Here is a 56969-nt window from a genome sequence, read left to right on the forward strand (position 1 = left end):
GTTCTACTACCAATCCTGGCAGCGGCGAGCAGGGTACTGAGCAGAAGCCCGGTGGAAGCGACCAGGGTACAGAACAGCCTGGTGGCGGAGGTCTGGAGGGTTAGTCTTCCGTTTTCTTCTTAACCATAATTCCTTCATCGTCACAGCGCTCCTTGTTGTCAAGGGGCGCTGTATTCTTTATCCACGGAGGACACGGATGACACAGATTTTATTTGGCCGTGTGTCCGTGGATAATTTCCGTGTGACATTAAACTTTACCTACTTTAGAGTTTGCAGAATATGGTCTAACTCATCGAGCTCTTCTTCTTTAGTTGCCCAACTCGTTACGAAACGGCAGATGATTTCGGTATCGCTCTTTCTTTCCCATATCTCGAAGGCTACTTTCTTGGAAAGGGCATCGTAGAGGGTAGGTGAGAGGATGACAAACTGCTGATTGGTGGGGGAATCGTAGGCTATGGCGATGCCGTGTTTCTGGAAAATGCTGCGGAGGCGAGTTGCCATGGTCATGGCGTGGCGCGATACCTTGAAATAGAGTTGGTCGGTAAAGAGCGTGTCAAACTGGATGCCTAACATTCTGCCTTTGGCAAGTAAGGCTCCATGACGCTTGACAGTGGTGAAGAAGTATTTCGGGGCCTTCATTCCTGAGAAAACGACAGCTTCGCCCATCATGGCGCCCACTTTTGTTCCACCGATATAGAAGACATCACAATGGCTGGCAAGGAATGGCAAGTCGTAGTCGCAGGCTTCTGATACCAGACCATATCCCAGTCGTGCTCCATCGATGAAGAGACGGAGGTCGTATTTCTGACAGGTTGCATAGATCGCAGTCAGTTCTTCCTTGGTATATACCATTCCAAACTCTGTTGGCATCGAGATATAAACCATGCCAGGCTGTACCATGTGAGGATGCGATTCGTCTGCAAGAAATGTATCCATATAGGCTGACAGGGTATTGGCAGACAATTTGCTATTCTCTCCCGGCAGCGTAATGACCTTATGACCGAAGGCTTCTACTGCCCCCGACTCGTGTACCTCAATATGGGCTGTATCTACCCCTATCACTCCTTCGCATCCCATGAGGACAGCATCAATAACGGTGGTATTGGTCTGTGTACCGCCTACAAGAAAGAACACATCGGCATTCTTATTGTCAATAGCCTTACGTATCTTCTCTTTTGCTGCTTCTGAGTATGGATCAAAACCATATCCAGAGGTTTTCTCTTTGTTGGTAGTGGCTAAAGCGTCCAGTATCTCTGGCAACATACCATTGTTGTAATCACTTTCGAATGAAATCATAGTTTTTTATCTTTTTGCGTTTTACTATATTAATATTTTTTTATGTCGCACGGATTGCACGGAAAGATTTTTTGGGGGTTGCTTCGCAAGATGTTTTGGAGTAGCGAAGACAGAGTGAGAGCGCGCTTTCACTATGCTGAGTCACGACAAAACAAACCATAGGTAAATCTTTGGAGGAAATCTTTAATGAAATATGGCCTTTGGCCAGAAATAATAATCTTTAACTAGAATCTCTAAACCATAACCCATAACCCATAACCTATAACCCATAACCTGTAACCCATAACCTAAACGCTCTGTGTGTTCCTTGAATAATTTCCGTGCGACTTTATTCACTCATGATGGTAGGGTTCTCCCTTGATGATGGTACATGCACGATAAATCTGTTCGGTGAATGTCATGCGTATCATCTGATGAGAGAAGGTCATCATCGACAGGCTGATCTGATGGTTGGCTCGCTGATAGACAGCGGGGGAGAAACCATAAGGGCCTCCGATGATGAAGACCAAGCGACGCGCTGCGGCACGCTTTTGTTCCAGCCATGCTGCAAATTCGATACTTCGCATCTGCTTGCCGTGTTCATCAAGCAAGACAACGGTGTCTGACGGTTGTAGCTGGCGGAGGATGAGTTCGCCTTCGGCCTGTTTCTGCTGCGCCTCACTCAACCCTTTCGTGTTTTTCAGTTCGGGGATGGTTACTATCTCAAAGGGCATGTAGTGGCCGATGCGTCCCACATAATCGTCTATAATGGTAACAAAATGCTTGTTGACGGTTTTGCCTACTTGCAGGAGTACAGTCTTCATGTGGTTCTATGATTTTCGGGGGTATATTATCTTGATGAATGGAAACCTTCAAGATTCGCATAGCGATGGTTCATCATTCTGCGATAGATGGCCTTCATCCATATTGGCATGGCGAGCGTGAAAGCCAGTCCGATGATGGTGAGAATGGTGTATGCTGTGACATCTCCGAATAATGCGCTCAACAGGCTGACCAGAATGATGGGCACGAAGAACACGATGAGTTCTATGAATATCTGGAGCTTGTTTTCCATCTGATTGCGTCCTGTGATCTTCTCATTCAGCGGAAGTGTCTGTCTGTTCCATATTGCCATGTGAAACAGCAAGCAGTATTCCGGACCGATAGTGATGAAGATGTATGCCAATATCATCATCAAAGAGAATTTCCCTGAGATGATGGCAGGAAGCAGCAACAGAAACGGGATGAGAACGATGGCGCTATAGAAATAGTATTTCGCGCGTAAAAGTGTGAGGATGTTCTCCCGATAGACCATGAGCAGGTCGATATAGTTTCCCTCCGGTCCCATGACCTTGATGAGGTTTACTGCTCCGAAGAACACAAAGCAATACAGGCACCAGATGTTGAGCATAGTAGGTGAATCGTATATATCTGTATAGGCGATAAGCAGCGACAGCATGACGATGATGCAAATGCCCTGGATGAAACGTCCGCGAATGGCTTTATTGCGCATGGTGCTCTTAATCTCCAGTTTGAGATATTCTCCCATCTGTCCAAAGCGGTTGAGCAGGTTGAATTCTGACACGTGCTTGAGTTTGGTCTTCTCTTGTTTGGATATCTCATCATAGATAAAGTGCATCTGCAACCATCTGTTGAGTGAGAACAGCAAAACAAGCAATCCTGCCCACAACAATACCGACATCCAGGAAAATCCGTAGTCGCAGAGGAAGTCCATGATATGATCCACAGATTTATCTATCTCTTTGTCGCTCATCAGCAGGAAGGGGAGTATGCAACAGCCATAGAACAGGGCGGGTAATATCCAGTAGTACACCTTCTGATTGACGAGTGTACGTACCAGCAGATACCATTGGCTGTTGACCACCACCATCATCAGCAGCAACAGCGTCATGCCGACAGCGGCTATGAATGGTGTTCCTCCGCATATATTAATAAAGAAATAGGGGATGAAAAGTGTGAGATAGATAAGGGTGCTGCTGGAAAACAGCTGGTCAATGAGAAAACAGTCGATGGCACGGTAGCGACTGAAGGGCATGAGCAGGTAGGGCTTGACGAGCATGAGTGGTGTCTGCTGTGCCAGAAAGCGCGAACCGAAATCCAGTATTAAGAAAAGGGGCATGAGCAACAGGATGAACGCCGGCTCATGACTTTTTGCCGAAGCCCATCCGAGAAATGTTCCAATTCCTATCATATAGATTGCCATGAAACCCAAAAAGATATATCCGAAGAGTTTGCCATATTGGTTTGCTTCGAACATGACACTACGCTTCGCGCTTAACTTATTGTTTCTGCGTAGCAGCAGATAGAGTTTGAAAAAGGATATCATCGTAAATCTATAATTTCGGCATTAGGACAAACTTTCTTGTTGAAGCGAAACAGTCCATCGGAGAGGTTGGCACGCTTGAAACCGCTGATATTTACCGTGGTCCATTTTCTGTTTTGCATCATGCGCACCTGTGAGGGTACGTAGCTTTGGCGCGAGATGGTGACAATCATTTCTCGGATGGCATTACGTTGCGATTTCATGGTAACGATATAATGCTGTCCCTTGGTCTGCAGGGAGAGGGTGTAGCCCCGGCGATAGAGATAGATAAAGCCATAGGGGTTGATGGCTTGCAGTTCGCTGGCGGTAGGGGTGTTGATGTTTACCTCGTCATTTTGAGGAACATAGGTCCATTGGGTCTTGCCGTCAAACCATACGATTCCTGCCGATGTCTTGGCATAAAACTTACGACCTTTTACCGAGATGGTGCCGCTGGCACCGGTGTTCTGCGCTCCACGGATGGTAAAAGCGGCTGTTACGCCTCCTTTGTTAGACAATACCTGGGCAGTCTTGTCGAGAACACTCTTGGCGCTCTGTGCTGCCGCAGTAGTAAAGACGGTTGCCAAAAGGCCTATAATCCATAATCTGATTTTCATCATGATGATCTGTTTTTAGATATACTGTTTATGTTGTGATATGCGATAATGGAGATTTGAATATCAATGGCGCAACTGGTTTAAAATGTTTTCCAGACTTACCTCATCCTGAATGAGCACCTCGCGTGGCTTACTGCCCTGGGCAGCACCGACCACTCCTGCACGTTCGAGCTGATCCATCAGTCTGCCTGCACGGTTGTAGCCAATGGCAAATTTACGCTGGATAAGACTGGTGCTTCCGCTTTGATTCATGACAATGAGTCGCGCAGCGTCCTCAAACATCGGGTCGAGGTGTGACATATCGACATCAGCTGCTTCACCAAGGTCACCGTCGGCAGTATCAGGCTCAGGCAGTTCGAAGGCTGACGTATAGCCCTGTTGCTGCGAGATGAAAGTGTTGATGCGCTCCACTTCCGGAGTATCAACAAAGGCACATTGTACGCGCACAGGTTCTCCGCCGTTGAGGTAAAGGAGGTCGCCTCGTCCTATGAGCTGTTGGGCTCCCGGACGGTCGAGAATGGTGCGTGAGTCAATCATGGCACCGACACGGAATGCTATGCGGCTTGGGAAGTTGGCCTTGATGGTACCGGTGATGATATTCGTAGTAGGACGCTGGGTGGCGATAATCATGTGGATACCCACGGCACGTGCCAACTGAGCGATACGTGCGATGGGGAGTTCCACCTCCTTGCCTGCTGTCATGATGAGGTCGCCAAACTCGTCGATAACGACCACGACATAGGGCAGAAAGCGATGGCCGTTCTCTGGGTTCAACTGGCGACTGATGAATTTCTTATTATATTCCTTGATATTACGTGCCTGTGCTATTTTCAACAGGTCGTAACGGGTATCCATCTCTTTACACAGCGAGTTGAGCGTACGTACCACCTTGGTAACATCGGTAATGATGGGGTCGGCATTATCGTCGGGAACCTTGGCAAGGAAGTGTTTCTCGATAGATGAATAGACGCTAAATTCCACCTTTTTCGGGTCAACAAGTACAATCTTTAATTCCGACGGGTGCTTCTTGTAGAGCAACGAGGTGATGATGGCATTAAGACCTACAGACTTACCTTGTCCTGTTGCACCAGCCACCAGAAGGTGAGGCGCCTTTGCCAGGTCGAACATAAAGACCTCGTTGGTGATGGTCTTACCCAACGCACAAGGCAGTTCCATGGTTGTTTCCTGGAATTTCTTGGAATTGAGAATAGACTCCATCGACACGATATTGGGTTTGGCATTAGGAACCTCAATACCGATGGTGCCCTTGCCGGGAATCGGTGCGATGATACGAATGCCGAGTGCTGACAAAGACAATGCAATATCATCTTCCAGATTGCGGATGCGCGAGATGCGCACACCAGGCGCAGGTGTAATTTCATAGAGGGTGATGGTAGGACCAACGGTAGCTTTGATGCTGCTAATCTCCACTCCGAAATTGCGGAGCACATCGACGATGCGTTTTTTATTGGCATTCTGTTCCGCCATGTCAATATATGGTTTGCCGTCATCGTCGTATTTCTTCAACAGGTCGAGCGTGGGGTAGTGGTAGTTTTCCAAATCGAGCTTGGGGTCATAAGGCGTAGAAAGACTGCCATTCTCACCTGCCAAATTCTTACCTGTGGCTTTTTCCTCTTTTTCGCCAGTATCAACGGTCATTTCCACGGCACTATCGTCAGCAACAGGTTCTGTTGACAAGCCTTTATTGCCTGGTGTTTCAGACCGTTGTAACGTGGGAATAGGTTCCGTCTGTGGGTCGTTCACTTGGTCGAACTCCACAATCTGTGCATCGGGATCGTCAAACACTTCAGGGTCTTCCACCGTCTCCAAGGTAGGTGTGTCCGCCTCCGGCTCACCTTTACCCACTTGAATCTCCATGTGGATCTTCTTGGCATAGCGTAAAGGATTGAAAATTTTGCGGATAATAATAATGGTTTCGGCACTCAGATACGTCAGGAACGCAATAGCCAGGATGATGAGCAATAGCGTTAAGCCCGGTGTGCCAACCAGTCCTTCTACCACATCGCAAGCAGTCTGTCCGTAATCGCCTCCGGGATTGTAGTGCATATCGACGAACAGCGGCGATAGGAATTTAGCCAACGTGAGTGACGACCATAGCATGATGAGGGTCAGACACATGAACCATTTCAACAAGTTGACTTTATAGGTCAGCAACATGCGGATGCCCGCAAGGAGGAGAAAAAACGGAATGAGGAAGGCAGGGAGACCAAAACATTTCTTGATAAAGAACCAAGAAACCTTCGCGCCCAACGAACCGCAACTGTTGGTAAACTCACCATTGAGATTGAGAATCTCACCGGCACGTGGATTCTCCAATATGCTTTGGTCGGCAGCTCCCGTGCCGAAATAGGAAATGAAAGCGAAGGCCATAAATCCTGCAATGGCAATCAATAACAAGCCTAAAAAGGGGAGAATGCGATCGCTAAAGTGTATTTTATCGAGGCCAAAAGTCTCTCTTACTGATGGTGTCTTGGGTTCTTTCTTTTTTCTTGCCATAATATATAATGGTGGTATGTTTTAATGATTTAATATGCAAAAGTAATGGAAAATTGTCAGAAATCAACATTTTATCGTGTTTTTTTTGTATTTTTGCACACCGAAAACAAATGATAGATGAAAAAGACCATTTATAGTAAATACGACAAGAAGTTGATACCCAGCCTGCCACGTGTACTTTTCGAGGGAAAAATCGAGGTTGTCGTCAGCGAGACCGAGGCAGAAAAAGCGGTCGATTACCTGCTCAGCCAACCCATTATCGGACTGGACACAGAGACAAGACCCTCATTTAAGAAAGGACATACCTATACGGTATCGCTACTTCAAGTGGCAAGCCACGATATCTGCTTTCTCTTGCGTCTCAACTACCTCAAATTTTCTCCATCCATCAAGCGTTTGCTGGAAGATACTACAGTACCCAAGATAGGGTTGTCGCTCCACGACGACGTGATGATGCTCCATAAGATTGGCGAATTTGAACCAGGACATTTCATCGACCTTCAGGATAGAGTCAAAGAAGTCGGCGTGGAAGACATGAGTCTGCAGAAGATCTATGCCAACTTCTTCGGCATGCGCATCAGCAAACGAGAAAGACTCACCAACTGGGAGGCTGACATCCTGACGGAAAAACAAAAACGCTACGCAGCAACAGATGCTTGGTCGTGCATCCTGCTCTATGAAGAACTCATCAGACTGGAGCAGACCGGCGATTATGAACTCATAAAAACAGACGACGAACATGTATCCACAGATCATACTGAAGAAAGGTAAGGAGGAGAGTCTGAAAAGATTCCACCCCTGGGTGTTTTCGGGAGCTATACAGGCTATCGAAGAAGGAATAGAGGAGGGCGATACCGTTTGCCTCGTAAATAGAAATGGCGACTTCATTGCCGTGGGCCACTACCAAGAGGGGTCTATCGCCGTTCGTGTGCTCACCTTCGAGGATCGGGAAATTGACGACGATTTCTGGCATTCACGAATCTCATCTGCGCTGAAAATGCGTCAATCCATCGGCATTGCCGACTCGCCATCCAACAATACCTACCGACTGGTACACGGAGAGGGCGACAATCTGCCCGGACTTATTATAGATGTGTATGGCGATACTGCCGTGATGCAAGCCCATTCCATCGGCATGCACAAGGTCAGAAAGGAGATTGCCAAGGCACTCGTCGATGTGATGGAATCGCGCATTTCCAATGTGTATTACAAGAGCGAAACAACCTTGCCGTTTATGGACGCAACAGACATGAACGGATTCATTTACGGAGGAAGCGACAATAACGTGGCGTTGGAAAACGGACTCAAATTCCGAGTTGACTGGCTGAAAGGACAGAAAACCGGATTCTTTGTGGATCAACGCGAAAACAGATCACTCCTGGAGAAATATGCAGCAGGGAAGCGTGTGCTCAATATGTTCTGCTACACCGGCGGATTCTCTTTCTATGCGATGCGCGGAGGTGCACAACTGGTACACTCTGTTGACAGTTCGGCAAAAGCCATCGACCTGACCAGAGAGAACGTATCGCTCAATTTCCCTGGCGACCAGCGCCATGAGGCCTTTTGTGAAGATGCCTTCAAATACCTGGAGAAAGCAGGCGACAACTATAATCTGATTATCCTCGACCCGCCAGCCTTTGCGAAGCACAGAGGGGCGCTGCATAATGCGCTGAAGGGCTACACCCGTCTGAATCAGAAAGCATTTGAAAAAATAGAAAGGGGAGGCATCCTCTTTACCTTCTCTTGTTCACAGGTGGTTACGAAAGACCATTTCAGAAATGCTGTGTTTACTGCTGCTGCATTAGCAAAAAGAAATGTGAGAATACTCCATCAGCTCCATCAGCCTGCCGATCATCCTATCAATATTTATCATCCGGAAGGAGAGTACCTCAAAGGACTCGTCCTTTACGTGGAATAAAATAACATGCAATAACAGGAGGACATCGAATGGTGGAGAAAGTCAAGGCCTTCATGAGTCAGCATCAGCTGCTTGACGACAGGGAAATGTATCTTGTTGCGTTAAGCGGTGGGGCTGATAGTGTGGCATTGCTACTCGTTCTTCACGAGATGAAGATCAAGATCCATGCCGTCCATTGCAATTTCCACCTGAGAGGGGAAGAATCGGATAGGGACGAAGCGTTCTGCGAATCCCTTTGTCACAGGCTCGACATTCCCTTTCATCGCATCCATTTTGATACGCAGACCTACGCAGAACTGCATCACATGAGTATCGAACTGGCTGCGCGTGAGTTGCGATACGGCTATTTTGAACAGCTCAGAATGGATATCGGCGCGAAGGGGGTGTGCGTGGCTCATCATCGTGACGATTCGGTAGAAACCATTCTCATGAATCTGGCAAGAGGTACGGGCATACATGGCCTTACAGGTATCAGTCCACGACAAGGGAATGTGTTAAGACCCCTGTTGGGAGTGACAAGGGCAGAGATTGAACAGTTTTTGGCAGACCGTCAGCAGCCCTTTGTTACCGATTCCACCAATCTTGAGGATGACGCTACGCGCAATAAGGTGAGACATCATATCGTACCCCTGTTGAAGCAAATCAATCCGAAGGCTGCCGAAAACATTCTCCTCATGGCAGAAAGAATGGCAGGAGCAGAACAGATGATGGAAAGACTGTTGAAGCCCTTGAGAAACCAGACGGAATATACCAAACAGGAAATTCTGGAGGATGTGGGAAATGACTACCTGTTGTATGAACTCTTGCGGGATAAAGGCTTTAATGCCCGACAATGTACGCAAATTTTCAATAGCATGATGGCGGATGGTACCGGTCGTGCTTTCATGTCGAAAGACTATGAATTGGTCATCGACCGAGATCGGATTGTTATGGAAAAGCAAAAGCCTGCTTTTCGGCAGATCACAATTCCAGAACCAGGAGTCTATGTCATGCAGCATAACGAAAAACTCCGAGTCGGGATGGCAGATAAACCCCGTGACTTCAAGGTTTCCAAAGCGTCACACAAGATTACCGTTGATGCCGACAAGATACGCTTTCCTCTTGTCGTCAGACTGGTACAACAAGGAGATGTGATGATTCCTTTTGGCATGAAGGGACATAAGTTGTTGAGTGATCTGATGACCGACTGCAAGATGACACTTTTGGACAAGCGCCGCCAGCGTGTGGTAGTGGATGCTTCGGGTGTCGTGGTTTGGCTCATGGGAAAACGTTGTGACAATCGTGTGGCTGTTGATGATACTACCCAACGAATACTCACCATTGAGATTGATTTGGAAGCATAACCTCCCATAGAAATCGCTATCAGAAAATCAAAAGAGATCATACAAATATTCAATTCATCAATCATTTCATTATGGACAAACTACCGAAAGACCCCGCAATTCTAGTATCAAGCATCAACATGTTTCTGCGTGATGAAGAGTTTGACTCTTTGGAAGCCCTTTGCTATTGTTACAATCAAGAGCCACAGGCGTTGAAAGACTATCTCTACGCCCATGGATTCGTCTATTCTGAGGAACAACATCAGTTTCGACCCCAAGGCTTTGAAACCAATACCGACCTTTGACCGCTCTAACGAATACTATGACGATGAATATTCCTCATGATGCTATAGAAACAGCCTATAGCTTCTTTCACCAAAAGCAACGAATCTATCAATTTTCTACCCTGTCGTGGCAGAAAGACGATATTGAAATGGCTATTGCTGATTATGTAGAATCGATGAATGAAGATCTTTATGCCAGATTGGCAAAAGGTAAACCCGACTTCTTGCGCGACCATAGGCGTTTTGCCGAAGAACTCCTGGATGCGGTAGAACAGTTGGAACAACTGCTTTAACCGCTTGAAAAAGAATACGGAAAGAGACACGTTAACAATATAGGATGGTAATCCATCAATCGCCCTGATGAAGATTATTCATGTGGATATGGATCAGTTTTTTGCTGCTGTAGAACAGCAAGACAATCCAAAACTAAAAGGCAAACCTATTGCAGTAGGACATGATGCCGAACGTGGTGTGGTGTCAACAGCAAGCTACGAAGCCAGACGCTTTGGAGTACATTCGGCACAGTCTATTCAGTTGGCCAAACGGCTATGTCCAGAACTCATCATCGTAGAGCCCCATTTCCAACGATACAAAGAAGTATCGGCACATTTGCACGAGATATTCCACGAATATACCGACCTCATAGAACCCATATCCCTCGACGAAGCCTTTCTCGATGTAACAGAAAACAAGAAAGGCATTGAACTGGCGGTGGATATTGCAAAAGAAATCAAACAGCGCATCTATCAGACAACGGGACTTACCGCATCGGCAGGTGTGAGCTACTGTAAGTTTATAGCGAAGATAGCCTCTGACTGGCGCAAGCCCGATGGGCTGACGGTCATTCATCCCGACAGGGCATTAGACTTTATTTCCCGACTCAAAGTGGATAGGATATGGGGCGTGGGGCCAAAGACTGCAGAGAAAATGCACCACATGGGTATCTTCACCGGATTAGATCTGCGCAACACGCCCCTTAACCAACTCACGGAAGAATTTGGCAAGATGGGACAGGTGTTTTACGAATTCTCACGAGGCATAGACTCACGTCCCGTGATCAGCGAATGGGAGCGTAAGAGTGTGAGTTGTGAACAAACCTTTGACAATAACATCAGTGACAATTCCGCCGTTACCATTCAACTCTACCACATGGTACTGAATTTGGTTGGGCGGATAGAGAAAAACAATTTTGAGGGGCGTACGCTAACGCTGAAGGTCAAGTTTCAGGACTTTCAGCAAATCACCCGCAGCATTACCGTTGACCGTGTTCTCCGTTGCAAAGACGATATCCTTCCTTTAGCCAAACAGTTGATCCGTCAGGTTGAGTTTCATTCACATCCCATCCGACTGTTGGGCTTGTGTGTCTCTAACCATAAGCGTGTTAACCCGTCAGAGCCCGCTAAATATATAGAACTGGAACTGGAGTTTGAACCCTGGCCAGACGAATGACTCACAGAGTTACTTCATGGTATTATTGCGAAGAAACTCCTGATACTGCAGACCATAGCCATTGAAAACATTGATGTCAACAGGACCGTGGATGCCTGCAACACGGCCTTCAGGACTGAGTTGCCAGAATACCAGATGTACGTCAGGCTTGTACTCGCCATAACGGGCAATCCATACCTGATAACGCTGCTTGATATCAGGAGCCTTGGACAGATAGCGGTTGACGAACATCTGGCTGACGTAGAGTATGGGGCGGTGTCCTGTGGAACGCTCAACAATATTGCACCAGGTACGAATATGCTTGAATAACTGTTCTGCACCACCAATAGCGGCAATCTGAGCATGAGAGGGTTCGACATCGAGAACAGGCGGAAAGTCGCCTCGGCGAAATTGTGCATATCGCAGAAAATGGCGTGCTTGTCTTTCTGCTGAGGTTTTGAGTGACATGAAATGGTATGCTCCTACACGTATGCCCTGACGTCGTGCCTGTTGACAGTCAGCAGCATAATAGCGATTGCGGATGGAAATGCCTTCAGTAGCTTTGATATAAACAAAGGAAATGGGGAAATCAGGACGCCCCATGACATGTTTATTGTGTTTCGAACCGAGTGAAGTGATGCGAACTTGACGCCAGTTTATTGTAAACCGTTTACGTCCTTTCTCATGCTGGTGGCGAGAGATGTCGATGCCATAGATGCGTTCTGAGGTGTATTTGATTTTTTCCCCAAGGAATCTTCCCTTTCGCCATTCGCCAGCTTTTATGCCATGCGAAGAGGATTCAAATCCCCATCCTTCGGGACGGTCATTCACCCACATGCCGGTGTAACTGCTTCCATCTTGTCGTACGATACTTCCTTGTCCGGAAGCCAGTCCCAAAGTGTCCATCTGTCCATCATAACAGCCTTCGTCATCGTAACGTCGTGCTACCACGATGGTATCGTTATCCCACAGACCACAAACAATACGTCCCTGAGGATCCCGCCAGACAGCAGGACCGTTGAGCAGACCGAAATGGAATCTTCCTGCCTTCCAATAGCCACCATTGATGCGTACCGCTATCAAGGGGCGCTTTGTTTCAGGAATATAGCGTCTGCCTATGATACGACGTGTGGAATCAGTCTGCAGCAGACTCTTCAGTCGAATTTGTTCTTGTTGCAGTTGGTTGTCGTGTTGTGCTATCAAATCAAATCCCTCGTCGGTCACATTATGTACAGCAAAATAATCGTCCATAGCCTCTCTCTCTTTCCGAATCTGATCAAGCCTATGGTGAAGTGAGTCATCAGATGGTCTGCCAGCCATGATAATTTCCCATTTAGGCCCAATACCCATATTGCGGTTATTCAACCAATCGCGGTAATACCGCCAACCAATAGCAATAGCTGTTCCTACTACCAGTAGGCAGACGACAAGATCTATCCGACGTTTAGTACACATTTTTTAAACCTCCTGAACAATAATCTTTTGACTATTCTTTATTAGAATCTTCTTTAGACTTCAGATCCAGCCAGTAGTCGATGATTTGACGGGCAATGGAGAGCTTCTCTGGAATTTGTGGTAAGTGGTGACGATTGAACCACGCGCCACGTGAGAGTTCTGATCGCTGCAGATGAATGTCTCCGTTGTCATATTCTGCAAGAAACCCAACCATCAGTCCGCAAGGGTAGGGCCAAGGCTGTGAACCGTAATAGTGCAGGTTTTTGATGGTCAGTCCGGTCTCTTCCATGACCTCACGGCAAACAGCCTCTTCGAGCGTCTCACCGGTTTCCACGAATCCTGCTACAAGACCGTAGAAATCGCCACGGAAATTCTTGGCATGAACCAAAAGCACCTCATCGCCTCGGCTGACGAGTACGATGACAGCAGTAGCCAGTTGTGGCCACACCTCCTTACCACATTGTGTGCAGCGCTTGGAGATGTCTGTATGGAATTTCATAGGAGCGCCACAAACTCCACAGAATTTGGTATTACTATCCCAATAAAGCAGTTCGTGGCATTTTCCAGCGAGAAGATAGTCGTGACTTGAAAGGTGATAGTAACTCTGTCGAAGTCCACACATTTTATAGCGTGGATTGTCAGTCAGAGGTTGGTCGATACGGTAGGCTTTCGCACCAGCAACATGGAGAATGTTGGTCCAAGGCTTGAGTTCGACAGGAGGTTCGGTAGGAATGCGTAATACATCACCGTCTTTCTCCAAGACAAGGTCTGATTGACAAAATACGATATATTGTTCCATGGCTTAATCCTCCTTGAAAATAAGACGACGGTCACGTTCGATAGCCGGTTTTGTCCATTCCTCCGGTACGAATCGCCAGTTGTTGAGTGGGAGAGCTTCTACCGTTCCCTGTTTTTCTATCATTTGTGTGAGATAATAGCGTTGGTCGTGCTTGCTCATATAAATTATACGCGAAGGAATATCCTCCTTGGCAATCCCTGCACCACGGGTAAGCAGTTCGCCTCCACCGTTGCCACGATAACTGTTAAAACCCATGAGGGCAAGCAATGTGAAAACTCTTATCATGTGTGAATTGTGGATAGATTGTAATTATAATAGAAAATCGTTATCTCTGTTTCCCTTGATTGATAAGAAACTGTTCTGCGCGTTCAAGGTCGGCAGGGGTGTCAATACCAACGGTTTCAACATCAGTCAATCCGACACGAATGCGGTAGCCGTTTTCCAACCATCTTAACTGTTCGAGACTCTCTGCCAGTTCGAGGGGGGACTGAGGAAGTTGGGTGACTTCTCTGAGCACTTCACGACGATAGGCATAAAGTCCAAGATGTTTGAGATATGGATAGTGGTTGAGCCACGATTTAGGTTCCTGTCCACGTACGAACGGAATGACAGAACGGCTAAAATACAAGGCGAAGCCCTGTTTGTCGCAAACAATCTTCGGAGAGTTAGGATTTTCCGTAGCTTCCATGGAGTCAAAGCGTTTTCCAAGTGTACCAATTTGCGTTTCCTCACAATCGAAAAGCGACTGTAAGGTTTTGAGCTGTGAAGCATCAACAAACGGTTCGTCGCCCTGAATGTTAATCACGACATCAGCATCTGTACCTATCTTTTCTGCAGCTTCTTCAATACGGTCGGTACCACTTTTATGGTCAGCTCTTGTCATGATGGCGTGTCCGCCAAAACTTTCTACCACACGAGCGATGCGTTCGTCGTCGGTAGCAACATAAGCCTCGTCGAGCGCCTGTGCTGCCTTTTCATATACATGTTGTATGACTGGGCGTCCACCCAAAAGAGCCAACGGTTTGCCTGGAAACCTTGTAGATGCATATCGGGCTGGGATGATAGCTATGAATTTCATTTTTCTATAGGATTTTTTATTTGTTTTCATTGCAAAGGTACAAAAATATCCTTATGGTGCGTTAATATACGCTAACAAAAATGATAAATACCGATTTTTTTTCATACCTTTGTTCCGATTTATTGCTATTAAAATAAAATCAATGATTATTAGACTGAGATATTTCCTTACGATAACATTAGCGACGGCAGCATTGACACTACCGGCGCAGAAGATAAAAGTCGGTGCGTGTACAACGGCCGATGGTGGCGAATACCAAGGTGAGATGGTTGGCGGAAAGCCAGACGGACGTGGTCGGGCAACCTATAAAAACGGGGACTGGTATGAAGGTCTATACTCCAAAGGCAAACGTCAGGGAAAGGGTACTTATACTTTTTCCGATGGTGAAAAATATGAGGGAGAATGGTTCCAAGATCACCAGCATGGCGTTGGAACGTTCTATTTCCAAAACAATAATAAGTATGTAGGACTCTGGTATATTGACGAACAACAGGGTCATGGTAAGATGTACTACTATAATGGTGACGTCTATGATGGCATGTGGAAACAGGACAAACGCGAAGGAAAAGGTCGTTATACGTTCAAAGACGGCACTTGGTATGAAGGTCTGTGGAAAGACGACATGAAATCAGGAAAAGGTGTTTATCATTGGCCAGACGGCTCGTCTTATGACGGCATGTACGCAAATAATTTACGTGATGGCAAAGGAGTGTTCAGATACTCCAATGGTGACGTTTATGTAGGACAATGGAAAGAAGACACCCCACACGGAAAAGGTATTTATAAATTTCAGAGTGGCGACGTCTATGAAGGTGACTATGTACAGGGCGAACGTACCGGTATAGGCGTCTTCAAATTTGCCAATGGCGACAAATACACAGGAGCCTTTGTGGATGGCGACAAACAAGGCCAGGGCATACTTGTGTGGAAAAACGGGAACGTCTATCAAGGTGAATGGAAAGCCGACAAACCTAATGGATACGGAAAACTGACGATGAAGAACGGCGATGTCTTTGAAGGACAGTTCAAAAACGGAACCATACACGGACAAGGTGTAGCACGTTTTGCAGACGGGTCAAAATTCAAAGGACAGTTTATCAACGGACGAAGAAACGGACCTGCCGTAGAAGAGGATAAAAACGGCAAACGCTTTGAGGGATCCTATGTAGATGACAGACGTGACGGACGTTTTGTAGAAAAGGACGCCAACGGTAATGTTACAGCACAAGGTAACTATACAAGAGGACATCGTGAGGAAGACAAAACAAAATAAGCAACCCTTAAATAAATCAATAGAATTATGATTATCGACGAACTAAAACATCTGAAAGACTATGAGTCGTTGAACCCATTGTTTTCAAAAGTTGTGGAGTTTATCAACCAGCACGACCTCAACACACTTGAGGAAGGCAAACATGAGATAGTGGGTAAAGACCTCTTTGTCAACATCCAGACAGCCAAAGGAAAGACACCCGACGAGGCTGTTATCGAAACCCACAATAAGATGATCGACATACAGATACCGCTCTCTGCTGCTGAAACATACGGATATACTCCCCGTGAAGCACTTCCGGAGGCTGCATATAACGAAGAGAAAGACATTACCAAAATACCCGGACTTGCTGCCGAGAGTTATGTGACAGCTCAGCCCGGATGTTTTGCCATCTTCTTCCCACAGGATGGTCATGCCCCGTGTATTGCAGGTGTAGATGAAATAAAGAAAGCCATTTTTAAAGTTAAAGCCTAATATCATCATGACAACAAATAAAACTACAAAATCCAAAGCCGGAGCAAAGACTGCGGCAAAGAGAACGACACGTAAAAGTGTGAAACAGGAAAACAAGCATATTGGTCTGGTAAAAAATGACTCTTGGCTTGAACCCTACGAGGATGCCATTCGTGGAAGACATGAGCATGCCCTATGGAAAATCGCCCAGTTGACGAGAAACGGGAAAAAGACTCTTTCTGATTTTGCATCAGGACACCTCTATTTCGGACTTCATAAGCTTGCAAAAGGCTGGGTGTTCCGTGAATGGGCACCTAATGCAACAGAAATATACCTCATCGGAGATTTCAACAACTGGCAGGAATCACCCAAATATAAATGCAAACGTATTGAAGGTACAGGAAACTGGGAACTCAAACTCTCGGAAAAGGCCATTAAACATGGAGACCTTTATAAAATGAAAGTCAAATGGAATGGTGGAGAGGGTGAACGCATACCAGCATGGTGTCAACGTGTGGTACAAGACGAACAGACCAAGATTTTCTCAGCACAGGTGTGGAACCCTGAACATCCTTATGTCTTTAAGAAAAAGACCTTTAAGCCTGACATTTCACCATTGCTTATCTATGAATGCCACATTGGAATGGGACAAGATGCCGAAAAGGTTGGCTCTTATCGTGAATTTCAGGAAAACGTATTGCCACGTGTTAAGAAAGATGGATATAATGCCATTCAGGTTATGGCCATCCAGGAACATCCCTACTATGGATCCTTTGGATACCATGTATCATCATTCTTTGCACCTTCAAGTCGTTTCGGAACTCCTGACGAATTAAAGGAAATGATTGATACTGCCCATAAAATGGGTATTGCGGTCATCATAGATGTTGTTCATTCGCACGCTGTGAAAAACGAAGTTGAAGGACTCGGAAATCTTGCAGGAGATCCCAATCAATACTTTTATCCTGGTGAACGTCATGAACATCCAGCATGGGACTCTTTGTGTTTTGACTACGGAAAGGATGACGTCTTACACTTCTTACTCTCCAATTGCAAATATTGGCTGGAAGAATACCATTTCGACGGCTTCCGCTTCGATGGAGTTACGTCTATGCTGTATTACTCTCACGGACTTGGGGAAGCATTTACAGGCTATGGAGATTACTTCAACGGACATGAGGATGACAATGCGATCTGCTATCTGACATTGGCCAACAAACTGATTCACGAAGTTAATCCCAAGGCAATAACAATTGCCGAAGAAGTATCGGGTATGCCAGGACTTGCCGCACGTTTTGAAGACGGTGGGTATGGTTTCGACTACAGAATGGCTATGAATATTCCTGACTATTGGATTAAGACCATTAAGGAAGTAAGGGATGAGGATGTCAACGTTTGTAGCATTTTCTGGGAAGTGAAGAACAGACGACCGGACGAGAAAACCATATCTTATTGTGAAAGCCATGATCAGGCTCTTGTGGGAGATAAAACCATCATCTTCAGACTCATAGATGCCGATATGTATTGGCATTTCAAGAAAGGCGACGAAAACGATATAGTTCGAAGGGGTATCGCGCTACATAAGATGATTCGACTGGTGACGCTTGGAGCTATAAATGGCGGTTACCTCAATTTTATGGGTAACGAGTTCGGACATCCAGAATGGATTGACTTCCCGCGTGAAGGAAATGGATGGTCGTACAAATATGCAAGACGCCAATGGAATCTTGTAGATAACAAAGAACTCTGCTACCACTGGCTTGGTGATTTTGACCGCAGAATGTTGGAAGTGGTCAAGAGCCAACGAAATTTCCAGAACACACCCGTAACAGAAATTTGGCATAATGATGGAGATCAGGTGCTTTGCTTTATGAGAGGCGACCTTGTCTTTGTATTCAATTTCTCTCCAACACACTCCTATACTGACTATGGATTCCTTGTACCTACAGGTTCCTATGAAGTAGTGCTCAACACAGATGCCAAGGAGTTTGGTGGTAATGGATTCGCAGATGACACGATGACTCACATGACCAACTACGATGAACTCTATGTGAAAGACCGCAAAGAGTGGCTCAAGCTCTATCTACCAGCCAGATCAGCTGTGGTGCTCAGAAAACTGTAAGTGGAACAAAGGTAAAACAACCACACCTCTGCATACTTATGAAATACAATATCCGCCGTATTTGGCTGATTCTCTCACTTGTGACCATACTGATGCTTGTCATCGGTATGGTCGCAGGATCTTCTGACGTGAAGCAATATGCAAAACAGATGGAAACCCTGATGAATAAGGGAGATTATGATGCAGCACTTCAAATTGGATGCAAATCAGACAAGACTGATTCACTACTGACAGCCCTTAGAGTTGAAGCGCTTTATCAACAGCATCGATTAGGAGATGAACTGTTTACTTATCCCATTTCCGGGTCAGGTAGGGATATGAAACACTGCGGAGGCGATAAAATGTTATGTGGCTATTTGGTAGATTGTCAACTTGACCAATTTGTCAAATTACTTCCAACATACTATCCAATTAACAGCAGTTTGCCCAAACACTACCAAGAAGCCCTCGTTCTATATAAACATCTGCGTGCACAACCGATCATCGTGTTCAATAATCTTGCTATGGAGGCAGATTTTGACGAGATGAAAAGTCTTCAGCAAAGATATCCTAAGCAACGCGAATGGCTTATCAATATGCAGACCAACTATAAAGATACCTATTGGTATTATTATTTCTGCGGAAAAGCAATCAATAAATTACAAAACAGATAATCAGACTTTGTAATTCGTCTGCTTCATGTATCATGATTCATTCGGGATGCCCTCGGTTTAATTTGTATTTTGCGTACCCCCAATACTTAACAATTGACTTATTTTACACGTGTAAAACCTATTGAATCTGAGTTGTTATGAACTTGATGAGGTATTGAAACGTCTTACCTCTTCATTACAAATTAATGGTGTAGGGCGTGCTCACAAAAAAACAATTGGGAGAAACGCTTAACTCGTCTCTCCCAATTTACAGTGGCTAATCTATATATGTGTTTGTGAGATAGATTGCTGTGAACTTATACAATACCCTGACTCATCATAGCTGATGCAACCTTCATGAAGCCTGCAACATTGGCACCCTTCACATAGTTGATGTATCCGTCAGCACCAGTACCGTATTTCACGCAGTTTTCGTGAATATCGTTCATAATACGCTTCAGGTAGTTGTCAACCTCTTCAGCGGTCCAACTCAGACGCTCTGAGTTCTGAGACATTTCAAGACCAGATACTGATACACCACCAGCGTTTGAAGCTTTTCCCGGAGCATAAAGCAACTTGTTGTCTTGGAAAATCTTGATAGCCTCAGGAAGTGAAGGCATGTTTGCACCTTCTGCCACGGCAATTACGCCATTGTCAACAAGAGCCTGTGCCTGTTCGCCGTTAATCTCGTTTTGGGTAGCGCAAGGAAGGGCAATATCAGCCTTCTCATGCCAAGGACGCTCGCCAGCATGATAAACAGCATTGGGATATTCTTCTGCATACTCTTTAATACGACCACGCTCAACATTCTTCAGCTCTTTCACATAAGCCAGCTTTTCAGCGTCAATTCCATCGGGATCGAAGATGTAGCCATCTGAGTCTGACAAGGTGAGTACTGTGGCTCCCAACTGGATGCACTTCTCTGTAGCATACTGAGCCACATTACCAGAACCAGAAATCAGAACCTTCTTGCCTTTCAGCTCGATGCCGCGAGTAGCCAGCATAGAAGTCAGAAAATATACTGTACCGTAACCTGTTGCTTCAGGACGAATCAATGAACCTCCGAAGGGGATACCCTTACCGGTAAGTACACCTTGGAACTGATGGGTGAGCTTCTTATACTGTCCAAAGAGGTAACCCACTTCACGACCACCAACACCGATGTCACCAGCAGGAACGTCTTCATCAGGACCGATTACTCGATACAGTTCGTTCATGAATGCTTGACAGAAACGCATAACCTCTGCATCGCTCTTGCCACGTGGAGAGAAATCGGAACCACCTTTGGCACCACCCATAGGAAGTGTTGTCAGCGAGTTCTTAAAAGTCTGTTCAAAAGCGAGAAACTTCAGAATTCCCAGATTTACACTCTTGTGGTAACGCAGACCGCCTTTGTACGGACCAATGGCGTTGTTGTGTTGGATGCGATATCCCATGTTGGTCTGAACATTTCCCTTATCGTCAACCCATGTGATGCGGAATTCGTAAACGCGATCGGGCACGCAAAGACGCTCAATCAGATTAGCTTTCTCAAATTCAGGGTGCTTGTTGTACTCTTCCTCAATAGTTGGAAGTACCTGACTTACGGCCTGAATGTACTCAGGCTCATTGGGAAATCTTTGTTTCAGATTTTCTACAACTTGTGCTGCATTCATAATTTTTTCTTTTTTGGTTAAATTATAACGTTTTTTCTACTTCTTTTTTGTTTTCGGTTGCAAAATTACATCAAAAATCTGAAATACCAAACAAATTATCAAAAAATATGCTATATTTCTTTCTTTTTGTAGCAAATATGTATAAAAACAGAAAAAAAACATTGCTTTTTCGCCTGTTTGGGAGCACAATAAGAAAAAAGCACCATCTTACCTTTGAAAGGTAGATGATGCCTTAGTATTCATATATTGGAGTAAGAAGGTGAAGATTATATCTTTTGGATAGTCAATTCACTTTTTCCTTCCTCTTTGCTTATTGATATGGTACTGTTAGCCTCCAGTTCTCCATCGATGATAAGTTCTGCAATACCATCTTCTATATAGTTCTGAATCGCACGTTTCAATGGACGCGCACCAAATTGCACATCATAGCCGCGTTCTGCAACAAAAGCCTTGGCTTCGTCGGTTATCTGCACTTGATAGCCGAGTGCTTCCATACGTTTGAAAAGTCCGCGTAGTTCGATGTCGATGATTTTCTTAATAGCCTCTAAATCCAACTGCTCAAAGGTGATAATCTCGTCCATGCGGTTCAGAAACTCTGGTGAGAACTGTTTAGACAATGCTTTCTGCACAATACTGCGCGCATGTTCCTTATCCTGGTCATTGAGCATGAATGAACTGTTTCCTGCTGTGTTAAAGCCTACACCCCGACCGAAATCCTTCAGTTGGCGTGTACCTGCATTAGAGGTCATAATGATAACCGTATTGCGGAAATCCACAAAGCGTCCGTTACCATCAGTCAGACGACCTTCGTCGAGAACTTGAAGCAAGAGGTTGAAAACGTTACTATGTGCCTTTTCAATCTCATCAAGTAGTACGATGGAGTAGGGACGACGACGAACGCGTTCGGTCAACTGACCACCTTCCTCGTAACCAACGTAACCTGGAGGTGCCCCAACCAGTCTGGACACGTTGAACGATTCGGTATATTCACTCATGTCAACACGAATGAGCGCATCACTACTGCCGAACATAAATTCTGCGAGTTTCTTCGCCAGATAGGTTTTACCTACTCCCGTAGGACCAATGAACATGAATACGCCGATAGGATGGTTAGGTTCTTTCAGTCCCACCCGGTTGCGCATGATTGCTTTTACCATCTTATCGATGGCTTTGTCTTGTGCCACAACCTCTTCCTGCAGTTTCAGGTTCATGCCTTTCAATCGGATACCTTCGGCTTGCGCTAAGCGTTGTACAGGAACACCAGTCATGATCGAAACAACGTCTTGTACATCCTTAAGACTGACATTCTGGCGGTCTATGTCTTCACCATTCTGCCAATTAGTATTAAGGGTATCCAGTTCCTGTTGGAGTTGCGCTTCTCGATCACGATGACTGGCAGCCAATTCGTAATTCTGGTTTTTCACCGCTTGGCGTTTCTTTTCGCTTGCCTCCTTGAGTTGTTTTTCCTTTTCGATGATTTCTGCCGGAACTTGTGTGTTTGTCAAGTGCAGACGTGCCCCGACTTCATCCATTACATCAATGGCTTTATCCGGTTGTTGTCTGTCGCTGATGTATCGCTCCGTGAGACTAACGCATGCAGCAAGAGCCTCATCGGTATAGTTCACGTGATGATGCTTCTCGTAGTGATGCTTGATATTGTGAAGTATCTGAAGCGTCTCTGCGGGAGTATTCTGCTCTACTATGACTTTTTGGAATCGGCGTTCCAAAGCTCCATCCTTTTCGATGGAATTTCTATATTCGTCAAGTGTGGTAGCTCCGATACATTGTATCACACCACGTGCCAATGCTGGTTTGAGAATATTGGCAGCATCCATAGAGCCTGGTGTTGAACCAGCGCCTATGAGGGTATGGATTTCATCAATGAAGATGATGACATCATCATTCTGTTCGAGTTCCTTAATGAGCTGCCGTATGCGTTCTTCAAACTGTCCACGATATTTCGTACCAGCAACAACCCCTGTAAGATCGAGCGTTAATACACGTTTACCAAACAATAAAGGAGGGCATTTCTTGTTGGCGATGGCTTGTGCCAATCCTTCCACAATAGCGCTCTTTCCTACGCCAGGTTCACCAATCAGAATAGGGTTATTCTTCTTTCTGCGTCCCAGAATTTCCATGACCCGCATCATCTCTTTCTCTCGTCCCACAACCTCATCAAGTTTGTTGTTTCGAGCCTGAAGAGTCAGATCGGTTGAGAAATTATCGAGCATGGGAGTTTTCGATTTTTGTTTGTCTTGTTGTGTAGTGGTAGTATTTCCATTGCTTTGGTTAGAAGAATTAGCTTTTTTCTGCTCTTCTTCGAATTCTTCCTCAGGAAGTCCTACACCATTTGTGACATGGAGTAAAGAACGTATTTCTTCGTAGTTCATGTTGTTGGATTCCAAAATTTGTTTTGCACCATTGTTTGCCGCATCGTGCATGATGGCAAGCAACAGATGTTCTTCTTCCACTTGTTGACTGTGACCGAAACGTGCTTCAAGAACGGCCAGTTTCAAAATATTGTTAGCTTGTGGAGTGAGAATGATGTCAGACTGTTCTTCACTTATGGCAACTTTCTCGTTACGGGCAAGTTCCTCAAGTTTTTCCTTGACCGATTGACTGTCGATGCCGAGGCGATGAAACAGACTGTTGGTAGTGCTTTCGCGTAGGCGCATCATTCCCAGCAACAGGTGTTCTGGAGCCACACAACGGTTTGCGAGCCGTATGGCTTCTTCTCGCGAGTATGCGAGTATTTCTGATATCTTTTCTGAAAACTGATTTGTCATAACTGAAAACATGATTGCAAATAACGTGCCAACGATAACCTACACACAGTTTGTGGCAAATTCAGACATCCCTTTCTTATTATTAAAATGTATATAGTTTGGAGAGATGTTTTTTGTCCATGTGTTAACTGCCGAAATACAAATCCAGCTCGTGTATGGCTTGTTGGTTTTTATTGTCTAAGTCACGGATAATGCATCCGTGTTCGAGTAGAGCTATTCGTGTAGAAATATCTACTGTGTGCTGAAGATTGTGGCTTGAGATCAGTAGGGTTGCCTTGGTCTGTGCCACATAGTCAGTCAGTAAGTGTTTGAGTAGTGTCTGACTGCTCGGATCAAGGAAATTGAAGGGTTCGTCGAGGATGACGATGCTGGGACGTCTATATAGGGCAGATATAATACCCACCTTCTGCTTGTTACCAGCCGATAGGTTGCGGATTAGTTTCTTCTGTCCAAAAATCTCTCCTGCAGCAAAGTCAGTAAAATCTTCCATACGCTTCTCAGATTGTTCTTTGGTCATTCCTGACACTTTTCCCAAAAAGGCGAAATATTCTTCTGGCGTAAGAAAGTCTATCAGGAATCCCTCATCGATATAAGCGCCAACATGTTGTTTCCAATCTTCATTCTCACTGGGGTTAATGCCATCAATAGTGACAAAGCCGGAATCCGCTTTGAGCAAATCGAGCATGAGTCGGAATAGGGTAGTCTTACCTGCACCATTGTTGCCAACGAGGCCGAGAATCTCTCCATCTGTTATTTCAAAGTATTCGATGGAAGAAGCTACTGTAGTTCCGAAATTCTTCTGAAGATTGTTTATGGTAATCATTGTTGATTTCTATTGGTTTTATCCTTGACTGTTATTTGTATTTTCGCTGCGCACAGCGTGTGCAACTTATTGAGAATGCAGCACACCGCATGATAACGTGTGGTGTGCTGCATGATTTGTTTATACTAATCCGCGTCCGTGGCAGTTTTTGAATTTCTTACCCGAACCGCAAGGACATGGGTCGTTACGTCCTGGCATTTTTTCCTTGACGATAGGAGTACGTGGCTGTTGTGCACGTGTGTCGTGAGCGGCTGCCGCACGCATGTTAGGATCGCTCATCTGCTCCTGCTCAACGGTTGGTTTGTTTTCCGTGTATTGCTGGCGTGGACGTTGAGCTGGTTCTGGACCAGCCTCTTCCACTTGCTGCATTTCCGGAATAGTGGTGCGCATGAGTACAGAGACGATGCGATTGTTCATATCGTTAATCATGTTATCCCATACCTTTGCACTTTCCAACTTGAAGATGAGCAAGGGGTCTTTCTGTTCGTATGAAGCATTCTGTACCGAGTGACGAAGTTCGTCGAGTGCACGGAGGTTTTCTTTCCATGCCTCATCGATGACGTGGAGCAACATTTGTTTTTCAAACTGCTTGACAATAGACTTCGATTTTGTTTCGTATGCTTCCTTTAGGTTGCAAGGAATCTGATAGAGTCGTCGTCCGTCAGTCAAAGGAACTGCTATTCTGTCAAAACGGTCACCTTGTTCGGTATAGACTTTCTCTATGACAGGTTGAGCAATCTCACAGATGTGTTCTGTCTTACGCTCAAAGGCTTCCATCACTTTCTTGTAGGAGTTTTCTTCCAGTTCTTCAAGATGTCCAGACTGCAGTTGTTCTTCGGTGAAAGGCACTTCCATGGCAAACAAACGAATGAAGGCTTCACGGCATCCTTCATAGTCGTTTTGCTCGATAGTAGTAGCAACACGGTCCCAAAGCATATTGGCAATATCCATTCCGATACGTTCTCCCATCAAGGCATGGCGACGTTTCTCATAGATAACGGTACGTTGACGGTTCATGACGTCATCATATTCCAAAAGACGTTTACGGATACCAAAGTTGTTTTCCTCTACCTTACGCTGTGCACGTTCAATCTGCTTGCTCATCATCGGACTCTCGATGCGTTCTCCTTCCTTGAAACCTAAGCGATCCATAACAGAGGCAATACGTTCAGAACCAAACAGACGCATGAGCTTATCTTCAAGAGATACATAGAATACTGAAGAACCTGGGTCTCCCTGACGTCCTGCACGTCCACGCAACTGACGGTCAACCCGTCGGCTTTCATGACGCTCAGTACCAATGATTGCCAGACCTCCTGCAGCTTTCACTTCTGCAGTCAGTTTGATGTCGGTACCACGTCCAGCCATGTTGGTTGCAATAGTCACGGCACCAAGCATACGTTCTTCTACGTGTTTATTACCTTCTTCATCAACAATCTCTACACGTCCCAAATTACTGCGTCCTGCCTCTGCCACAATGTCAGCCTCCTTGTGGTGGAGCTTGGCATTCAGGACTTGATGAGGAATCTTTCGCATATTGAGCATTTTAGAGAGCAATTCAGAGATTTCAACGGAGGTTGTACCTACAAGTACAGGGCGTCCGCTATTGCGCATTTCCTCAATTTCCTCAATGACAGCATTGTATTTCTCGCGTGCGGTTTTATAGATTCTGTCGTCCATATCCTTACGGATAACAGGACGGTTTGTTGGAATTTCAACAACATCGAGTTTGTAGATGTCCCAAAACTCACCTGCCTCGGTAGAAGCAGTACCTGTCATACCTGCGAGTTTATGGTACATACGAAAATAGTTTTGGAGTGTAATGGTGGCGAAGGTCTGTGTTGCAGCTTCCACTTTCACATGTTCCTTGGCTTCCACAGCCTGATGCAATCCATCGCTCCAACGGCGTCCTTCCATGATACGTCCGGTTTGCTCATCGACAATCTTCACTTCACCGTCAATCACAACATACTCATCATCTTTATTAAACATGGTGTATGCTTTGAGCAACTGCTGCAAGGTGTGTACGCGTTCGCTTTGGATAGCGTAATGGCTGAGCAACTCATCTTTCTTGGTCACGCGCTCTTCCTCAGAAAGGCTGCTATCTGCTTCAAGAGCCGACAGCTGTCCGGCGATATCGGGCAATACAAAGAGTTCTGAGTCATTCACCTGTTGGGCTAACCATGCCGTTCCTTTGTCGGTTAAGTCACATGAGTTCAGCTTTTCATCAACTACAAAGTACAGAGGTTCAACTGCTTCTGGCATGCGTCGGTTGTTGTTCTCCATGTAGGTATTCTCAGTATTCTGAAGTCCGGTTTTAATACCCTCTTCAGAGAGGAATTTGATGAGCGGTTTGTTTTTAGGGAGCGACTTGAACGAACGGAACAAGGCAAGGAAACCCTCTTCTGTGAGCTTCTTGTCACCTTTTGCTTGTCCTTCGCTGATTTTCTGCTTAGCCTCTGCCAAGTATTGTGTAGCAAGTTGACGCTGTACAGCCACGATTTTTTCTACGAGAGGCTGATATTCCTCAAACATCTGGTCGTCACCTTTAGGAACAGGACCAGAGATGATCAGAGGAGTACGTGCATCATCAATCAACACGCTATCTACCTCATCGACGATGGCATAGTTGTGTGCGCGCTGGACGAGGTCCTGTGGTGAGGTGGCCATATTATCACGCAGATAGTCGAAACCAAATTCGTTGTTGGTACCGAAAGTAATGTCACACTGGTAAGCACGACGTCTTGCATCTGAGTTAGGCTGATGCTTGTCGATACAATCTACAGAAAGACCATGGAACATGTAAAGCGGTCCCATCCATTCAGAGTCACGCTTAGCTAGATAATCGTTGACAGTTACCACATGGACACCGTTTCCTGTCAGGGCATTAAGGAATACAGGAAGAGTGGCTACGAGGGTTTTACCTTCACCAGTTGCCATTTCGGCAATTTTTCCCTGATGGAGCACAGTACCACCAAACAGCTGTACATCATAGTGTACCATTTCCCATTTAAGGTCGTTTCCTCCTGCGGTCCAATGGTTGTGATAAATAGCTTTATCTCCGTCAATGGTAATAAAGTCTTTTCTTGGATCTGATGCCAGTTCGCGGTCGAAATCGGTTGCAGTAACAATTGTTTCTTCGTTTTCGGCAAATCGGCGTGCAGTTTCCTTGACGATGCTGAAAGCCTCAGGCATCGCTTCGTCAAGCTGTTTTTCAAAGATGTCGAGAACTTCTTTCTCCAGTTTGTCGATTTTGGCAAAGATGTCGGCACGTTCATCAATAGGTGTTTCTTCGATGGTATCTTTAAGTCTCTTGATTTCTGCTTTTTGTTCTTTGGCAGATTCCTGTATGCGTTTTTGTATGTCGCGAGTGCGTTGACGTAACTGGTCGTTGTCCAATTTCTGTATTTCAGGATATACGGCTTTAACCTTTTCCACCAACGGCTGGATGAGTTTCATATCTCTCGTCGATTTATTACCGAAGAGTGATGTCAATATTTTCGTTAAGTTCATATTTGTTTTGTTTCTTTTTCTTTGATTACTATTATTATTTTACGTAAAAACGCTTGCAAAGTTACTAATAATATTCCGTAAAGTTGCAAGTTAACTGATATTTATTGTCCGTCGTCTTTAGAAAAGAGGGACTGCCGAACAGGCATTAGGAGCCCTGATGCGTATGGAACGGGCTATTGTTGGAGCAATTCTGTCGGCTGTGACAGGTGTCTGTACGCGTTCGCTCCGGACACCGTCTCCGTAAATAATAATAGGGAAAGGAATGTTGTAAGCGCGTGATGTTGACTTTTCCAAGGTTTCCTCGTTAACGAGTTGCCAACCTGGAGTGATGTCAATAATCAAGTCACCGCATTTTTCTATATTAAATCCGTTGCGGATAGGTTCAAGCAGATGATTATCGCTTGTTAACAACTGATTAGCAGTATAGACGTTACGTATTCCGGAAATTTGAAGGAGAAATTCCTGCGAACGCTCCATCAAGTCTCCGAGATTGATATTCTTTTGTCTTAAAGTCTGACGATTGAAGAATAGCTGATTATGGTAGCAATATTCTATGTATTGTGCTTGTCCGAAGATTGCACCAAGATACATGTTGAGAAGATTTGCCGTTCGGTTGATATAGAAATTTCCTGTTGGGATTCGGAAGCGTGCATTAGTAGCATGATCATCTTCTGTTTCCTCCCGATAGGCTGTTCCTGAAATCACAAATAGGATGCGGTCTCTATTGAGATGTCCTTCTATACCTTGGATGAGGGTTGAAATATTCTCATCGAGTTTTACATACGACTCCATCGTGCGACCAGCCTCATAGGTGAGGTTGATCAGGTCGGGTTTATCATCAATACCGATTCCTGCCTGTTTGACACATTCCAACGCTGCAGTTGTAATTCCTGCATTGATGTCTGTTCCTGGCGCATATAGTCTGGAATAACCGGAAATCCATTTGTCGTAAGGCTGATAATACGTGGTGGATGTCCATTGGTTGTTATTGACCCACAATACTCCATCAGCTGCATGTCCGGCAGAAAGGATGGCTGCATCGGCAGTTGCTGCAAACGAATAGACCTTTCCGATACCATTGGTTGCAATCTTTAATTCATCTCCCAAAGTAGAAGTCCCTAGATGGTTAGGTGAATATCCAACCTTAGTATCGCGCACACATTGTTGTGGACGTAGGGTTTCTTTGTCGAGCCATTCAAAAGCTGTTATTCCATGATAGTAGGGTGATGTTCCGGTCTGGACAGAGGCAATGGCTGATGCGCGGTCAACAGGTGAGAAATTGTACGCTCCATTCGTAAACACCATTCCGTGCTTCAACAATCTGTTGAATCCGTCTGGCCCATAAAGAGGAGCGTATGTTTCCAGAAAGTCAGTACGCAGTTGGTCTATTTGAATATTGACCACCAGTCTAGGAGCCTGTGCTATAAGTTGTGCTTGTGCTTCTGCTGTAAGCCCAAGCAAACTCATGAGTGTGATGTAGATATATCTATTCTTCATTTTGCAGGTTTCTGCTGCCTTTGTTCTGGCACTTTATTATTATTTTTTATATGTACGATACTTTGTAACAGCAAACATAATGCCAAACTCCAGATGCCTTCTGCATAATCCTGCCAAATTCCTCCAATAAGGAAGAATATAACAAGGACTAAGGCTATGTTCCAATAGATTGTTTTCTTTCCTCGAACAACCTTATAAAGAAAAAAAAGTGGGATAGGGTTGAAGAGCAGGATCTGCAGATTCAGGGTGGTCGTAGGATGCTCAGAGAAAAGCATCACAAAGAGCAACAGTCCGATGATTGACTGTATGGCGACCAACAGTATGTCCCAAGCTAACAGAATCTTATGTACTCGGCATTGAACAACAAATAGAGCTAACGCCAATAAGCTGATGAGGATAGCGCAAGCTGTTGGCGATAATGGAAACTCAGACTTTAACAGCTGAACACCAGCCGGAACAGCCACTCTTCGTTCTTTCACCAACGGACGATATTCGCCATTAGCGAAGATGCGTGCATGGTCAAAATCATACATGAGATTATTAGGCAAAAATTCTTGTTGCCTTTGGTCTGTCTTTATGTCAGAACGGATTCCCAACAGCATGTCATTGCCAAAAGCAGCCCATGGGTGACGTTTTGTCATCTCATGAATCATTTCACGATAGGTTGGCTGATAATTATCCCGTGGCTCATATATGAGCTTCCCGGAAATACATTGTTCTATAATATCGCGTGCCTTCGTAGTACAGTTGCTATAAAAGTAATTATAACGATAGATACGGTTTCCGTCCTGAAGATTATCTGCAAGTGCATTTTTCAAGCATACCTTCTCTTCGGTAGTAAGATTGAGAACCTGTTCGGTAACCATGCTTCCAAAGCGTCGGTATTCCTCTTTAAATAAAGTATAGGGGTAAGCTCCTAATTCGTAGTCGGTCCATCCTAATACAAATCTTCCTATAAAGAAAGGCTTTCTGAAGTCAAAGACACCGTAATTGAAAGCGACATCAATGCCTTTAGGCCACAATTCATGATAGCGAATTGCAGTATGTCCGTAAAGACTGTATATTTCGTCGTGAGGCTGACAAGTTAGGAGACTGATTTCTACAGAATCCATTCGCTGGGCAAACAAGTCGGGCTGGGCTGTTGCGTTCGTATCCGACGCTTTTTCTTTGTTTTCATCTTCCACAGCAACAGTTCCGCTATTGCTTCCAACGGGGGCATAAGGTTGTGCCCATACTGCTTGCGACAATACCAGCGAGAGTGTTAAAAGTCCCCCTTTAAGAGCATTAAAAATGTTTTCTAAATGTTTCACGATGCAAAATTAACCTATATTTTCCACTTATCGTGCTTTTATTTCGTTTTTTTTCGATAATTTTGCAAGCCGTAATCGAAAAGATAAACAAAACAAATAGATGAAGAAGCTTTTTATAAATGGCATACTCCTTTTTGCCAGTGCCCTGACTGTTAGCGCTCAGAGTGGCACCAACTCGCCTTACAGCCAATATGGCCTCGGTATTTTGTCAGAACAGTCACAAGGGTTTAATCGTGGCATGAATGGTCTTGGCCTTGGCTTCCGCTACGGAAATCAGGTGAATACGCTCAACCCTGCATCGTATTCTGCAGCCGACTCCCTAACTATGATTTTTGACGTGGGGCTTTCCGGACAAATTACAAATTTTAAGGAAGGAAACACGAAGGTGAATGCCAAGAATGCTGATTTTGAATATGCAGTGGCTATGTTCCGTGCAATGCCCAGTTTGGGTATTAGTTTCGGTATCGTACCATTCACCAATGTAGGTTATTCCTATTCGCGCACCGATGTTGCCAGTTCTTCACTCTATAGTATAGAGACCCATAGCGGTAACGGCGGATTGCGTGAAGTATATGTCGGTGCCGGTTGGGAACCTGTTAAAGGATTTTCTGTCGGTGTCAACGCTGGCTATCTCTGGGGAAATACAGAGCGCAGCATTACCAACACCACCAACCAGTCTGCAGCCAATACCCTGAGCCGTATTTATTCAACAAGCGTCAATACCTACAAACTCGATTTTGGAGCGCAGTACCAACAGGCTTTAGGTAAGAAAGATGTACTGACCATTGGTGCAACATTCGGATTAGGTCATAAAATGGGAGGCGAGGCACAGCTGATCAATACCAATACCGATACCCAGAATAGTGTAATGACGTCAGACACGGCGACTATAGACGATGCTTTCAAGCTCCCAATGACATTGGGTCTTGGTTTTGCATGGTGTCACAACAAAACGCTCACAGTTGGTGCGGATTATTCTTTCCAGCGTTGGTCAAACATCGATTATCCTAAATACGAAAACAACAAATATCAACTTGTAAGCGGATTGCTCAACAACCGCCACAAGATGACTGTTGGACTTGATTGGATTCCAAGTGCATCCAACTGGACTTCCTTGAGTCTTAAGAATCTTCTTACGCACACCCACTATCGTTTTGGCGCATCTTACGCTACACCTTATTATAAAGTAAACGGACAAGATGGACCGAAAGAACTCAGCGTAAGTGCAGGTATGGGCATCCCATTGGTCAACAAATGGGGTAACCGTTCTGTTCTCAACATTAGTGTCCAATGGGCAAGACAGTCAGCCACCAATCTGATAACAGAAAATACCTTCCGCATCAATCTTGGCATTACCTTCAATGAGAAATGGTTTGCTAAGTGGAAAGTAGAATAAGTCTGTCTCAGAACATATAATAAACAAACAACACTTGTAAATTGATACTTAAGCGAAAATACCATTCTTCCAACATCTGGGCGGGCACTATGCTTGCCCTGCTGTTGTCTGTGGGGGCAGGGTCCTGCCAAAAGCCAAAAGACCATACTGCACCTGCAGTGCGTGACCGTGACTCTGTCTCGATGATGACAAGTTATGGTATCAACACCGTCATCAGCGACTCTGGTGTCATCAAATACCGCATCGTTACTGAACGGTGGGATGTCAATACCGTGAAGAACCCCAGTCGTTGGACTTTTGAAAAGGGCATTTTCCTTGAACAGTTTGATGAGAAGTTTCATGTAGAAGGTTATATACAGGCCGATACTGCGTGGTATTATGATCAAAAGAAATTGTGGGAACTGCGTGGAAGAGTGCGCATACGTAATGTAAACGGACTTATATTCAGAAGCGAAGAACTGTTCTGGGACGGTATTGCCCATGAATTCTATTCCCATAAATTTTCCAAGGTTATCACGCCCGAACGCGAAATGCAAGGCACGTATTTTCGGAGTGACGAACGCATGCAACGTTATGAAGTCACCAATAGTGTCGGTTCCTTCCTGGAGTCGGATATGAGTGGTGAAAGCGAGAACACTGCTCCCGACAAGCAGAAGACTGCCACACTTTCCGATACTGCCACTACACAACAGTCACAACGCCAACCGGCTGTCAGGCGTGCCGCAACGACCAAAACATCACAACCATGACAAATCTTATAGTAGGTATCATCATTACCATGATATTTTCAGCCTTCTTTTCAGGCATGGAAATAGCTTTCGTCTCCAGTAACAGACTTAGAGCGGAGATGGAACGGGAGAAAAACGGACTGGCAGACAAGGCCATTTCCTTCTTTTACCGCCACCCCAACGACTTTGTGAGCACCATGCTAGTGGGCAACAATATCGCTCTGGTAGTATATGGTATTCTCTTTGCAGCAATATTCGACAACACCTTGTTTGCCTCACTTAATGACGGAAGTCGTGTCACGGCCGACACGCTGTTATCCACAGTCATTGTGCTCTTTACAGGAGAATTTCTGCCCAAGACGATATTCAAGGCGAGTCCCAATACGATGCTGCGATTCTTTGCTGTTCCTACCATGGCGTGCTACGTCACACTCTTTCCCATCTCGCGTTTTGCCACAGTACTATCAAAAGGTCTGCTGCGGTTGTCAGGACAGAAGATCGACAACGATAGTGCCGACAAGGCATTTACAAAAGTAGATTTGGACTATCTCGTACAGGCCAGCATAGACAATGCTCCTGACGAACAACAGATTGAAGAGGTCAAGATCTTCCATAATGCACTCGACTTCTCTGATACCAAGGTACGCGACTGTATGGTTCCCCGCACAGAGATAGAATCGGTGGATATAGAGAAGGCATCGATGGACCAGCTGAAAAGCAGATTCATAGAAAGTGGTCACTCCAAGATTGTGGTCTATCGTGAAGATATTGACCACGTCATCGGTTATGTCCATTCATCAGATCTTTTCAGAATAGGCGCTAAAATCGTGGGCGAAGACCCGATTCCAAGTAGCATGATCCGCGAAATGCCTTATGTTCCGGAAACGATGGCAGCAAGCAAACTGATGCACACATTCCTTCAAGAAAAGAAATCATTGGCAGTGGTCATCGATGAATTCGGTGGCACCAGTGGCCTTGTGTCGCTTGAAGACATTGTTGAGGAAATCTTCGGTGATATTGAAGACGAGCATGACAACATGCACTATGTGGCAAAACAGTTGGGTGAAGGCGAATATATGCTTTCTGCCCGACTGGAAATAGAAAAGGTCAACGAGATGTTCTCCCTCGACCTGCCCGAAAGCGACGACTATATGACAGTCGGAGGCCTCATTCTTCATGAATACCAAAGTTTTCCGAAACTCAATGAAGTGGTCAAAATCGGGCATTTTGAATTCAAGATAGTAAAAAATACCATGACAAAGATAGAACTTGTAAGGTTGAAAGTAGAAGAATAACGATTCTAAACTACACTTTTTTGTGATTATCTTTCGTTTAATGACTATTTTTTACTAACTTTGTACGCTAAAAGCGGAAACATGACCCACAAGTTGCACATCTTTGCCTATACTGACAGCATGGCAGAAAAAGACAAGTGGAACATGTCAATGAAAAACTTAGAGCAATAACAAAAAAATAAAATAATTAAAAAACAATGGCAGTAATTGGAAAAATCAGAAGCTGGGGACCTGTCCTCGCCACCGTGATTGGATTGGCCCTCTTTGCTTTTATCGCCGAAGAAATGTTTCGCTCTTGCGAAGCAACAAACAACGAGAAACGTCAACAAGTCGGCGAAGTGTTAGGTAAGAAAGTGTCCGTTCAGGACTTTCAGGCAATGGTCGACGAGTATCAGGAAGTAATCAAGATGACCCAAGGTCGCGAAAGCCTTTCTGACGATGAACTCAATCAGCTGAAAGACCAGATCTGGCAGGAAGTGGTCAATACCACCATCCTGGAGAAAGAGGCCAACGAATTAGGTCTGACCGTTACCGATGCAGAACTTCAGAATATCCTGAAGGCCGGTACCAACCCCATGTTGGCTCAGACTCCTTTCATCAACCAGCAGACAGGACGTTTCGACGTAACCCAGCTCACCAAATTCCTTGATGAGTATAAGAAAATGCAGTCACAGCCACAACAGCAACAGGTTGCAGAGCAGTACAAGAAGATCTACGACTATTGGAAATTCATCGAGAAGCAGCTGCGTCAGCAGACGCTGATGATGAAATACCAGAGCCTCCTGGGTCATTGCCTGCTGTCTAACCCTGTTTCAGCAAAGATGGCTTTCGATGATAACAATATTGAAAGCAACATCACCTTGGCTGCTATCCCATACACCTCTATCAAAGACAACGAGGTGAAGATTGCCGACAGCGATCTGAAGGCTAAGTATGACGAGATGAAGGAAATGTTCAAACAGACCGTTGAAAGCCGCGACATCAAGTATGTTGACTTCCAGGTTCTCCCTTCAAAGACTGACCGTGCTGCGCTGAACAAGACCATGAGCGAAGCCAAGCTGAAACTTGAAAGCGGAATGACTCCTTCTGAAGTTGTTCGCAAAGCTCGGTCACAGGTTGCCTACACAGGCATTGCAGCCACCAAGCGTGCATTCCCAGCTGATGTAGCTGCCAAACTTGACTCTATGGCTGTAGGTCAGACCTCTGCTGTTTTCGAAACAAGCTATGACAACACCTTGAACGTCATCAAGCTCATCGCTAAAGTAGAACAGCCAGACTCTATCGAGTTCCGCATGATTCAGGTAGGCGACGAAACAGCTGAAGCTGCAAAGCGTGCAGACAGCGTTTATACAGCCTTGAAGGGTAATGCTGATTTTGAAGCCCTCGCTAAGAAGTATGGTCAGACTGGTCAAAAGACATGGATGACTTCTGCCATGTACGAAAGTGCACAGACGCTCGATGCTGATACGAAGGCATACATCGCAGCCCTCAACAACACTGCTGTTGGCGAGGTAGTGAAGCTCAGTCTCTCACAGGCTAATATGGTACTTCAAGTGACCAACCGCAAGGCGATGACCACCAAATATGATGTTGCCATCATCAAGCACACTATTGATTTCTCTAAGGAAACCTACAACCAGGCATACAACAAGTTCAGCCAGTTTGTCAGTGAAAACAAAACACTGGAGGGACTGGAGAAGAATGCTCAGAAATTTGGTTTCAAAGTGATGGAGCGTCAGGATATGGTCAATTCAGAGCACTATGTGGCAGGCGTACGCTCAACACGTGAAGCTATGAAATGGGTATTTGATGCTAAGCCAGGCGATGTTTCACCACTCTACGAATGTGGAAACAACGACCACATGATGGTTATTGCGCTGACCAAGATTCACCGTGTAGGCTATCGTAGCCTTGACGACGTGAAAGACATGGTACGTCAGGAAGTCATCCGCGATAAGAAGTTTGAAGTTGCCGCTGCTAAGTTGAATGGTGTTAAATCCATTGCCGCTGCCAAGCAGAAGGGTGCTGTCATCAGCAATGTTGACCAGATCACATTCTCTGCTCCTGCATTCGTACAGAGCACAGGTGCCAGCGAGCCCGCTTTGAGTGGTGCAGTTTCAGCTGTTAAGCAGGGACAGATGTGTCAGGCTCCTGTCAAGGGCAATGGTGGTGCTTACATCTTCCAAGTGACTAAGCGCAGTCTGCAGGCAGGTGCTAAGTTTGACGTGAAGCAGCAGATGGCGATGCTTCAGCAGATGGCAATGCGTGCAGCAGGACGTTACATGCAGGAACTCAACCAGAAGGCTGAAGTAGTTGACAACCGCTACCTCTTCTTCTAAAAGTAGAAACTGGAAGATAATATTTAAGCCCCATACCTTGAAGGTGTGGGGCTTATTTTTTTGTAATCGATGTGTGGCAGGATCAAGCGAAATGTTTGTGTGGCATATCCCGAAACACTACCGATGTCAGACGGTTATTTCTCCACGGATGCTTTGCCGCATGTAATATCTTACCGTTTCCGGATCATCAAAAATCGATTGCAGATACATCAGTTTGGTCACCGCATTTTCCACTGTTGAATCGTAGCCGCTGATGACCCCCGCTTCTTGTAACTGATACCCCGTGTCGTATCGGCCCATTTCTACTGCACCTTGAATACACTGGCTGATGTTGATCACCACCTTGCCGTTGTGCGTAGCCTCTTTCAGCGCGTGCATCACCCAAGGTCGTTGTGGGGCATTGCCCGAACCGAAGGTACGCATGACGATACTCTTCAGATTTGGTGTGGCAATCACGTGGCGCACCAAGTCTTCGCGTATGCCGGGAAAGAGCGAGAATATAATCACATTATTGTCGAGCTTGAAATGCGGGATCATCGGTTTGTCCCAATCCGGTTTGAGCATCCTTTCCGTATGGTAGGTGATATTAATTCCAGCATCCACAAGATGAGGATAGTTGAACGACTCGAAAGCATTAAACTCCTCAGCACTTTGCTTCGTTGTCCTGTTGCCTCGTAGCAGGCGTCCATTGAAATAAATGCCAACCTCAGGGACGAGCGCATGACCCTCATGGTCTTTCGCTGCAGCAATCTCTATCGAGGTGATGAGATTCTCCTTTCCGTCCGTTCTCAACATCCCGATGGGCAGCTGCGACCCTGTGATGATGACCGCCTTGGTGAGGTTTTCCAGCAGATAGGATAGGGCAGAGGCAGTATATGCCATGGTGTCAGTACCGTGAAGCACGACAAATCCATCGTATGCGTCATAGTGACTGGCGATGATGTGACTCAGTTCAGTCCATCGGGCAGGCGTCATGTCGCTGGAGTCGATAGGAGGCTCAAACTGTATGGTATCAATCTTCGTGTCAAACTGTTTGAGTTCTGGCACATTGTAGAGCAGGTGCTCAAAATCGAAAGGTTCCAAAGCGCCTGTGTGTGGATTTCGGTTCATACCGATTGTTCCACCTGTGTAAATGAGTAGGATTTTGCTTTGCATCTTGCTGAAAATGTTTATAGACCGCTGCGAAGTTACAAATAAAAAGTGAAACTCCAAAGAAATTAGCCGATATTAGGGTTAGGAAGTTACACTTTGTTTAAAATCGAAGAAAAAAAACGGCGTTAAGTTTTCTTTTTTCCATTATTATTTCGTAATTTTGCATTTACTAAAAACATAACGCTACTTACAAAAAAAGGACGACACCGATGATTGATTCGCTCACCTATTATATATATGGTCTGTGTACCATGTTTTATTCTATGATGGCATGGATGTTTTGGCGCAAAGGAAGCGATATGCTCTCACGGCTGTTTTCCATCCTCATGATTATCACCTGTGCAGAGAGTTTCAAGGACCTTTTCCTCTACATAGAAAACCAGAACATAATGAACGATGGTCTGTGGAACGAACTCACAGCCATGGACATGGTGGTGATACCGATCTATAATTTCATCCTCAAGGAACTTGTTAAGCCCGGATGGCTTACTTGGAAGAAAGTCATACTCCATGAGACCGTTTTTATTGTCCTCATCGCAGTACTGTTTATAACCAATGCACCTATTTGGTTTCACTGCCTTGTAGGGTGGGGCGCCATCTATGGTATCGGCACACTTGTCGTAACCTTGATGCTCATTTCCGACTACCATCGCCAGTTGAAAGACCGCTTCTCCTATCAGGAAAATACCAATCTCAACTGGTTGCAAGGCGTATTGTTCTGCTTCTTCTTTATCCTCATCGTATGGACCATAGCCTCTTTACGGCGCACAGCGTATGCTGACGACCTATACATGATATGCTCGCTGGCATTATGGATGGTATTGAGCTATTTTCTGTATCGCCACGAATCTGTCATAGACGAACTCGTCAATACTGAAACCATCGACGAACCACAAGATGAAAGTGATATGGAGCAGAGTACAATAGCCACTATCGTGCAACGGTTGTTCTATCAGGAACAAATCTACCTCAACCCCAAACTTAAACTTTCAGATGTTGCCACGCTGGTTGGTACCAACCGTACCTATCTCAGCAGATATTTCAACCAGGAAAACGGTCAGACCTTCTATGATTATGTCAACAAACTACGCATCAGTCATGCCGAACATCTGCTCCGCACCACATCTGATTCGCTGGCAATCGTGGCAGAAAAATCAGGTTTCAACTCCCAATCTACGTTCCGCCGTGTATTTGCATGCTATCATGACTGTTCACCCATAGAATATCGTAAAATCCACACATCGTCCTGATACTAAGCTGTTTTTACCCGATGAACATCAGTGTTTACCAAATGGTAGATGCTGATTTTGTTTTAATGAGCATGTTTTTTTACCCAATGAAACACGATTTATTAATAAAAGCATTACCTTTGCGACATCGTAGTCGACAAGACAATTATTACTTAACCCAATAAAACAATTATGGACGAACAGCAACAAAAAAACTATGACGCTTGGGGTTACCTTGACCAAGCTCTTTTCACCTCATCGCATGTGAAAGCAAAAGACATCAAGATGGGAAGTACCGACTGGGCCAACGTCTATCCGACCTCACCAGAAGAAATCGACCGCATGGAGGATCTCATCCAGCAGGCACAGGCTTCGGCAGATGATCCTAACGACGAACAGTTCAATGAGCGCATACGCGACCTAAAAGAGGTGGTGCACTATTCTCGCAAGCGTCACCGTACTTGGAAATTGGCACTTATCGCTGGAAGCATTCTCGGTGCCTGCATCTTTTGGTATTTCAGCAACCTAGATCAGGAATCAGTCCAAAACCGCCAGAAAGACGTGAAGATAGTAGAGTTGTGGCAGAAAGCCGACACCACTATTGCTTATCAGAAGATGGATACCGTCCTTTGGGAAAGGAATTTAAACTACAACGAGCGCCTCAATGGTGCCAATGCATATAAAGCCTACTATCTCACCGATTATAACCAGAGGGCAGAGAGTTCACGCCTCAATTCTGCAAAATACAAGCAGCAGGCAGACACCGCCTCTACCGACGAAAGGAAGAAAGCCTATTTGAAGTCTTCCGAAAAGGAACAGGAAGACTACGAGAAATACAAGAAGCGCTTTGAGGAACTCGCAGCAAAAGATTTCAAGGCTGTGAAAGAACTGGCGCTGAAAGATACCCAGGGAGCTGTTGACTCTATGAAGAGCAGCAGCAATACCAAACGTGCGTGGATGATCTACCTCATCATTCTCATCCCGCTATATATCATATCAGGCTACCCCAGAGGCTATATATTATCACGTCACCGTCGCCAGGCAAGTCTCATGCGAGGCTTGCAGAAGTGGGGATTCCGTTTGGCAGCATTCTTCTTCGGAGTAGGTCTTGCCATGCAGTTACTCCCCGACGATATTGTGAAATATCGCTATTCCAACGGCTATACGGAGACCCGTAGAGAGGTCACCCCCGCCAACTTCATCTATATCGTGATGAAGATCGGACTGATGGTTGTGGGCGTATTTATCTTCTGTTTCATCTCAGTTTTCATTATGACATTCGAAACCGTCACAGGTCTGATTCGTAATTTCAACTGGCAAGAGATTTTAAGCAAGAAGACTCAGCCACAGAGCTGAAACATTTAGAATTACTTAGTTTGCGTAGGTCCGTTCCCACAGGACCAAAAGAAATGAAGGGTGCATCTTTGGGTGCACCCTTTCCATTTTCTGCCAATGAAACTTACCCGCTTCTTGTTCGTCATTTCGTTTTAGGAAACAGTTATCTGTTATTTGTAACGCAAAAAATTCGTTTTAGGAAACTTAGAGTGTAATCCGTGTAAAGTATTACCTTAAATAATTCCGTCATTTCTGACCTTAAAAATTTCTGCGGTTACAAAATGCAGGCTCTTACTCCGAGTGATAAGCCGATGATGTCATTCAGACTGACGGCATGATCGAGGATCATCGAGCGGATATATAGGTCGCACGAACTGATTTCATAAAAGAACGAAATGTTTTTAGCAAACAATTTCGTGCGGTGGTTGGGAATGGTCATGGTGACACGCTGGCCTAACGCGATATTGAGTCTGAATTTTGTTGACATGAAATTGTAGTAGGCATCGGGATAGCGCCTGGGCTGTGATTTCCAGAACTCATGACCATAGACGGTATTGATGTAAATGCTGGCGGTCAGCGGTTCGATACTCCACCCGTTTTTCATGCTATGACTCCACGGAACGAAGTTCTGCTTGAGCGTCATGGTGAGTTTGCCACGTGTGCTTTGGTGGGCAGGAATATAACCGAAGAGAAGGTCGGTTTCCCATTGTCGGCGGTTACCATAATCCCATCCCAATCCAGCAGAGACCACACCCATGTTGCCTGCGTTCTGAATGATGAATTGTGTGGGAATCAGCGCGGCCCAATGCTTACGGTAACGGTGCACGCGCTTGTCATAATAACTCTCTTTTGCCTTTTCCACGTATGTGGTGTCTGGTGGGAGTGCTTGGGCACGGAACACCACGAGGAGCATGATCAGACTAAAAATGAACCTCTTCTTCATCATATCCCTCCTTTCTGATTGTGATGATGCGATAGATGCGGTGGTCGGAACAGTCGATGCCGTAGAACAGCAGTCCGTCGCTGTAAATATTGTTCACTACGCTATTGTGGTTGTGACCATAGACGCAAAACATGAGATGGGGCAGAAAGTCTATATATCTTCGAAATGCCTTTGCCACATTATTGTTGAACTGGTCGCTATAGGGTGGGGCGTGCATGATGATGACGGTACGGTCAAACTCATCGGCACGCGCGGTAATCTCCTGTTCAATATAGTCGAAATTGGGTACTGCCGCCATATAATCATATTCTGTGGCATTGGTGTTGAGACAGAGAAATTTGACGCGTCCTGCGATGAATGAGAAATCCAAGGATCCGTAGAGTACTTGGTATGACTGATCGCCCGTGCCTAAGAAATCGTGGTTGCCTATCAATGCCACATAAGGTACATCCAGCTTCTGAAGGATCTTCCGTGTCCGTTCATACTCCTTTTTCGTGCCCGTGTCGGTGAGGTCTCCACAATGCACCACGAAATCGATGTCGTTACGCTTGTTGATGTCGTCAATCTCTGCCTTGGTATTGGTGTACCAGCCATGGGTGTCGCTGATGAAAGCGATGCGCAGGGAGTCTCTTGATGCAAACCGTTGTTCTATTTCGGCGATGGCCTGCTTGTTATGATGGGTCTCGCCTTTGTAGTTGACATCGTAGGGATGAACATCAAAAACGTCGTTGCACGCCGTCAGGAGACAGATCATGGCCATGCACAGAAAGAGGATGGTCTGCTTGGAACGCTTGTTGATATCGTTGTTGCTTTCAGTTTTCATGATGGTGATGGATATATTATTTCTTTTTGTCGGCAACAGCGGTTCAAATGGTATTAAACCGACTGATGAGTTTCTTGCGATAGAGCCGTGCCACCTTGACATGCTGAATTTGTTCGAAGGGCGGATAGAGGCGACACGTATTGTCGCACACTTCCATCAAACAGTTGATATTGATGACAAAGCGCTGGCTCACCTGTACAAAACAAGGGTCGAGGGCGAGCAATGTTTCACAGTTGACGTTACGTTTCAGGCGTATGGGTTCTTCACATCCCGACACAACGACTTCCCAGATTCGCTGGTCACTATTGTAGTAAAAGAGTCCGATGTCGGCAATGGAAACCACTCGAAAGTCAGAGAAGTTGGTATTGAAAATCAGTTTTTCGCGGTCGCGCCGTACAGTACTGTTGATGTCGGCAGGATTGTTGTCAGGCGCCTTCTGGTTGGAGGATTCGATATGGAGGCGTAAGCGCTGAATCATCACCGAGAGTTCGTCGCGGTCAACGGGTTTGAGTAGAAAGTCGAATGCCTCGTTACGAAACGAAGAAAGCATCGAGTCCTTATGTCCGGTGTACATCACCACCCGGCAACGTCCTTGCGTCAGACGTTTCACCTCGCGGATGAAATCCACTCCCGACATGCCCGGCAGTTCTACATCAAGAAAGACGAGGTCAGGAGAAGCTACCTTGATCTGACCTTCTGCCACCGTGGTGTTGCAGGCGCTTCCCACCACTTCAATATCGTCGTATTCCAAGAGCATGCGGCTCAGAGTTTCGATGGATAGAATCTCGTCGTCTATGATGATTGTTTTCATAAGTATTTAATTTATAGTGTAACAGTTTAAATTCGTAAAATATTTACTTTATAGTGCTTTCAGGTGTCTCGGTACCGTAAGTATGGCGCTGCATCCATGGTCATTATGGATGTCGAAACGGATCTTCGAACTTTTGTTTTCTTCGTTGATAATCGCCATGGTGTGGCGGATGATATTCAGTCCGATACGTGCCTTGGCATTGTTGTAGGCACGGATGTCAAAACCAGGACCATTGTCTTTCACGCAGATACATGCCTGCTGATCGTCAATGGCAACGCTGATCATAAGATGTTTCTCGCCTTCCTTATGTTTCAGTCCATGAATGATGGCATTCTCGGTCAGTATCTGCACAAACATCGACGGGATGAGAATGGCGTTCATCTTGTCTGTTGGAGGAAAGTCATAAGACACGATAAAGTCTTGTCCCATAAGTGATTTCTCCATTTCAACAAACTGTTTCACGAAGTCTATTTCCTGGTCCAGCGTTACGAAAGTCTTGCTGGAGATGTCGAGACTCGACCGAATGAGACGCGCCATCAGCGTCAGCCGATTGGCCTCATTGGGACCATAAGAACCGACGCACGAATTGAGCACATTAAAGATGAAGTGGGGAGAGATGCGCTGGCGCACGATGGTCAGACGGAGGTTCAGCATATCGATGTGGCGCTGTAAGGTGCGCTTGCGGTTATAGAACAGTTTTGCCAACAATACGGACACCACCACGATCAGGAAAGCAACGATTCCCCCCATGATATGGAGATTGACTTGATAGTTGGCACGCTCCTCCTGCACCCGGAGCTGGTTGTGGAGTCGCAACGTATCTTCACTCAAACGCACCATGATATCGTTCGCTCGCGCGATATTCTGTCGGTTCATGATACTGTCGTGGCTCTCATAAACACTCTTCTGCAAGCGGTAGGCACGTGAATAGTCACCCGTACGCGCGTAATACTCACTCAGATACTCGTAGCGTATGTCTTTTAGCATCGGATTGACCGGAGCGGAAAGGCGTTCCTGTCTCAAGGTGTGCTCAATGTCTGCATAGTGTCCTGTATGGAGTGCAAGACCGATACGTATGGTGTTGCAATAGAACACGCCAGCCTCTATGTTTCGTTGGTGGAAGAAAGGTTCAACCTGTTCGAGATAAACACGTGATGAATCAGACTGATGGAGTCGGAGAAAGACGTCTGCCATATTGAGCTTGCAAATCTTCATGTCGAGCACATCAGGGGTTCCCTTTTGCTCCAAATGGCGTTGCAGTCTGCGAAAGGCTTTCAGCGATTGCCTGTATTGTTTTTGGTAATAATAGGTATTACCATAGTTGTTAAGAAACACGATCTGCATGGCAGGAGTGAGGTCGTCAAAACGCTGATCTACGATTTTGTAACTCCTGAGTGCAGAGGGGAAGTCGCCAAGAGCAGTATAAACCCGACCGAGTCCCATACGATAGGAGAGTGTCTGCGTATCGTTTCTACCCAATGAGTCGGCAAGCACGAGGGCTTTTCTAAACCAATATGAAGCCTTCGTTAGATCATGTTTCTCGGCATAGGCATCCGCCATATTAGCCGCCAAGTCGGGCAAGTAGCTTGTCTGGTCGCTAACAGACAATAACTGGTATGCGCTACGGTAAAGTCTCACTACGCTGTCGGGATTGCCATGGAGCAGATAGAGATGAGAACCGCGTGCTGCCAACATCCTGGCGCGCATACCGTTGATGCGGGGCGAGACAGGAAACGCCTTGAGAAAATGTTCTGCCTTATCCACATAAAACAAAGAGGAGTCTGGTGTGACGGTCATCAGGAAATGCGAAGCGTAAAGCAGGGCATAGTCGTAATATTCGAGCGAATCATCGGCAGTCGCCATGGCGTGACGGATGGAATCTACAGAACCCGGCTGTTGCCGCTTGAGCGAATCTCCCAAAGCCATCAGACGCTGCGTCTTGGCGGCCGAACGACAGTTGGAAGAATCAGAATTAAACTGGCAGGCAGAAAAAGCCAGCACAGCAATGGTGGCGAACGCCAACCCGAATATTTTTTTCGGTATAGGAATTGATTGTTTATTCATTATATATTTTCAATGCTGCAAAATTAGTGAAAAATTCTTCAAAATGTAATAGATTCCAGAAAATTTTATGTAATTTTGCGCACAGAAACATTGCTTTTTATGGTACACAATATATTCAAAGGCTTGGGCATCGCCCTGATTACACCATTTACAGAGAACGGAGAGGTTGACTACAAGTCGCTTCATCGCCTCGTGGAATATCAGTTGGACAACGGTGCCGATTTTTTCTGCATTCTCGCAACAACAGGCGAGACACCCACATTGACCGCAGAAGAGAAAAAGAAAATCAAGGAATTGGTGATTAACACAGTAGGCGGAAAGGTACCCATCCTCGTAGGCTGTGGCGGCAACAATACAACTGCCGTTGTCGAAGAGTTGCAGAATGGCGACTTCAAAGGCATTGATGGTGTGCTCAGCGTCTGCCCATATTATAACAAGCCATCGCAGGAAGGCCTTTACCAACACTTCAAAGCCATTGCGGCTGCTACTCAGTTACCCGTAGTACTATATAATGTACCGGGAAGAACAGGTGTCAACCTGAAGGCGGAAACCACCGTCAGACTTGCACGCGACTGCCACAATATCGTGGCTATCAAAGAGGCAAGCGGCAATCTGGAGCAGGTGGATGAAATCATCAAGAACAAACCCAACGACTTTGATGTTATTTCAGGCGACGATGCGCTTACCTTCCCCATGATATCATGCGGAGCCGTCGGTGTGATCAGCGTTATAGGCAATGCGCTGCCACGCGAGTTCTCTAAGATGATTCGCTTGCAGTTGCGAGGTGAATACGATGGCGCACGAAAGATACACCACCGCTTTACCGATCTTTTCTCGCTCTTGTTTGTAGATGGCAATCCTGCAGGCGTTAAGGCGATGCTTCACGAAATGGGATTCATCGACAATATCTTACGACTGCCATTGGTTCCCACACGCATCTCAACGTTGCAGCGCATGAGCGAGATCATGAAGGAACTGAAAATCTAAAGTATCAAGTGTCTTATGGAGGAAAACAGGGTTATTCACGAAATTACGCCCTTGATGGGCAAAGACTCCCTCTACATAGCCGACCGCAGAAAGAAGGAGTTTACTTATCCTATTCACAATCATGAAGTGTTTGAACTCAACTTTGTGGAACATGCACCAGGTGTGAGGAGAATTGTGGGTGACTCTAATGAAGTGATCGGAGAATACGACCTTGTCCTCATAACCAGTCCTGACCTTGAACATGTATGGGAACAAAACGAATGTAAGAGTGAAGACATACGCGAAGTCACTGTACAGTTCTATATCGACTTGAGCGAAGACGGTTTTTTCGGTAGGAATCCATTCAACTCGCTACGGAAGATGATGCTTGAAGCAAGGAAAGGATTGGCCTTCCACATGGAAGACATCCTCCGCGTCTATAACCTTATAGATACACTCAGCTCTATCAAAGACGGTTTTTATGCTGTGACACAGTTTCTTGCCATACTCTACGAACTGTCGAAAAGCACTAAAATGCGCCCGCTGGCAAGCAATAGTTACGCCAAGGTAGAAGTGGCAAGCGACTCAAGACGCGTGCTCAAGGTTAAGAATTTCATAGCCAAAAACTATATGGACGAGATCAGACTCGGAACACTTGCTGATATTGCAGGCATGAGTCCGTCGGCATTCAGCCGATTCTTCAAACTCCATACCGGAAGGACACTCAGCGACTATGTCATTGACATGAGACTGGGATATGCCAGCAGAATGCTTGTGGATACCTCAAAAAGCGTGGCGGAAATATGCTACGAATGTGGCTTCAACAACCTCAGCAATTTCAATCGTATCTTTAAAAAGAAGAAAGACTGTTCACCGACAGAGTTTCGGGAGAACTACCACAAGACACGAATCATCATTTGATAGCAACAAGACGAGGGCGCAATCAGCTTACGACAAGTGCATTCGAAAACAGGTCTGAATAATATATTATCGTGAAAGAGAAAGAAATACAAATCAGCGATTACAACTATCCGTTGCCCGATGAACGCATAGCAAAATTCCCATTGCCCGTGCGCGACCAATCTAAATTGCTGATCTATCAGCAAGGAAACATTTCAGAAAGTAAGTTCTACCACCTCGCAGAATTCCTGCCGAAAGGTGCCCTGATGGTGTTCAACAATACAAAGGTCATACAGGCAAGACTACATTTCCGAAAGGAAACAGGAGCACTCATTGAAGTGTTTCTGCTCGAACCGGCAGAACCGGCAGACTATGAACAGATGTTCCAAACCAACAAAAAATGCAGTTGGCTCTGCCTCGTGGGAAATCTCAAGAAATGGAAAGAGGGAACACTCTGCAGAACCATCACGGTCAAGCAACATACCCTCACCATCAAAGCCACGAGAAAAGGCGAACACGGTACGAGTCAATGGGTGGATTTCGAATGGGACAATACAGATGTAAACTTTGCAGATATACTCGATGTGGCTGGCGAACTCCCTATACCTCCGTATCTCAACAGAGAAACACAGGAAAGCGACAAAACTACCTATCAGACCGTATATTCTAAAATAAAAGGAAGTGTGGCTGCACCAACAGCGGGACTCCACTTCACACCGGAGGTGCTCGCAGACCTCGACCGTCACGGAGTGGAATGCGAGGAACTCACACTGCATGTTGGAGCAGGAACCTTTAGACCGGTGAAAAGCCAACACATTGGCGAACACGACATGCACACAGAATATATTGCTGTCAGAAAACATACATTGGAGCGCCTCGTGGAGCACAATGCCAATGCCATTGCCGTAGGAACCACCAGCGTCAGAACGCTGGAGAGCCTATATTATATAGGTCTGAAACTCGAATGCAACCCGGAACTCACCGAAGAACAACTTCATGTTTGCCAGTGGGAACCATACGAAGAGGAAAACGGAGCCGGAACAGACAGTAAACTGCCTGCAAAAAAGGCTTTGGAGAATATCATCGCATGGCTCGATAGTCACCATCTGACCACACTTCACTCTTCCACTCAAATCATCATCGCACCAGGCTATGAATATAAAATAGTGAAGATGCTCATCACCAATTTCCATCAGCCGCAAAGCACGTTGCTCTTGCTGGTCAGCGCATTTGTGAAAGGCGACTGGAAACGCATCTACGACTACGCATTAAGCCACGATTTCCGTTTCCTGAGCTATGGCGACTCTTCGCTCCTCATACCATAAACGGAGAAGTAAACAAGCAAATAGTAACAAATAGTTGAGATATGAAATACGGATTTGTAAATGTCGCAGCAGCTGTTCCTGCAGTAAAAGTGGCAGACACAGCATACAACGTCTTTGAAATCGAGAAAATCATTGCCGACGCAGAGGGCAGGGGAGTGGAGATTCTCTGCTTTCCAGAACTATGTATCACGGGCTATACCTGTCAGGATCTGTTCAGACAACAGCTGTTACTAACACAGGCGGAAGAGGGACTCATGACGCTTCTTGATTTTACAAGACAGCTCAACGTCATCTGCATCGTGGGACTACCCGTACAGACAGGAGGAATGTTGCTCAACTGCGCAGCTGTCATCCAAGCAGGTACACTGCTCGGACTCGTGGCAAAAACATATCTGCCCAACTACAACGAGTTCTATGAGAAACGATGGTTCGCTTCTGCGCAAGATCTCAAAACAACGGAAGTTTACTTAGCAGGATCACCCGTCGCGCTGACTGCACAACCCACCATCTTCCAAACAACGGACGGAGTGAAGTTTGGAGTGGAAATATGTGAGGACGTATGGGCACCTGTGCCACCAAGTAACAATCTCACACTGGCTGGAGCAGATATTATCTTCAACTGCTCAGCAAGCAACGAACTCACCGGCAAACATAAATACCTTCGCAACCTGCTCATGCAACAGAGTGCAAGAACCATTAGCGGATACGTTTATGCTTCATCGGGATTCGGTGAATCTACGCAAGATGTGGTCTATGGAGGTAATGCCATGATTTTTGAAAACGGACACTTGCTCGCTGAAGGCGAACGCTTCTCGCTGCAGCCACAGATACAAGTGGCACAAATCGATGTGGACCGACTCAGAACGGACAGAATGGACAATACCACGTTTGTAAATGCCCAACGAGAAGCTTTTGCGCAGATTATTTCATGTAAAATGGTGGAATCAGCTGAGTTTAAACTGTCAAGATACGTAGATCCGCATCCGTTCACTCCCGACGATGACGATATGCAGGAAAGTTGCGAAGAAATACTCAACATCCAGTCGGCTGGTCTTGCCAAACGATTGGTACATACCAATTGCCAGAAGGTTGTGATAGGAATAAGCGGCGGTCTCGACTCGACGTTGGCTTTGCTCGTATGTGTAAGAACATTCGATATGCTTGACTACGATAGAAAAGGGATATTGGGAGTCACCATGCCTGGATTTGGTACTACAGACCGCACGCACGACAATGCAATCCGTCTCATGCAGACACTGGGCATCAGCCAAAAGGAAATAAGTATTGCCAAAGCAGTCAAACAACATTTTGAAGACATCGGACAGGATATTGACACGCATGATGTGACCTACGAAAACTCGCAAGCAAGAGAGCGCACGCAAATTCTTATGGATCTCGCCAACAAGGAAAACGCACTCGTCATCGGAACTGGTGACCTTTCTGAACTCGCGCTGGGATGGGCAACCTATAACGGCGACCACATGTCAATGTACGGAGTCAATGCAGGAGTACCCAAAACGCTGATACAGTATCTGATAAGATACATGGCAGAACTTGAACTGTTCAACGAACAAAAAGCAACGCTCATCGACGTTATTGATACACCTATCTCGCCAGAACTGACACCGGCTGACGATGAAGGACAAATCAAACAGAAGACAGAAGACCTTGTAGGTCCCTACGAACTGCACGACTTCTTTCTCTACTATTTCCTGAGATTTGGATTCAGACCCAGAAAGATCATGATGCTTGCAGAACAAGCTTTCGACGAGAAATATGACAGGAAAACCATCAAAAAATGGCTGACCACATTCTGCCGCAGATTCTTTAACCAGCAATTCAAGCGATCTTGTCTGCCTGACGGACCGAAAGTGGGAAGCGTCAGCCTCTCGCCAAGAGGTGACTGGAGAATGGCAAGTGATGCCTCAAATGCATTGTGGGTAAAAGAATGTGAAAGCTTATAACACTTTAAAAACAAAATGCCAGATAACAAACAACCACGCCGCACAAGAAAACCGGCGACTGATAATACTTTCGTACACGTTCAGCCGCAAGCTACAGAAATAGAAAAAACTGTGCTCGGAGCACTCATGATCGACAAAGATGCCTATTCGGTGGTCTGTGAGCTGCTGTATCCTGAAAGTTTCTATGAACCTCGAAACCAAAAAATCTATGAGGCAATAAGAGAACTCGAATTGCGCGAAAAACCTGTTGATGTATGGACTGTGACCGAACAGTTGGCTCATCAAGGGGACCTCGAAGATGTTGGAGGACCAGGGTATGTTACTGAACTCTCCTCAAGGGTTTCCTCATCGGCAAGTATCGAATATCACGCAAGAATCATTGCGCAGAAATTCCTCGCACGACAGCTGATTTCCTATGCCAGCGTCATCGAAACGAAAGCTTTTGACGAAACGATAGATGTGGAAGATCTGATGCAGGAGGCAGAAGGTTCGCTCTTCGAACTCTCGCAAAAGAATATGAAGAAGGACTATACCCAAATCGACCCGGTCATCAAAAATGCTGTAGATGGCATTCAAAAGGCTGCAGCAAACAAAGACGGACTGACGGGTGTTTCCACTGGTTATTATAAACTTGATGATATGACCAGTGGATGGCAAGCCTCTGACTTAATCATCATCGCAGGACGACCTGCCATGGGTAAAACGTCATTCGCACTCTCCATGGCTAAGAATATTGCTTCAGACAATAAAGTTCCGATGGCTTTCTTCTCTCTTGAAATGAGCAATACGCAATTGGTCAACAGGTTGATTTCTAACGTATGCGAAATCCAGGGTTCGAAAATACTCAACGGACAACTGCACCCTGACGAATGGGATAGGCTTGACAAACGACTCAACAATCTATTGGGAGCACCGCTTTATGTGGATGATACGCCGGGACTGTCGGTTTTCGAACTGCGCACAAAGGCACGACGCCTCGTCAGAGAACATGGGGTGAAGATTATCATGATCGACTATCTACAGTTGATGAACGCTCAAGGTATGAGGTTCTCTTCACGACAAGAGGAGGTATCGACCATCAGCCGCTCACTCAAAGGACTCGCAAAGGAACTCAATATCCCTATCATCGCACTCTCGCAGCTGAACCGTGGTGTTGAAAGCCGAGAAGGTAATGATGGAAAACGACCTCAATTGTCTGACTTGCGTGAATCGGGTGCCATTGAGCAGGATGCGGACATGGTGCTCTTTGTTCACAGACCAGAATACTACCACATCTATCAAGATGAACACGGACACGACCTCAGAGGTATGGCACAGATTATCATTGCCAAACACCGTAAAGGTGCGACTGGTGATGTGTTGCTCAACTTCAGAGGTGAGTTTACACGATTTGAGAATCCGGAAGACGGCAAACTCAACACTAAGAACGCAAATGACGGCGGAGGTGAAATTCTTGGCAGCAAAGTGAATGGGGGAGACCAAGGTGGCACGATGGAATCTCCGTTTGGCTATGATGGACCTGACGGACCTATGCCTTTCTAACAATCATAATATGCAGATATAAACTAAAATACTTAAAATCATGAAGAAACTATTATTAGGTGACGAAGCCATTGCGCAAGGAGCTCTCGATGCTGGATTGAGCGGCGTCTATGCCTATCCTGGAACTCCGTCAACGGAAATTACCGAGTATATCCAAGGCTCTGCACTCGCACGCGAATGGGGAGTGCACAGTCGTTGGTCAACCAACGAGAAAACTGCAATGGAGGCAGCATTGGGAATGTCCTTCATGGGTAAAAGAGCCATGGTCTGCATGAAACATGTAGGTCTGAATGTATGCGCCGACCCGTTTGTCAACTCGGCAATGACGGGAACAAACGGTGGACTCATCGTTCTAGTGGCTGACGACCCATCAATGCACTCTTCACAGAATGAACAAGATAGCAGATTCTATGGTAAGTTTGCCATGATTCCCACACTTGAACCCGCAAGCCAACAAGAGGCTTACGATATGATGGAAGAAGCTTTCCAACTCTCTGAAGAACAACATCTGCCAGTACTCGTGCGTGTTACAACTCGCATGGCTCACTCTCGTGCCGTGGTGAAAGTGAAAGAGACACCAAGACAACAAAACGAGCTCAACTACAATGCTCAGGCTTCTAACTGGGTATTGCTGCCAGCTTTTGCTAGAAAACGTAATGCTATCGTTACTGCGCAACAAGCAGAACTCGAAACTATTGCAGAAAAGAGTTCACACAATAAATATGAGGATGCTGCTGATCATTCCATGGGTATTATCGCTACGGGAATTGCCTATAACTACCTGATGGAATGTTTCCCTAACGGTTGTCCGTTCCCCGTACTCAAAATCAGTCATTACCCGTTACCAAAAGCGTTAGTAAGACGAATGACAGAGGCATGTGAGAGTGTGCTGATTGCAGAAGAAGGACAACCATTCGTAGAAGAAATGGTGCGTGGCGTAATGCCTGGAAATACTGTCATCAAAGGAAGACTCACAGGAGAACTTCCACGTACAGGAGAACTTAATCCAGACCTCATCAAAAAGGCTTTGAGTATAGAAAGCGACGAGAGGTATGCTACGTGTGAGGATGTCGTGCCACGCCCACCTGCACTCTGTCAAGGTTGTGGACACCGCGATGTATATGCTGCTCTCAACCAAGTATTGCTTGACTATCCCAACGCACGCGTATTTGGCGATATTGGTTGCTACACTCTCGGTTTCCTTCCACCATACAAAGCTATTCACTCTTGTGTAGATATGGGAGCGTCTATTACAATGGCTAAAGGAGCGTCAGATGCCGGACAATGGCCTGCTGTTGCCATCATCGGAGATTCTACATTTACTCATTCGGGAATGACAGGACTCTTAGATGCCATCAACGAAAATGCTGACATCACAGTTATCATCAGCGACAACCTCACCACAGCAATGACAGGTGGACAAGACTCGGCTGGAACTAATAAGTTTGAAGCCATCTGCCGAGGACTGGGACTAAGCGAGGAGCATCTCAAAGTGGTTGTCCCCCTGCCTAAAAACATGGCAGAAATCACACAGACCATTCGTGACGAAATCAACTATCATGGTCCTAGTGTGATCATTCCAAGACGTGAGTGCATGCAGACGTTGCAAAGACATCTGAAGCAGAAAAAGAATGCCGAGCGAAAATAACATATTCCGTATAATACTAAAACCAAGAACAAGATGAAAACAGATATCATACTATGCGGTGTCGGCGGACAAGGAATTCTCTCTATTGCCACGATTATCGGTGAAGCCGCAATGAACGAAAACCTTTATATCAAACAGGCTGAAGTACACGGAATGTCACAACGTGGAGGTGATGTGCAGTCCAATCTGCGTATCTCTGATAAACCTATCGCCAGCGACCTTATTGCAAAAGGTAAGGCTGATGTTATCATCTCCATGGAACCTATGGAGGCTCTACGCTATTTGCCGTTCCTCAACGAAGAGGGATGGATTATCACTTCTGCATCTCCCTTTGTCAATATACCAAACTATCCAGAAATGGCAGTTATTGAGCATGACCTCAAAAAATTACCACACGTTATCATGCTCGATATCGAACAACTGGCCAAGGACAATGGTGTGCCTCGTTCTGCCAACGTAATTCTTCTGGGAGCTGCACAAAAGGCTTTGAATATTGAATATGATAAGTTGGAAGCTGCCATACAACGGGTATTCGCCAGAAAAGGAAAAACTATCGTCGAGGCGAATATCAAGGCATTGGCCATTGGAAAGGAACACCAATTATGAAACAGACACCTATAGATCCAAAACTCATTGACTCACTGGTAGGCGAACTGGGCATTAACGACTTTGCTAAAGCAACTATACGAGAAGTTAAACTCGTGGCTGCACGGGCAGAGAAACAGTCTGGAGTGGAGTTTATCAAAATGGAAATGGGTATTCCAGGACTTCCTGCAGCAAAGGTAGGGGTGGAAGCTCAGATGAAAGCGTTGGGCAACGGAATAGCTAATCTGTATCCTGATATTCAGGGACTGCCCGAACTGAAAAATGAAGCGTCACGCTTCGTCAAAGCATTCATCGGCATTGATATCGCACCTGAAGGATGTGTGCCCGTTTGTGGTTCCATGCAGGGTACGTTTGCTTCTTTCTTGACTTGTTCGCAGGCTGACAGCAAAAAAGATACGGTTCTATTCATTGATCCAGGATTCCCTGTACAGAAAATGCAATTGCAGGTTATGGGGGTAAAATATGAAACATTTGATGTCTATAGTTACCGGGGAGAACGTCTGGGTGAGAAACTTGAATCTTATCTGAAACAAGGTAATATCTGTGCTATTGTCTATTCAAACCCCAATAATCCGTCGTGGATTTGTCTCAACGAGGAAGAACTCAAGACGATTGGACAACTGGCCACTCAATACGATGCGATTGTGATGGAAGACCTTGCATATTTTGCCATGGATTTCCGTCGAGACTTGAGTAAACCGTTCCTGCCTCCGTACCAACCGACGGTAGGTCGCTATACAGACAATTACATCCTGCTGATTAGCGGATCTAAAGCTTTCAGTTATGCGGGTGAGCGTATTGGTGTGACATGCATCTCGGACAAACTGTTTCATCGCCATTTCGATGAACTTGCAGCAAGATATGGAGGATTGACCTTCGGACCAGTTTTCTCTACACGCATGCTTTATGCTTTGTCCTCTGGAACTAGTCATTCTGCACAATATGCTATGGCAGCCATGCTGCGAGCTGCTTCTAATGGGGAATATGATTTCCGAAGCGAAGTAAGTGTCTATGGAAAAAGAGCACATCAACTGAAAGAAATATTCCTTCGACATGGATTCCATATTGTCTATGATAAAGACTTGGACGAACCTGTAGCGGATGGATTCTATTTCACCATAGGATACAAAAATATGAGTAGCGGACAATTGGCTTACGAATTGATGAGTTATGGTGTTTCAGCAATATGCCTCGTAACTACAGGATCTGACCAAGAAGGATTGCGGGTGTGCACTTCTTTCATTGAAGATCACCAATATGCACAATTGGAAGAAAGAATGAGTATTTGGGAAGAAAACCATCAATAAACCAACAAATTGAATCAGCATACAAGAAAGAAGTTCCGGTTTAAATGATCTTTAGTAAAGCCGGAACTTCTTTTTGTTTATTTTATAGTGAACTTTAAAAACTCTTCATAACGAAAGTCTTTCATTAAACACTAAAACTCTGTACTTTTACTTTTCTGCAACACAAGTACTTATGATAGTTTTTCGTCGTTCTTTTTATAAACAATTACATTTACATAAGAATAGAGTAGGGGGAGTGAATTATCGCGCCATACGATATATTTCTCGCATTTCATTCTGACCCAAAACCTCCATGGCACCCACGGTAATCTTTCCACCACGAGAGCATTTGTCAACCATCACCTCTAGCTCTTCCTCGGTAATTTCACGACCGAGAAGTTCGTGAATTGAAGTCGGCATACCAATTTCATGATAAAACTTCTCCACAGCTTCAATACCGGACAGAGCAGTCTGCCGAGGATTGGCAAAATCGTTTGTGAGTCCCATGACGTTGACAGCAAATTGAACAAAACGATTCAAGTGTCGATCCATGACAAAACGTGCCCATGAGGGCCAAAGGGCTGCAAGGCCAGCTCCGTGTGTTACACCAAACAAAGCACTCAGTTCGTGCTCAAGACGGTGGGTTGCGAAATCTTTTTCTGTTCCACACTCAGTCAGGTCATTGTGTGCAAGAGAGCCAGCCCACATAATTTGGGCACGATAACGATAATTCTCAGGATCTTTGAGTACCAATGGCAGCACATCCTTCACCGTACGCATCAATGATTCTGCAATACCATCAGTCAATGTCATTTCCTCATATTTGGAAAAATAACGTTCCATGGTGTGCATCATAATATCTGTACCGCCAGCAGCTGTCTGATAAGAAGGTAAGGTGTAAGTCCGCTCTGGGTTCATTACAGCAAATTTACAGCGACATAAATCGCTGTTTATGCCACGTTTCAATAAACCGTCATCTTTCGTTATCACGCAACTTGAAGACATTTCGCTTCCTGCAGCAGGAATAGTGAGGACAGTGCCAACTGGCAGGCATTGCTGAGGAACAGCCTTTCCGTCCCAAAAATCCCAAACATCACCGTCATAAAGCACACCATAGGCAATAGCCTTTGAAGAGTCTATAACGCTACCGCCGCCAACGGCAAGAATAAAATCCACATCATGTTTGCGACACAAATCAATTCCTTCATAAACTTTACTTAGCAGAGGATTTGGTACCACGCCGCCAAGTTCAACAAATGATAAACCAGCGTCACGCAATTGTGTGCGCACCACATTCAGCAAACCAGATTTTTCTGCAGAACCACCGCCATAATGTAGTAATATCTTATGGCCGCCATAAGCACTTACAAGACTACCTATTTGTTTTTCAGCATTACTGCCAAAAACTACACGCGTAGGTGCATAGAAATTAAAATCCTTAATCATAGTATTTGTTTTTTTATATACCGTTATTTATCATAACTGCTCTCTCTTTTTAAAAATTCCCATGCCTTTATAATGCAAATATAATAATAAT

The 56969-nt window shown here is 45.5% G+C and carries 44 protein-coding genes and 1 pseudogene; 24 read left to right on the forward strand and 21 right to left on the reverse strand.

Translation table 11 applies throughout. The annotated features are described in order from the left end of the window. Positions 1–258: 258 nt before the first annotated feature. The 5 genes from CIK88_RS12025 to CIK88_RS12045 all read right to left on the reverse strand — a co-directional run bounded on the left by CIK88_RS12025 (position 259) and on the right by CIK88_RS12045 (position 6732). Positions 259–1296: a low specificity L-threonine aldolase gene (locus tag CIK88_RS12025; RefSeq protein ID WP_094436725.1), complete on the reverse strand. Its 1038-nt coding sequence runs from the start codon at positions 1294–1296 to the stop codon at positions 259–261. A 332-nt stretch (positions 1297–1628) separates the two neighbouring features. Then, a complete protein-coding gene (rlmH, locus tag CIK88_RS12030) occupies positions 1629–2099 on the reverse strand; it encodes a 23S rRNA (pseudouridine(1915)-N(3))-methyltransferase RlmH (RefSeq protein WP_094436727.1) in 471 nt (156 codons plus the stop codon). A gap of 26 nt (positions 2100–2125) precedes the next feature. Further along, on the reverse strand, positions 2126–3622 hold the full coding sequence (locus tag CIK88_RS12035; protein ID WP_094436729.1) for a DUF5687 family protein: 1497 nt from the start codon (positions 3620–3622) through the stop codon (positions 2126–2128). Further along, positions 3619–4218, reverse strand: coding sequence for a LolA-like putative outer membrane lipoprotein chaperone (locus tag CIK88_RS12040; RefSeq protein ID WP_254046754.1), 600 nt, complete (start codon positions 4216–4218; stop codon positions 3619–3621). The genes CIK88_RS12035 and CIK88_RS12040 overlap by 4 nt, the downstream gene beginning before the upstream one ends. A gap of 60 nt (positions 4219–4278) precedes the next feature. Beyond that, the gene (locus tag CIK88_RS12045; RefSeq protein WP_094436731.1) at positions 4279–6732 is read right to left on the reverse strand and encodes a DNA translocase FtsK; all 2454 of its coding nucleotides are present in this window, start codon (positions 6730–6732) and stop codon (positions 4279–4281) included. 117 nt (positions 6733–6849) lie between these two features. Here CIK88_RS12045 and CIK88_RS12050 point away from each other — a divergent pair, with 117 nt between their 5' ends. The 6 genes from CIK88_RS12050 to dinB all read left to right on the forward strand — a co-directional run bounded on the left by CIK88_RS12050 (position 6850) and on the right by dinB (position 11705). After that, positions 6850–7503, forward strand: coding sequence for a 3'-5' exonuclease (locus CIK88_RS12050; protein WP_094436733.1), 654 nt, complete (start codon positions 6850–6852; stop codon positions 7501–7503). Beyond that, positions 7472–8650, forward strand: coding sequence for a class I SAM-dependent rRNA methyltransferase (locus CIK88_RS12055; RefSeq protein WP_094389943.1), 1179 nt, complete (start codon positions 7472–7474; stop codon positions 8648–8650). Before CIK88_RS12050 ends, CIK88_RS12055 begins: the two co-directional genes overlap by 32 nt. A 29-nt stretch (positions 8651–8679) precedes the next feature. After that, the gene (gene tilS / locus CIK88_RS12060) at positions 8680–9993 is read left to right on the forward strand and encodes a tRNA lysidine(34) synthetase TilS (protein WP_094436736.1); all 1314 of its coding nucleotides are present in this window, start codon (positions 8680–8682) and stop codon (positions 9991–9993) included. A gap of 71 nt (positions 9994–10064) precedes the next feature. Continuing rightward, on the forward strand, positions 10065–10277 hold the full coding sequence (locus CIK88_RS12065) for a DUF4250 domain-containing protein (protein ID WP_094436738.1): 213 nt from the start codon (positions 10065–10067) through the stop codon (positions 10275–10277). A 17-nt stretch (positions 10278–10294) separates the two neighbouring features. Continuing rightward, on the forward strand, positions 10295–10549 hold the full coding sequence (locus tag CIK88_RS12070; RefSeq protein ID WP_254046904.1) for a hypothetical protein: 255 nt from the start codon (positions 10295–10297) through the stop codon (positions 10547–10549). Positions 10550–10613: 64 nt separating this feature from the next. Next, positions 10614–11705 (forward strand): DNA polymerase IV, encoded by a 1092-nt coding sequence (dinB, locus tag CIK88_RS12075; protein ID WP_094436742.1) that lies wholly within the window; start codon positions 10614–10616, stop codon positions 11703–11705. 9 nt (positions 11706–11714) lie between these two features. On the opposite strand, the gene CIK88_RS12670 is transcribed toward dinB, so the two are convergent. The 4 genes and pseudogenes from CIK88_RS12670 to kdsB form a co-directional block, all read right to left on the reverse strand. After that, on the reverse strand, positions 11715–13139 hold the full coding sequence (locus tag CIK88_RS12670; RefSeq protein WP_254046273.1) for a GH25 family lysozyme: 1425 nt from the start codon (positions 13137–13139) through the stop codon (positions 11715–11717). A 31-nt stretch (positions 13140–13170) separates the two neighbouring features. Then, positions 13171–13938, reverse strand: coding sequence for an NAD(+) diphosphatase (nudC, locus tag CIK88_RS12085; RefSeq protein WP_094436744.1), 768 nt, complete (start codon positions 13936–13938; stop codon positions 13171–13173). Between the two features lie 3 nt (positions 13939–13941). Further along, positions 13942–14193: pseudogene (locus CIK88_RS12090) on the reverse strand (bifunctional metallophosphatase/5'-nucleotidase); the annotation flags it as partial. 70 nt (positions 14194–14263) lie between these two features. Then, positions 14264–15016: a 3-deoxy-manno-octulosonate cytidylyltransferase gene (kdsB, locus tag CIK88_RS12095; protein ID WP_094389949.1), complete on the reverse strand. Its 753-nt coding sequence runs from the start codon at positions 15014–15016 to the stop codon at positions 14264–14266. A 142-nt stretch (positions 15017–15158) separates the two neighbouring features. On the opposite strand from kdsB, the gene CIK88_RS12100 reads away from it, so the two are divergent. The 4 genes from CIK88_RS12100 to CIK88_RS12115 are packed head-to-tail and all read left to right on the forward strand — an operon-like array spanning position 15159 to position 19517. Next, a complete protein-coding gene (locus tag CIK88_RS12100; RefSeq protein WP_094436746.1) occupies positions 15159–16289 on the forward strand; it encodes a phosphatidylinositol-4-phosphate 5-kinase in 1131 nt (376 codons plus the stop codon). Between the two features lie 27 nt (positions 16290–16316). Further along, entirely contained in the window at positions 16317–16763 is a 447-nt protein-coding gene (locus tag CIK88_RS12105) for a YhcH/YjgK/YiaL family protein (RefSeq protein WP_094389951.1), read from the forward strand. A 7-nt stretch (positions 16764–16770) separates the two neighbouring features. Continuing rightward, positions 16771–18864 carry an alpha amylase C-terminal domain-containing protein gene (locus tag CIK88_RS12110; RefSeq protein ID WP_094436748.1) on the forward strand — a complete coding sequence of 698 codons (2094 nt, stop codon included), beginning with the start codon at positions 16771–16773 and terminating at the stop codon, positions 18862–18864. A gap of 38 nt (positions 18865–18902) precedes the next feature. Beyond that, on the forward strand, positions 18903–19517 hold the full coding sequence (locus CIK88_RS12115; RefSeq protein ID WP_094436750.1) for a DUF6057 family protein: 615 nt from the start codon (positions 18903–18905) through the stop codon (positions 19515–19517). Between the two features lie 296 nt (positions 19518–19813). On the opposite strand, the gene CIK88_RS12120 is transcribed toward CIK88_RS12115, so the two are convergent. The 6 genes from CIK88_RS12120 to CIK88_RS12145 all read right to left on the reverse strand — a co-directional run bounded on the left by CIK88_RS12120 (position 19814) and on the right by CIK88_RS12145 (position 31080). Beyond that, complete coding sequence (locus tag CIK88_RS12120; protein ID WP_094389954.1) at positions 19814–21151, reverse strand: NADP-specific glutamate dehydrogenase; 1338 nt, start codon at positions 21149–21151, stop codon at positions 19814–19816. Positions 21152–21417: 266 nt separating this feature from the next. Continuing rightward, positions 21418–23937 (reverse strand): ATP-dependent Clp protease ATP-binding subunit, encoded by a 2520-nt coding sequence (locus CIK88_RS12125; protein ID WP_094436752.1) that lies wholly within the window; start codon positions 23935–23937, stop codon positions 21418–21420. A 124-nt stretch (positions 23938–24061) separates the two neighbouring features. Further along, positions 24062–24760: an ABC transporter ATP-binding protein gene (locus CIK88_RS12130; RefSeq protein ID WP_094389956.1), complete on the reverse strand. Its 699-nt coding sequence runs from the start codon at positions 24758–24760 to the stop codon at positions 24062–24064. A 120-nt stretch (positions 24761–24880) separates the two neighbouring features. Beyond that, on the reverse strand, positions 24881–28273 hold the full coding sequence (gene secA, locus CIK88_RS12135) for a preprotein translocase subunit SecA (RefSeq protein WP_094436754.1): 3393 nt from the start codon (positions 28271–28273) through the stop codon (positions 24881–24883). Positions 28274–28390: 117 nt separating this feature from the next. Further along, on the reverse strand, positions 28391–29770 hold the full coding sequence (locus CIK88_RS12140; RefSeq protein ID WP_094436756.1) for an alkaline phosphatase family protein: 1380 nt from the start codon (positions 29768–29770) through the stop codon (positions 28391–28393). After that, positions 29767–31080, reverse strand: coding sequence for a DUF4105 domain-containing protein (locus CIK88_RS12145; RefSeq protein ID WP_094436758.1), 1314 nt, complete (start codon positions 31078–31080; stop codon positions 29767–29769). The genes CIK88_RS12140 and CIK88_RS12145 overlap by 4 nt, the downstream gene beginning before the upstream one ends. A gap of 100 nt (positions 31081–31180) precedes the next feature. Between CIK88_RS12145 and CIK88_RS12150 the strand changes: the two genes are divergently transcribed. From CIK88_RS12150 to CIK88_RS12165, 4 genes are all read left to right on the forward strand, one after another. Further along, complete coding sequence (locus tag CIK88_RS12150) at positions 31181–32476, forward strand: hypothetical protein (protein WP_094389960.1); 1296 nt, start codon at positions 31181–31183, stop codon at positions 32474–32476. Positions 32477–32565: 89 nt separating this feature from the next. Then, positions 32566–33225, forward strand: coding sequence for an LPS export ABC transporter periplasmic protein LptC (gene lptC / locus CIK88_RS12155; RefSeq protein WP_094436760.1), 660 nt, complete (start codon positions 32566–32568; stop codon positions 33223–33225). Next, the gene (locus tag CIK88_RS12160) at positions 33222–34499 is read left to right on the forward strand and encodes a hemolysin family protein (protein WP_094389962.1); all 1278 of its coding nucleotides are present in this window, start codon (positions 33222–33224) and stop codon (positions 34497–34499) included. The genes lptC and CIK88_RS12160 overlap by 4 nt, the downstream gene beginning before the upstream one ends. A gap of 197 nt (positions 34500–34696) precedes the next feature. Continuing rightward, positions 34697–36838, forward strand: coding sequence for a peptidylprolyl isomerase (locus tag CIK88_RS12165; protein WP_094436762.1), 2142 nt, complete (start codon positions 34697–34699; stop codon positions 36836–36838). Between the two features lie 126 nt (positions 36839–36964). Here CIK88_RS12165 and CIK88_RS12170 read toward each other — a convergent pair whose 3' ends face one another. Beyond that, entirely contained in the window at positions 36965–37993 is a 1029-nt protein-coding gene (locus CIK88_RS12170; protein WP_094389964.1) for an asparaginase, read from the reverse strand. A gap of 206 nt (positions 37994–38199) precedes the next feature. Between CIK88_RS12170 and CIK88_RS12175 the strand changes: the two genes are divergently transcribed. Then, the gene (locus tag CIK88_RS12175; protein WP_094436764.1) at positions 38200–39240 is read left to right on the forward strand and encodes an AraC family transcriptional regulator; all 1041 of its coding nucleotides are present in this window, start codon (positions 38200–38202) and stop codon (positions 39238–39240) included. 171 nt (positions 39241–39411) lie between these two features. Further along, entirely contained in the window at positions 39412–40575 is a 1164-nt protein-coding gene (locus CIK88_RS12180) for a hypothetical protein (RefSeq protein ID WP_094436766.1), read from the forward strand. 253 nt (positions 40576–40828) lie between these two features. Here CIK88_RS12180 and CIK88_RS12185 read toward each other — a convergent pair whose 3' ends face one another. The 4 genes from CIK88_RS12185 to CIK88_RS12200 are packed head-to-tail and all read right to left on the reverse strand — an operon-like array spanning position 40829 to position 45195. After that, positions 40829–41500 (reverse strand): hypothetical protein, encoded by a 672-nt coding sequence (locus CIK88_RS12185; RefSeq protein WP_094436768.1) that lies wholly within the window; start codon positions 41498–41500, stop codon positions 40829–40831. Further along, positions 41475–42320 carry a metallophosphoesterase gene (locus CIK88_RS12190; RefSeq protein ID WP_094436770.1) on the reverse strand — a complete coding sequence of 282 codons (846 nt, stop codon included), beginning with the start codon at positions 42318–42320 and terminating at the stop codon, positions 41475–41477. The genes CIK88_RS12185 and CIK88_RS12190 overlap by 26 nt, the downstream gene beginning before the upstream one ends. 43 nt (positions 42321–42363) lie before the next feature. Next, positions 42364–43131 (reverse strand): LytTR family DNA-binding domain-containing protein, encoded by a 768-nt coding sequence (locus CIK88_RS12195; RefSeq protein WP_094436772.1) that lies wholly within the window; start codon positions 43129–43131, stop codon positions 42364–42366. Between the two features lie 48 nt (positions 43132–43179). Next, positions 43180–45195, reverse strand: coding sequence for a tetratricopeptide repeat protein (locus CIK88_RS12200; RefSeq protein WP_094436774.1), 2016 nt, complete (start codon positions 45193–45195; stop codon positions 43180–43182). A gap of 99 nt (positions 45196–45294) precedes the next feature. Here CIK88_RS12200 and dapA point away from each other — a divergent pair, with 99 nt between their 5' ends. From dapA to CIK88_RS12240, 8 genes are all read left to right on the forward strand, one after another. Beyond that, positions 45295–46182, forward strand: a complete 888-nt coding sequence (dapA, locus tag CIK88_RS12205; protein WP_094436776.1) for a 4-hydroxy-tetrahydrodipicolinate synthase — start codon at positions 45295–45297, stop codon at positions 46180–46182. A 15-nt stretch (positions 46183–46197) separates the two neighbouring features. After that, complete coding sequence (locus tag CIK88_RS12210) at positions 46198–47082, forward strand: AraC family transcriptional regulator (RefSeq protein WP_094389595.1); 885 nt, start codon at positions 46198–46200, stop codon at positions 47080–47082. 71 nt (positions 47083–47153) lie between these two features. Beyond that, a complete protein-coding gene (locus tag CIK88_RS12215) occupies positions 47154–48386 on the forward strand; it encodes an S-adenosylmethionine:tRNA ribosyltransferase-isomerase (RefSeq protein WP_094389596.1) in 1233 nt (410 codons plus the stop codon). A gap of 41 nt (positions 48387–48427) precedes the next feature. Beyond that, the gene (locus CIK88_RS12220; RefSeq protein ID WP_094389598.1) at positions 48428–50350 is read left to right on the forward strand and encodes an NAD(+) synthase; all 1923 of its coding nucleotides are present in this window, start codon (positions 48428–48430) and stop codon (positions 50348–50350) included. Between the two features lie 15 nt (positions 50351–50365). Further along, the gene (gene dnaB / locus CIK88_RS12225; protein WP_094389599.1) at positions 50366–51892 is read left to right on the forward strand and encodes a replicative DNA helicase; all 1527 of its coding nucleotides are present in this window, start codon (positions 50366–50368) and stop codon (positions 51890–51892) included. Positions 51893–51932: 40 nt separating this feature from the next. Then, positions 51933–53540 (forward strand): thiamine pyrophosphate-dependent enzyme, encoded by a 1608-nt coding sequence (locus CIK88_RS12230; RefSeq protein ID WP_094436778.1) that lies wholly within the window; start codon positions 51933–51935, stop codon positions 53538–53540. 33 nt (positions 53541–53573) lie between these two features. After that, entirely contained in the window at positions 53574–54146 is a 573-nt protein-coding gene (locus CIK88_RS12235) for an indolepyruvate oxidoreductase subunit beta (protein WP_094389601.1), read from the forward strand. Beyond that, the gene (locus tag CIK88_RS12240) at positions 54143–55453 is read left to right on the forward strand and encodes a pyridoxal phosphate-dependent aminotransferase (RefSeq protein ID WP_094389602.1); all 1311 of its coding nucleotides are present in this window, start codon (positions 54143–54145) and stop codon (positions 55451–55453) included. The genes CIK88_RS12235 and CIK88_RS12240 overlap by 4 nt, the downstream gene beginning before the upstream one ends. A gap of 240 nt (positions 55454–55693) precedes the next feature. On the opposite strand, the gene CIK88_RS12245 is transcribed toward CIK88_RS12240, so the two are convergent. Next, on the reverse strand, positions 55694–56875 hold the full coding sequence (locus CIK88_RS12245) for an iron-containing alcohol dehydrogenase (RefSeq protein ID WP_094436782.1): 1182 nt from the start codon (positions 56873–56875) through the stop codon (positions 55694–55696). Between the last annotated feature and the right edge of the window lie 94 nt (positions 56876–56969).

This window comes from Prevotella sp. P5-50 (assembly GCF_002251295.1).
Classification (GTDB): domain Bacteria; phylum Bacteroidota; class Bacteroidia; order Bacteroidales; family Bacteroidaceae; genus Prevotella.

Excerpts from the sequence above, each read along its gene's own strand:
- dapA (WP_094436776.1), top strand. The coding sequence starts at position 45,295 with ATGGTACACAATATATTCAAAGGCTTGGGCATCGCCCTGATTACACCA.
- secA (WP_094436754.1), bottom strand. The coding sequence starts at position 28,273 with ATGAACTTAACGAAAATATTGACATCACTCTTCGGTAATAAATCGACG.
- CIK88_RS12230 (WP_094436778.1), top strand. The coding sequence starts at position 51,933 with ATGAAGAAACTATTATTAGGTGACGAAGCCATTGCGCAAGGAGCTCTC.
- dnaB (WP_094389599.1), top strand. The coding sequence starts at position 50,366 with ATGCCAGATAACAAACAACCACGCCGCACAAGAAAACCGGCGACTGAT.
- CIK88_RS12100 (WP_094436746.1), top strand. The coding sequence starts at position 15,159 with ATGATTATTAGACTGAGATATTTCCTTACGATAACATTAGCGACGGCA.
- tilS (WP_094436736.1), top strand. The coding sequence starts at position 8,680 with ATGGTGGAGAAAGTCAAGGCCTTCATGAGTCAGCATCAGCTGCTTGAC.
- CIK88_RS12070 (WP_254046904.1), top strand. The coding sequence starts at position 10,295 with ATGACGATGAATATTCCTCATGATGCTATAGAAACAGCCTATAGCTTC.
- CIK88_RS12185 (WP_094436768.1), bottom strand. The coding sequence starts at position 41,500 with ATGATGAAGAAGAGGTTCATTTTTAGTCTGATCATGCTCCTCGTGGTG.
- CIK88_RS12045 (WP_094436731.1), bottom strand. The coding sequence starts at position 6,732 with ATGGCAAGAAAAAAGAAAGAACCCAAGACACCATCAGTAAGAGAGACT.
- CIK88_RS12120 (WP_094389954.1), bottom strand. The coding sequence starts at position 21,151 with ATGAATGCAGCACAAGTTGTAGAAAATCTGAAACAAAGATTTCCCAAT.
- CIK88_RS12040 (WP_254046754.1), bottom strand. The coding sequence starts at position 4,218 with ATGATGAAAATCAGATTATGGATTATAGGCCTTTTGGCAACCGTCTTT.
- CIK88_RS12210 (WP_094389595.1), top strand. The coding sequence starts at position 46,198 with ATGGAGGAAAACAGGGTTATTCACGAAATTACGCCCTTGATGGGCAAA.
- CIK88_RS12235 (WP_094389601.1), top strand. The coding sequence starts at position 53,574 with ATGAAAACAGATATCATACTATGCGGTGTCGGCGGACAAGGAATTCTC.
- CIK88_RS12130 (WP_094389956.1), bottom strand. The coding sequence starts at position 24,760 with ATGATTACCATAAACAATCTTCAGAAGAATTTCGGAACTACAGTAGCT.
- CIK88_RS12200 (WP_094436774.1), bottom strand. The coding sequence starts at position 45,195 with ATGAATAAACAATCAATTCCTATACCGAAAAAAATATTCGGGTTGGCG.
- CIK88_RS12065 (WP_094436738.1), top strand. The coding sequence starts at position 10,065 with ATGGACAAACTACCGAAAGACCCCGCAATTCTAGTATCAAGCATCAAC.
- CIK88_RS12110 (WP_094436748.1), top strand. The coding sequence starts at position 16,771 with ATGACAACAAATAAAACTACAAAATCCAAAGCCGGAGCAAAGACTGCG.
- CIK88_RS12160 (WP_094389962.1), top strand. The coding sequence starts at position 33,222 with ATGACAAATCTTATAGTAGGTATCATCATTACCATGATATTTTCAGCC.
- CIK88_RS12180 (WP_094436766.1), top strand. The coding sequence starts at position 39,412 with ATGGACGAACAGCAACAAAAAAACTATGACGCTTGGGGTTACCTTGAC.
- CIK88_RS12125 (WP_094436752.1), bottom strand. The coding sequence starts at position 23,937 with ATGACAAATCAGTTTTCAGAAAAGATATCAGAAATACTCGCATACTCG.
- CIK88_RS12240 (WP_094389602.1), top strand. The coding sequence starts at position 54,143 with ATGAAACAGACACCTATAGATCCAAAACTCATTGACTCACTGGTAGGC.
- CIK88_RS12170 (WP_094389964.1), bottom strand. The coding sequence starts at position 37,993 with ATGCAAAGCAAAATCCTACTCATTTACACAGGTGGAACAATCGGTATG.
- CIK88_RS12115 (WP_094436750.1), top strand. The coding sequence starts at position 18,903 with ATGAAATACAATATCCGCCGTATTTGGCTGATTCTCTCACTTGTGACC.
- CIK88_RS12050 (WP_094436733.1), top strand. The coding sequence starts at position 6,850 with ATGAAAAAGACCATTTATAGTAAATACGACAAGAAGTTGATACCCAGC.
- nudC (WP_094436744.1), bottom strand. The coding sequence starts at position 13,938 with ATGGAACAATATATCGTATTTTGTCAATCAGACCTTGTCTTGGAGAAA.
- CIK88_RS12670 (WP_254046273.1), bottom strand. The coding sequence starts at position 13,139 with ATGTGTACTAAACGTCGGATAGATCTTGTCGTCTGCCTACTGGTAGTA.
- kdsB (WP_094389949.1), bottom strand. The coding sequence starts at position 15,016 with ATGAAATTCATAGCTATCATCCCAGCCCGATATGCATCTACAAGGTTT.
- CIK88_RS12150 (WP_094389960.1), top strand. The coding sequence starts at position 31,181 with ATGAAGAAGCTTTTTATAAATGGCATACTCCTTTTTGCCAGTGCCCTG.
- CIK88_RS12220 (WP_094389598.1), top strand. The coding sequence starts at position 48,428 with ATGAAATACGGATTTGTAAATGTCGCAGCAGCTGTTCCTGCAGTAAAA.
- CIK88_RS12055 (WP_094389943.1), top strand. The coding sequence starts at position 7,472 with ATGTATCCACAGATCATACTGAAGAAAGGTAAGGAGGAGAGTCTGAAA.
- CIK88_RS12165 (WP_094436762.1), top strand. The coding sequence starts at position 34,697 with ATGGCAGTAATTGGAAAAATCAGAAGCTGGGGACCTGTCCTCGCCACC.
- CIK88_RS12025 (WP_094436725.1), bottom strand. The coding sequence starts at position 1,296 with ATGATTTCATTCGAAAGTGATTACAACAATGGTATGTTGCCAGAGATA.
- CIK88_RS12175 (WP_094436764.1), top strand. The coding sequence starts at position 38,200 with ATGATTGATTCGCTCACCTATTATATATATGGTCTGTGTACCATGTTT.
- CIK88_RS12140 (WP_094436756.1), bottom strand. The coding sequence starts at position 29,770 with ATGAAGAATAGATATATCTACATCACACTCATGAGTTTGCTTGGGCTT.
- lptC (WP_094436760.1), top strand. The coding sequence starts at position 32,566 with ATGCTTGCCCTGCTGTTGTCTGTGGGGGCAGGGTCCTGCCAAAAGCCA.
- CIK88_RS12195 (WP_094436772.1), bottom strand. The coding sequence starts at position 43,131 with ATGAAAACAATCATCATAGACGACGAGATTCTATCCATCGAAACTCTG.
- CIK88_RS12105 (WP_094389951.1), top strand. The coding sequence starts at position 16,317 with ATGATTATCGACGAACTAAAACATCTGAAAGACTATGAGTCGTTGAAC.
- rlmH (WP_094436727.1), bottom strand. The coding sequence starts at position 2,099 with ATGAAGACTGTACTCCTGCAAGTAGGCAAAACCGTCAACAAGCATTTT.
- CIK88_RS12190 (WP_094436770.1), bottom strand. The coding sequence starts at position 42,320 with ATGAAAACTGAAAGCAACAACGATATCAACAAGCGTTCCAAGCAGACC.
- CIK88_RS12035 (WP_094436729.1), bottom strand. The coding sequence starts at position 3,622 with ATGATATCCTTTTTCAAACTCTATCTGCTGCTACGCAGAAACAATAAG.